Below are 55,953 nucleotides of genomic sequence, written 5' to 3'. Positions count from 1 at the left end.
ACGTGGGCGGGATCACGGCCACCGTCGGCGTCGTCCGGCCGGCCTGCTCCGACAGGTCCCGCATCGTCCGCACGCGCTTGTCGAGCGTCGCCATCGAGATGCGGCCCGGCATCCAGCCGTCGCAGAACTCCACCGCGAGCCGCGCCGACCGCGGCGTCGCGCCGCAATACCAGAACGGTACCCGCCCGCCGAGCGGCTTCGGCTCGATCGAGACGTCGGTGAACGAGAAGTTCGCGTCCGAGTAGTCCACGTTGTTCTCGGTGAACACGCGCTTGAAGATCTCCGCGTTGGAGCGCACGAGCTCGACGCGGTCGCGCTCACCCCATTCGATGGCCTCGAATTCGTGGTCGAACGTGCCGGCCCCGAAGCCGAGGATCACGCGCGGGCCGAACAGCTGGGTCATCGTGCCCGTCATGAGCGCGGTGACGAGCGGGTGGCGGAACGGGATCAGCGAACCCGTGCCCAGTTCGATGCGCTCGGTCACCGCACCGATCGCGGTGAGCGTGGTGAGCGCGTCGTAGAACGTGCGGTTGGGCTTCTCCATCTCGCCGTGCGGCTCGAACACCAGGTGGTCGCGCACCCACACCGAGTCGAACCCGGCCTTCTCGGCCATGATCGCGCCCTGGAGCACGTTGTCGCGCGTGGCGTGCTCGCCGAAATGCGGGAGCAGCAGTCCGAACTTCATGCGTTCTGCACCTTTCCTGACACCGCCTGCTTGCCGTGCCCGGCCTCGCCGGTCACCTTGCCGTCCGCGAACACCTCGGTGCCGCGCACGTAGGTCTGCTCGATCGCGGCTGTGAGCTGCCGGCCGTCGTAGGGGGTCCAGCCGATCTTCGACAGCACGCCGTCGCCTGCGATGGTCCACGGCGCGTCGAGGTCCGCGATCACGAAGTCCGCGTCGCAGCCCGGCGTCAGCGCGCCCTTCACCCCCGAGAGACCGAACTTGTCCGCCGGCGCGCCGGCCACCAGCTCCACCGCGCGGTCGAGGGTGAGCAGGCCCTTGTTCACCGCGTCGAGCGTGAGCGGGTAGAAGTACTGGATGCCGGGGGTGCCCGTGTGCGAGCTCCACATCTTCGTCCAGCCGATCTCCTTCTCCTCGCGCGTGTGCGGCGCGTGGTCGGAGGAGAACATGTCGATCGTGCCGTCGCGCAGGCCGTCCCACACGGCTTCGCGGCCGTCGTCGGGCACCCAGTAGGACAGCGCGTACGGGCCGAGCTTCTCGACGTCGTCCCAAGTGGACAGGAACGGCAGCCAGTGGTTCACCTCGCACGTCACGTCCACGCCGTGCTCGCGCGCCCGGCGCACCGCCTCGACCGACCGGCGCGTCTGGATGTGCGCGAGGTGCACGGGGCAGCCCGACGCCTCGGCCAGCCGCAGCACGACCTCGATCGCGGTGTCCCAGATGACGCCGTTGCGCGCGGCGTAGGCCGACGCGTAGCCCTGCGGCGTGTTCTCCCCGCGCGCCAGGTATTCCCCTTCGATGTAGTCCATCAGGGACTGGTCGTGCGGGTGGATGATGAACCGCTTGCCGGTCTTGGCGATCGTGTCCATCATGCGCAGCAGGTCGCCGTGCCCGTGCATGCCGGTGCCCGCCGGGTGCGGGTAGGTGCGGCCGGTGTCCACGACCATGTAGATCTTGTAGGCGTTCACGCCCATCGCGGCCATCGGCGCGATCTCGTCGGGCTGCGTCGCGGCCGGGTTGTGGTTCCAGTCCACGATGGACTTCTCGGCGTAGAGGTCGAACACCTCGCGCAGCGTCTGCGCCGTGGTGGTCGGCGGGTTCAGGTTCGGCATCCCGAAGATCGTGGTGACCCCGCCCGCGGCCGCCTGCAGCGAAGTGGTGTGGATGTCCTCCTTGTGCGTGAACCCGGGCTCACGGGTGTGCACGTGGACGTCGACCATGCCGGGCAGCACGAGTTTCCCGGTGGCGTCGACCGTGCGCCCGACGTCGGCCACCTCCACCGAGCCGGCGACGACGCCGACGACCTTGCCCTCGTTCACCAGCAGGTCGCCGTCGACGGCGCCGCTGGGCAACTGCACGCGGCCACCGGCCACACGGAGATCGATAGTCATGCCTTCACCTCCAGAACGACGGGGTGCTCCCCCCGCTTGCTCGACCGCACGACCACGTCGGCCGGGCGGAGGTACTGCTCGAACCACGCGACGATGCGCGGCGTCGTCGCGGTCCAGTACTTGTCGTACGCGGCGTAGTGGCTCGTGTGCCGCTGCATGATCAGTTCCTTCGGCCCGCGGGCGGCTTCGTAGATCCGCTCCGCGTGGTCGGTCGGCGTGGTGGCGTCGTTCTCCACGCCGATCACGAGCAGCGGCGTGTCCAGCGTCGCCGCCGCCTCGGCCGGGCGGTAGGCGATGATCTCCTCCGCCGCGGCGAGGCGCACCTGCTTCGGCACCCGTCCGTCCACATCGGACTTGACGCTGGTGGCCCGGCGCTCCGAAGTCGGCACCATGATCTCCTCGCGCGGGTTCACGAGCCGGCCCGCGCCGTGCAGCGTGCGCTCGCGCCGGTCGGCCGCCAGCTCCGCCAGGAAGTCGAGCCACTGGTATTCGCTGCGCATGCGGTGCAGCCAGTCGCCGCCGTCGGCCACGGGCAGCTGGCTCACCGCCGCCCGCACGCGCGGATCGACGGAAGCCAGCAGCACCGCGTTGCCCCCGCCCGTGCCGCCGCTGCCGAACGCGCCGATGCAGTCGGGCAGCACGTCCGGCCGCGCTTCGGCGTAGGTGACGGCGCTGCGCAGATCGGCCAGCTGCCGCGCCGGCGAGAGCAGTTCCGGATCACCCCCGGAGTCGCCGAACCCGCGGTAGTCGAACACCAGCACCGCGAACCCGGCGTCGGTGAGCGCCTGGTGGTAGCGGACGTAGAGCTTCGCGTCCTTCAGGCCCAGCCAGCCGGGGCCCTGCACGACGACGCGGTACGGGCCCTCACCCTCGTCCGGGGTGCGCCACAGGCCGCTGACGCGCTCGCCGTCGCTGAACCAGGAGACCTCGTCAGTTCTCATGCTGTTTCCGTTCCCTCCTGCCCGCCGGATTCCGGGCAGGGGGTACCTGCCCGGCCATTCGGCCGGGTTGACGAACACGTTTGGGGAACACCGCGAAAAACGCGGTGCGGAATTGTTTTTCGAATGCGGTTTTTCGGGTTGCGCGGATACCGTCAGGCGGGGAATTCGCTGTCGGGTTCGCGATCGCTTTCGCCGGAAAGGATCTTCGCGACGCCCTCGCTCACCTCGCGCAGGTGCTCGTGCAGGGAGGCCTCGGCCTTCGCGGCGTCACCGCGCTCCACGTGGTCCACGAGCGTGGTGTGCCGGCCGTGGTGACTGCGGCGGCCCGAGACCCGCCAGCCGAGCAGGTAGCGCCCGACGCTGCTGCGCAGGTCCTCGATCAGCTCCACGAGCCGCGGGTTGTGCTCGGCGTCGTAGAGCTCCCGGTAGAACCGCACCCGGACGTCGAGGAAGCCTTCGCCCTCTTCCTCGGAGTCCAGCACCTCCGCGCTCTTGCGCAGGCTGGCGATCCGCTCCGGGGTCATCGTCTTCATGGACTTGCGCAGCGCGTGGGTCTCGAGCAGGTCGCGCAGCTCGTAGATCTCGATGAGCTGCTCCGGCGTGAGCGTCTTGACCACGGCGCCGCGGCGCGGGTGGAACTCCACCAGCCCCTCGGCGTCGAGCCGCAGCAGCGCCGCCCGCACCGGCAGCCGGGAGACCCCGATCGCGGTGGCGAGCGCCTCCTGCCGGAGGTGCTCCCCGGGGGCGAACGCCCCGGAGAGCAGCGCCTGGCGCAGCACTTCGTAGACCATGTCGCCGATCGACCGGTAACCGCTCGACAACCGCGACACGACCTCGTCGAAACTGGCGCGGCCGGTGATCGCGGAACCCTCACCGGCGCCGCTGCCCGTGCCCCCGCCGGCTCCGCCGGCTCCGCCGGACTGACGCTGAGCCATCGTGACTAGCCTCCCCTCGACCGGCGCACCCGGCCGTCAAGCGATTTCCGTTCGTCCAGGTAGACCGGACAATCGTATCCTGGATCCATTATCGGACCGACCCCGGCGAGCCGATCCCCGGGCGGGTCACCCGAGGTTCATCGCCGCCGTCGCCTTGTCCCAGGTCGCGGTGTCGACCCAGACCGACGTGGCGGGGGCCTTGGTGATCGCGCCGACCTGGTTGGCCAGGTCTTCCTGCGTCTTCGCCGAAGCCTCCGAGTACGCGCTCTTCGACGCCGGGAACGTGTCCGCCGCCTTCAGCGCGTCGTAGGTCGAGGACGCTTCCTTCTGGTCCGCCTTGGCGTAGACGACCGCGGCCTTGACCCACTGGTCCTTGTCGGTGTTGAAGATCTGCGCCGCCTTGATCCACGCCTGGTCGATCGCCACGGCCAGCGCCCCGTGGCTCGCGAGCCACTGCGGCGAGGTCGCGAGGAACGAGTCCGCGAGCTCCGGCGCGGTCTTCGACATCGTCACGAGGTCGTGGAAGCCGGCCGAGGTCAGCTTCGAGACGTCGGTGGCGTGGGCGAACGTCGCGTCGATGTGGTGGGTGAGCATCGCGCTCACGCGCACCGACGCACCACCGGCCACGGTCGTCGTGACCGACTTCGGATCGATCTTGTTCTTCGCCAGCAGGTCGGCGAACATCAGCGCCTCGACGCCGTGCACGTTCGACGTGCCGTAGACGTGGCCCGGCAGGTCCTTCATCGAGGTGAGCGAAGGCGCGCCGATGAAGTGGTAGTCGAGCCGCGGCTGGCTCGGCCCGAAGATCTTCAGGCCCGAGTTGATCGACGACGACACGGCGAGCGTGCCGATGTCGGCGTCGCCGGCGAGCAGCACGCGGATCGCCGCCGGGTCACCGGTCTGGTTCACGATCGTCGCGTCGGCGCCCCAGCCCTTGAGGACCTGGGCGACGAGCGCGATCTTGGTGTCTTCGATGGCGGGGGCCGCGCCGGTCACGATGCGGATGGTGGTGCCCTTGAGGTTCGGCGTGCCGTCGGCCGAGGTCGGCAGCTTGTCGCCGGTCCCGGCGGCCGCGTCGCCGGAGCTGCACGCGGTCGCCAGCGACACGGTCAGCGCGGCGATCGCGCCGGCGACGAGCGCCCTGCGGCGCCGCCGCGAAGCGGGTGCGGACATCGCGGACCCTCCTTTCTGGACGGTTCGGGTGGAGACGGGGAGAGGGGATTCGAGCGGGTGTTTCAGTGCAGGCCGAGCACGATGCCCAGCACGTGGTCGCGCAGCTTCGCCACCTCGGGGTCGCCGAGGAGTTCCGCGTGCGTGCGCGGTTTGGGGAAGGGGACCTCGACCACGTCGCGGACGGAGCCGGGCGAGGTGCCCATCACCACGATGCGATCGGAGAAGAACACGGCCTCGTCGACGTCGTGCGTCACGAGCACCGTGGTCGCGCCGATGCCCTGGATGATCGTGGCGATGTCCTGTTGCAGCCGGCGCCGGGTGAAGGCGTCGAGCGCGGACAGGGGTTCGTCCATGAAGAGCACGTCCGGGTCGCACGCGAGCGCCCGCGCCAGCCCGGCGCGCTGCTGCATGCCGCCGGAGAGCGCCGACGGGTAGTAGCCCGCGAAGTCCTGCAGGCTCGTCATCTCGAGCTTGGCGGCGATCGCGGCGTCGACCTCGGCCGGGCCGAGTTCCTTGGCCTTCAACGCGAAGGCCAGGTTCTCGCGCACCGTCTTCCACGGCAGCAGCGCCGGCTCCTGGAACACGAACCCGATCGAGGGCGGCACGCCGTCCACCGGGTTGCCGTTGATGCGGATCTGCCCGTCGTCGACCGGGATGAGACCGGACATCATGCGCAGCAACGTGGTCTTGCCGCACCCCGACGCCCCGATCAGCGAGATGAACTCGCCCTGGCGGATGTCCAGGTGCACGTCGGAGACGGCGAGGAAGCTCTCGGCCTTGCGGCCCGGGCGCTGGTAGCGCTTGGACACGTGCTCGATCTCGATGCAGGCCGTGGGTGCGCTCATGGCGGACCTTTCGGTGGCTGGCCGGGCTTTCAGACCCGGGTGTGGGCGGAGGCGTTCGAGGACCACGGGGCGAGCCTGCGGCGCAGCACCTCGAGGATGATCGTGCCGACGACGCCGACGATCGAGGAGCTGATGATCGACGCGAGCAGCGGCGCGGTCTGGAACGAGTCGCCGTAGTTCTGGATGAGCCCGCCCAGACCCTTGAGGCTGATGTCCATCTCGCCGATGATCACGCCGATCAGTGCCTTCGCGAGCGCGATGCGCAGCCCGGCGAAGATGTAGGGCACGGCGTTGGGCATCGCCACGTGGCGCACCACCGACCACTCCCCCGCCCGGTAGACCTTCGCCATGTCGAGCAGGATCGCCGGGGTGTTGCGCGTGCCCTCGGCGGTGTTGATGATGATCGACCACACCGCGAGCAGGAACGTGATCGTGATTTCCGAGACGAAGCCGATGCCGGTCCAGATCACCACGAGCGGGGTGAGCGCGATCAGCGGCGTCGCCTGGAAGAAGCTCACGTAGGGGTTGAGCACGCGAGCCACGGTTTCGCGCCGGCCCATCCACACGCCCACCGCGATACCGACCACGGCGGAGATGCCGAAGCCCGCGGCGAGCACCTCCATGGCCCGCAGGAACGCCGCGCCGAGTTCGCCGTTGCCGATGATGTCCACGAAGGACGACGCGACGGCCGACGGGGTGGCCAGCAGGATCGGGTTGACCTGGGCGCCGAAGATCTGCCACACGCCCAGGAACACGACGACCGACGCGATGGGCAGCACCCACCGGCGGACCTTCGCGTTCCACGGGATCCGGAACCTGCGGGTGGCCGGCGCCGGGGGTCCGGCCCGGTCCGGAGCGGAACTGGCCAAGCTCGTGTCTTCGGTGAGGGACACCGCTACCTCCTCCGGTTTGTCAGTTGGAGCCTGGATCCATTCGACACGAGGGTCAACTTATCCGGCCGTGAACTGTTCGGGTTCGGGGATGACGTACGAGTGCACGCGCTGTGCACTGTGGACCTCGAAGGTGCGCACAACGACTGCCGCAGCGGGGTTTCGCGGCTACGGCCGGGTGTAGCGTGCGTCCGATGTGGACGGTGGAGCGGGTCAGGCGGCGAGCACGCCGGCCTGGCGGCCGAGGTGCACGTAGTGGTCCCAGAGCTTGCCGGGGCGGTGCCCGCCGCGGTCGTAGCTCTCGGCCACCTGGGTGATCTCTTCGGGCGTGAGCGGCAGCGGTGTGCCGAGCTGCCGGGCGATGAGCAGCGTGCGGGCGTTCTCCTCGAGGTCGAGGCAGTCCATCAGCAGCTGCTGCACCCGCTTGGCCACCACTACCGTGCCGTGGGAGCGCAGCAGGCACGCGCCGGCGTCACCCAGGGTCTTGGCCACCGCGTCACCCTGCTCGCGGGAGCGGATGTGCGTGGGGTCCGGGTGCACGGCCAGCCCGTCGGGGAACTTGTACGCGAAGTGGCGCATCGGCAGCAGCGGGTGCTCGACCATCGAGAACGACGTCGACAGCGTCGGGTGTCCGTGGCAGACGAAGTTCACGTCCGGCCGCGCCCGGTAGACGCCGGTGTGGATCGCCGTCTCGGCCGGCGGCGGCAGCTCGCCTTCGACGAGGTTGCCGTCCAGGTCCACGACCAGCAGGTCTTCCGGTTTCAGAGCGGCCCGGCTGGCGTCGCGGGGCTGGATGTAGACGCGGTCGGTCGTGCCCGGCACCCGGGCGGACAGGTGGCCGCTGTAGTCGAGGACGCCCTTGAAGACCAGCAGGCTGGTGCAGGTGACGAGATCCGCCCGGACGGAGTGGGGATCGGTCATGGAGGCCCTTCCTCTCGGATTGGCGATTGGATCCAGGATAAAGGAAACATTTTCAAGGCGGAAGTATCTGTTGGGTAGCGAAGTGGAAACGGTGGGACGGGGGTCCCGGGGGGACGGCGGTGGGGACGCCGGTGGGGACCGGTTGCGGGGAAGGTTAGGCCTGCGAAGGGTCTGGGCGCTACGGGGTGGTGTGAAGGTTCGGATTTTCGTGGTGGCCCGGGACCGGGGAAGTTGCCAACGGGTGGAGGGTGGGAGTTGGCAGGGGGCGGCTCGTTGCGCTGGCGCGCAACGTTGCGCCCGGGGTGGTTGCGAGGGGCACCCCGACCCTTGATGGTCGCCACGGTCTGGACCACGTGTCAAGGCGGGAAAGAGTACCTTGACACGTGGTCCAGACCGCGGAGAAGGCGGGGATCGAGGTGCAGGGCGGGGCCTGGGTGCACTGGGGGTTGGGTAGATCGGTGCGGCCGGGGTGGGGTGGGTGCGCTGGTGGGTGGCGTAGGGGCGTTGCCGTGTGCGTTCCGTGTCCTACTTGGCGAAGGCGGTCAGGAAGTGGTCGCGGAAGGTGTCCATTTTCCAGACGGGGGCGGATTGTGCGGGTTTGAGGCCCGGGGTCCAGTGCCAGTCGGAGATGCGGTTCAGGACGGAGGGGTCCTTGGCGACGATGGTGATGGGGACCTGGTGGCTCACGCCGGCGGGGGTGACGACCGGGGGCTGGTGGTCGCCGAGGAAGACGAGGACGGTGTTGGCGGTGCCGTAGGTCTTGAGGTAGGAGACCAGGGTGTCCAAAGTGTACTGAATGGCTTTGCCGTAGGCGTGGCGGATCTGGTTGGGGTCCTTCCAGACCTGTTCGGGGTCCTCCCCCTGGGCGGGCTGCGGGTCGAAGATCGAGCCGTCGCCGACTTTGTTCCAGTCGACGAGGGTGGGGCGCGGGGACCAGGGGGCGTGGCTGGAGACGAAGTCGACTTCGGCCATCACGGGTTTGCGGTTCTGCGCGGCGAGTTCGGTGCGCTGGAGGAACGACAGGGTGTACTGGTCGGGCATCGTGGCGTAGGCGTAGCCCGGGCCCTGGTAGCCGACGTTGCGGAAGTCGTAGTACTGCTGGAAACCGTAGTACTTGCCCTCGGGCCAGGGCTCCGTGTGGGCGGGCACGTCCTGCACCGTCTTCCAGCCGGCCTTGCCGAAGGCGCGCGTCAGCGACAGGCGGTCGCTGCCGAGCAAGGTGTTGTAGCGCTGCTGGTTGTCGACCCACGTTCCTGATTGGACGGTGGAGTGGGCGAGCCAGCTGCCGCCGCCGAAGGTGGCGGAGTCCAGGAAACCGGAGCGGGCGGAGAAGCCCGCGGCGGCGAGCTGCTGCGTGCCGGCGTCGAGCTGGGCGTCGATGGCCGGGGCGATGTCGGAGCCCTCGATCGCGAAGCGGCCGTAGCTCTCGACGAACGTCAGCAGCACGTCCTTGCCGCGCAGGCCCTGCAATAGCTGGTCGCCCGGCACCTCGCGGAACGGGTCGGAAGCGAGCTGCGCGGCGAACTCCTGCTTGTCGTGCAGGTCGGTGCCGACCTGGCGCAGGTCGGCGAACGCGAGCGCGGCGGCGCTGCGCGAGGCGATGGGCTGGCCGGGCGCGAGCTGCACCCCGAACACCGCCGCGACGATCCACACGACACCCAGCAGGGCCAGCACCCGAGTCGACCCGGTGCGCCGGCCCGCGGCCAGGCGCGTGAGGCGCAGCGCGGCGAACACGGTGAACACGACGACCGCCAGGATCAGCAGCACCACCCCGATCGCGGCCGCCACGGCGCCGGCGCCGCCGACCTCACCGCGCAGGAAATCGAGGCCCGCGCTCACGAAACTCCAGTCGAGGATCGGGTCGAACGGGCGCGAGAGCACTTCGTTGAAGCCCATGTCCACGAGCTTCAGCACCGTCAGCACCCCGAGCACCGCGCCCACGACACCGGCCAGCACGCGGCGCCACCGCGGCGGCAGCACCAGCGCGAGCGCCGTGACGACCAGCGCCTCCACCGGGATCCGCACGAACGCCGCGGGCGTCAGCTCCGCCAGGTTGTCCGGCGCGACCAGCGCGAACAACACGAGCAACCCCGCCACCACCGTCAGCACCACCGCCGCCACGCGGCGCGCGCGGCTCCGTCCGGGCGGCGGGACTTCCGCGTCCTCGCCGGAGCGCTCTGGGTCGTCGGTGCTGGTGGAGAGTGACACGGGTTTCCTTTCCGCCCGGGACAAGGTAGTCCTCTTCCCTATACGGACGGCATCGCCGGCCGGTTCACGAGAACCGGGTCACACTCCGTTCAGACGGCGGTCAGCCCTTGGTCGCGACAGCGCAAACCGGGCACCAGGACGTGCACCACCGAAACCCGCCCGGTGTGGTGCTCCCGCTGGAACGCCGCGAGATCCCGCGCGGCGAGGCTGTCCAGCAGCTCGGCGAGCAGCTGCGGCGCCGTGCCGCTCAAGTTGTTCTCGCGGTAGGGCACCAGTTCCGCCGCTTCGGCCACCGGAGTCAGCCGCGCGGCCGGGCACGCGGCCGCGCGGCGCAGCAGGCTCGTCAACGCACCGGTCAGCGCGCGCCGGCGGCTGAACGACACACCGGAACCCCACACGGCGCGGTCGCCGGCGAGGTAGGCCGGCACGCCGAGCTGGGGCGTCAGGTCGGCGACGCGCACCGGGCCGCCCGCGGCGAGCGCCGCCGACGCCAGCAGCGCGGCCAGGTCCGGCGGCAGCGTGCCCGGGTCGAGCAGGGCCGGCCGGGAACCGGCGAGCATCGCGTTGTGCGCGTCGTGGTCGAACAGCCCGGTGAGGGCCCGCACGGTCGCCTCGGCGCGCGTCCCCGCGGCGGCCCACGCGGCGACCGCCGGCCGGGTGCCGAGCGCGTCGTAGTCCACGACGTCGCCCACCGAGTGGCGCAGCAGCATGTGCCCGCCGCGGCCGTAGTCGCTGATCGCGAGCAGCGCGGGCACCGACGCGAGCGGGCCGGGCCCGGTCGGCAGCAGCCGCCGGTACGACAGGGTGCCCACGGGCAGGTCGGTGTAGCGCGCGAGCGAGCGCACGGTCTCGTCATCGGCGAGCCGGCCCGTCGCCAGTTCGGGCGCGGGCACCGCGCGCACGTCGGCCGGGCGCAGCCACGCGGCGCCGGCGAACCGGCGGGTCAACGCGTCGAGCACGGCGTCGTTCTCGGCGTCCGCGCCCGCGCCGTAGCCGGGCCCGTCGGACAGCGCCACGCCGTCGCGCAGCAGATCGCACCGCCACACCGGGGCGGCGCCGCCCGCCACCGGCGTCAGTTTCGCGGCCAGCCCCAGTTCGGCCACCTCGGCCAAGACGTCGTCCATGTGTTCGCACCAGCTCGTCGTCCGGGGTCCCCGGAGGAACCCACCTGCCCCCACGGGCATCAAACTCGATCACCACCGCGGAGTCGAGGTTTTTCCGGGCGCGGTGGCCGAACGGGCAGCACGAAGGGGTCCTCTGCGTGCCGACTGAACGACCACTGAACGCCCGGCACCGCACACCCCGTGGATGATCAGTGCGCGCGCGCATGCTGGTGCCATGAACCAGACCCTGCGGACGGGGACCGTACGGACCTTGCTCTCGGTTTCCGACGCGCTCACGCGCGCGTGCCTGGAGAGCTACTTCGACGGCAGGCCCGAGGTCACCATCGTCGACCGCACGCGGCCGATGGGCGCCGAGGTCTCGCTCGTGGTCACCGACCGGCTCACGCCCCGCACGAGCGACATCCTCGAGCGCGTCGCCGCCACCCTCGACATCCCGACCGTGCTCGTCATCGGCCGCCTCGACGACCTCCCGGTCGGCGAGCTCGCCCAGCACCGCGTCGTCACGGTCCTGGACAAGGCGACGACCCGGAGCGAAGCGGTGATCCAGGCGGTCCTCGACGCCGCCGGCGCGCACCCCGCGGACCCGGTCGAGCGCCTGACCACGCAGGTGCGCCGCCTCACCCACGCGGCCGCCCGCCAGACCCGCCTCGACCGCCGCGAGACCGACATCCTGCGGTTCCTCGCCGACGGCCTCTCCGCCGGCGAAGTCGCCCACCAGCTGGGCTACAGCGAGCGCACGGTGAAGAACATCATCAGCAAGATGACCGTGCGGCTCGAACTGCGCAACCGCGCCCACGCCGTCGCCTACGCGATCCGCGAAGGCCTGATCTGACCCGGTTTCCGCCCGGCAGCGAGGTTTTCTCCCCTGCCGGGCCCGCCCGGTACCGCTCGCCGGTGCCGTGGACTCAGCCGCCCGGCGGCGGGGAAACCTCGGCGGCCGGCCCGTCGAGCCGCTTGCGCACGCCCGCCGCCGCGGGCATCCCCAGCTCGTCGAGCACGTCGAGGGCTTCCCGCCAGGCCTTCTCGGCGCCTTCGGGATCGCCGGCGTCGCTCAGGGCGTCGCCGAGGGCCACGAGCGAATCCGATTCGTCGGTGCGGTTGCCGAGTTCCCGGTAGTACGTCACGGCGCGGCGCCACGCGTCGATCGCCTGATCGAGGTGACCGAGCGCGCCGTACGCCGTGGCCAGCGTGCTCCAGCAATTGCCTTCGCCGTTGCGGTCGCCGATGTCCTCGTACAGCTTCATCGCCCGCAGGATCAGCGGCACGGCCTCGGCGTTGCCACCCATCTCGCTGAGGCAGCGCCCGATCCCCTCGAGCCCGATGGCCTCGCCCTTGACGTTGCCGCTGGCCCGGTACAGCTCGAACGCGCGCTCGTGGTGTTCCAGAGCCGCGTTGAACCGGCCCAGTTTCGCGAACACCGTGCCGAAGTTGCTGTGCACGTAGGCCTGATCGGCCCCCATCCCCAGCTGTTCGAACAGCTCGCTCGTGCGGTTGAGGTGTTCGAGCGCCTCGTCGTAGCGCTCCTCGAAGTGGTAGGCCCCCGCGAGACTGCGGTGCACGTTCGCCTGCGCCACCAGGTCGCCGCTGCCGACGGCGACGTGCAGCGCGAGCTCCGCCTGCGTGCGCCAGTCGTGGTAGAGCGCACTGCGCTGGTAGTACGGCTGCAGGCTCAGCACGAGCTTCCACACCGACCCGGCCAGCTCCGGCACGCGCGAGATCTGCCGGATCAGCAGCGTCAGCGCGGGCAGCTCGGCCTCGAACCACTCCATCGCCTCGCCGTACCCGCTCGCCTGGTCGGCCGTCACGCCCGGCTCCAGCACCGGCGGATCGATCGGCAGCTGGTGCGGGTTCAGCGCGAGGTACGCGCTGTGGGCGCTGACGAGGTAGTGGTTCACCAGCCGCGCGAGAGCCGCCGCCTGTTCCGCGGGCGGATCGGTCTGCTCGCGCAGCTCCATCGCGTACGAGCGCACCAGGTCGTGGGCGAGGTAGCGGCCCGGCCGGTGCTCGCTCAGGTAGCGGATGCGCGTGAGCTCGTCGAGCAAGTCCTGCGCCTCGTGCGACGGCGTGCCGGCGAGGCTCGCGGCGGCGGCGGTGGACAGGTCCGCGCCGCGGTGCAGCGACAGCAGCCGGAACAGCCGCGCCGCGCCGGGTTCGAGGATCCGGTACGACCACGAGAACACCGTCCGCACGTCGCCCGCGCTGTCCCCGCGGAACGCCTCCAGCGTGCCCTGCGTCGCGCGCAGCTTCGCGGTGATGTCGGCCAGCGAGAACTGCGGGTGCGTGCGGGCCCGCGCGGCGACGATCGCGAGCGCCAGCGGCAGCCGCCCGCACAGCTCGATGATCTCCTCCACCGCCTCCGGCTCCGCGGCGACCTTCTCCTCGCCGAGGCGGCGCACCAGCGTCTCCCGCGCCTCCGACGACGACAGCGTGTCCAGCGTCAGCAGATCGGCGTCCTCGGTGGCCACCAGCGCGCTCAGCCGGTTGCGGCTCGTCACGATCACCGCCGACCCCGCGCTGCCCGGCAGCAGCGGACGCACCTGGTCACCGTCGCGGACGTTGTCCAGCACCACCAGCATCCGCCGTCCTGCGAGCAGGCTGCGGTAAAGCCCGCTGCGTGCGTCCAGCCCCGTCGGCGCCTGCGTCGGCTCGATCCCCAGCACGTCCAGGAACCCGCGCAGCGCGTCGGCCGGGTCCACCGTCGCGCCGGTGGGGTCGAAACCGCGCATGTTCACGTACAGCTGCCCGTCCGGGAACCGGTCGGCGACCTGGTGCGCCAAGTGGATCGCGAGCGAGGTCTTCCCGGTCCCGGCCAGCCCGTCGATCACCACGACGGTGACCCGGCGGGCTTCGGCGGGGCAGCCGAACAGCTTCGTGAGCCGGGCCAGCTGGTCGCGGCGGCCGGTGAACGTCGCCAGATCCGGCGGCAGCTGGGCCGGCCGCACCAAGGGACGGGTCTGCGGCGCGCGCGCCGCCGGCGGCTCTTCCGCCTGCTGCGCCAGCACGTCGTGCTGCATCCGCGTGAGTTCCGCGCCCGGCTCCACCCCCAGCTCGTCGACCAGCCGCTTGCGGATCTCGCGGTACACCTCGAGCGCTGCGGCCCGGCGGCCGACTGAGTCGAGCGCGAGCATCAACCGGGCGTGCACGGTCTCGTTGAAGGGATCGGCTCTCACGGCGCGTTCGAGGTGCGCCAGCAACGGCTGCAACGGGCGCCCCGCCGCGTGCGCGACGTCGGCGGCCTCCACGACGGTGGCGAGGCCCTCCTGGTCGATGCCGGCCAGGAGCGCCCGGGCCCGCCCGGGCATCATCAGCCCGGCCGCGCACGGGCCGCGCCACAGGGCCAGCGCGGCGTTGAACTCCACCAGCGCCTCGTCGGCGTGCTGCGAGCGGCGGGCGCGCTGCACCCTCGTGCGGAACTCCACGAGATCGGACGAACTCGCGTCCACCTGCAGGCCGTACCCGCCGGGGTGGCGCACGAGCCAGTGTCCGGGCGAGCGCGCGGGCAGATCCGGCTCCACGAGCCGGCGCAACGCCCCGACGTAGCGCTGGATCACGTTGACGGCGCTGGCCGGCGGCTCGTCGTCCCACAGGAGCCCGACGAGCTCGTCGACCCCGGTGGGCTGACCGGCGCGGGCGAGCAGGACCGCGAGCAGCAGGTTCTGCGCCGGCGAGCCGATCGCGAGCTCGTGGCCCCCACGCCACGCACGCAGCGGCCCCAGCAGCTCGAACCGGACGCCGACGGGGGCACCGGGTTCGCTCACCGGTTCCTCCCTCGTTCACCGGTCGCGGGCACTTCTCCCCAGAGCGTAGCGCCCGCTACAGGCCCCGCCCCCGCGAGAGCCCTGGCGACCGAGAGCCGCCGTACCTGGTAGGACGTGGGACGATCACGGTGAGATCACCGCTTGGCAAACGGAATCCGTTGGTACAAAAGCGATTGTGCGCGCGGTTGTACGGCGGTTGTACGACCGCGCCGGAGCCTGGGCGCACTTTCGACGCCGGCCCGCGGGGCGCGGACCGGCCCCCAGGACGGAGATCCGACAGTGAAGTTGAGACGTGTCGCACGAGGACTGCTCGCGGCGCTCGCCGGGCTGACGGCGTTCGGCGCGGCGGCCGCGGTGCCGGGTGCCGCGCCCGCCGCATCGGCGGACGCGGCGAGCACGGCGGTGTACCAGGCCGGGACCGGGGGCTACTCGTGCTTCCGCATCCCGGCGATCGTCAAGGCCAACAACGGCGATCTGCTCGCGTTCGCCGAGGGGCGCAAGAACAGCTGCGCCGACGCCGGTGACATCGACCTCGTGATGAAGCGGCTGCCCAAGGGCAGCTCCACGTGGGGTCCGCTGCAGATCGTGATCCAGGGCTTCGGCGACACGAAGGGCAACCCCACACCCGTGGTCGTCCCGCCGACCGCGGACGAACCCAACGGCCGCGTGGTCCTGCTCTCGGTGATGCAGTGCATCAGCCCCCACGCTTCCTGCGGCCGCACGCCGCGCGTGAGCATCAGCAAGGACAACGGCACCACGTGGGCGGCGCCGCAGGTGCTCACGACGCAGCTCGGCTTCACGGCGCCGCCGGGCTGGCTGGCGACCGGGCCGTCGCACGCCTCGGTGCTCACGCGCGGCGCCCACCAGGGACGGCTCGTCGCCGGCATGAGCTACCAGATCAACGGCTCCGCCGCGGACACCGGCTCGATCATCTACAGCGACGACCGCGGCTCGACCTGGCACCGCGGCGCCACCGACGCCAGCACGGACAACAGCACGCTGAACCCGCAGGAGATCAGCCTCACCGAACTGCCCGACGGCACGATCTACGCGTCGGCGCGCAACAACGCGGGCACGATGTGCTCCACCGTCGAGCGGGCGTACGCGATCAGCACCGACGGCGGGCAGACGTTCAGCCAGAAGTTCAAGGTCGAACCCGGTCTCGCGAAAACACCGGACGTACAGGGTTCGACGCTGGCGCTGAGCGCCACGGACACCGGCGGCGCCTACACGCGGCTGATCTTCGCCGGGCCATCGGTGTGCGACCACCGGCACGCGCTGCGCATCCGCTCGTCGTTCGACAACGGCGGCAGCTGGCAGGGTGACACCGACGGGTTCCTGGTGTGGAGCCAGGACGCGGCCTACTCGGACCTGGTCTCGCTCGGCACCGGCTCCGCCGGCGTCCTGTTCGAGGGCGGTCCGCAGGGCAACTCCAGCGCCGCGATCCGCTTCGCGAAGTTCGCCGACGCGGACCTCGGCGCCCCGGCGTGCGGCACGGGCTACGGGATCATCGACCAGGGTTCGCTCGGCACCGCGGGCACCGTGTACCTGTCCTACAACGCGGCCACCGGCAAGAACTGCGTGAGCACGATGAAGAACGCCGGCGCGGGCACGCCGTCGCAGACCGCCGCGTACCTGCAGGTGGAAGACGGGACCAAGCAGACCGACTCCGGTTCGTTCTCCTGGTTCGCCGGTCCGGTCACGGCCTCGGCCGCCGGCAAGTGCGTCACCTGGGGCGGCTCGATCGGCACCGCGAAGTTCGACGCGCCGCTGGGCCGCTGCGGCTGAGTGCTGCGCGCACGAAGAAGGGGCCGGGGGTGGTATCCCCGGCCCCTTTCGCGTGTTCGGCGCCCTTCGGTCAGCGCTCTTCGCGGAAGTCCACGTGCTCGCGGACCACCGGGTCGTACTTGCGCAGGACCATCCGGTCCGGGTCGTTGCGGCGGTTCTTCGTCACCACGTACGTGTATCCCGTACCGGCGGTGGAACGCAGCTTCACGACCGGGCGCAGGGTGCTCTTCGCCATCGGTCTCACCCCTTCCTGCTCGAGGCGGTCACCGGGGTCGTCCGGCTTCCGCAATGGGTGGAACACCGCAGGGGCCCGGAAAAGTCCCGGGGCAGCGTGTCCGGGGTCACTTCCTCCGGAGTCCGGTCCGCGCCCGTTCAGCCGCTGTCCACTTCGGACTGGAACGGTGCGGTCCCGGCCGTTCTTGCGGCCGGCCGGCGCCGGTGGGTCAACGTGCGCAGAGGGCGCAGTCCGGGCGTTCGACGGGAGCCGGCGGCCGGCGGGGCGCGGGGACGGTCGCTTCGCGGCACGGCCGGCACGTGTGGACCGTCGCGAAGACGGAGTCGGTGCCGCCCGCCCGGCGGACGGGGAGCGAGATCGGCCGGACGCGGGGCAGCACGTCCGCGACGGCGCGCAGTTCCTCGGCGAACCGCCGCGACGCCCGCGAAGGGCGCGCCGAATGGCGGCGGTGCAGAACCAGCACCGCCGCGGCGAGGGGGCCGCCGGCCATCGGCAAGCCGGCGAACACCATCGCGAGTTGTCCCATCACCGACCCCCGAGGTGCGTGGACTGATCCCCTGCTTCGAGGGGCGCCCGGATGCTAGCCCCGGTCACCACCCGGCCGACAGGATCACCACCCGGCCGTGGTGGCATCCGCCTCGCGAACGTCACTTGACACGGTGAATGACATCCGTCAGGTCTCTGTCACTTCTGCCCGGTCGGCCACACACCCTTGGTACGAACGACTCTTTTCCGCGGATGTCACATCTTCTACACAAGCGCCGACGAGGGCTCAAAAAGCGAAGTGTGTCTGTCCTACCTTGGGGGAGAGCGTGCTACCGTCCGCGTCAACGTGCGGCTGCACGTGCGGATTCTCGGGCGAACGGCGGCAAGAGGCAGGGACGATGACCAACCACCCCGGCGACGAGCTCTGCGACGTCGACGCCGGTCTGCACGCCCTCATCGCCCGTGGTTACCAGTTCGTCCACCCCAGTGACGCCGACGGCGAAGTCCTCGCGGTCGTCGGTGTTCGCGTCCACGGCGAGGTCGTGGACGTCTTCCGCCTCAACGCCGAGGACGACGCGCTCGCGATGCGCATGCCGGCGTCGGAAGAAAACGTTTTCGCACCGGTCACCTGCCTGTGGCGCTCGGCGGGTCACGCCGCCCGCGTCCTGAGCGCCCTGCTGTCCCTGCCGGACTGCGACGCCGGTTCCCCCGCCCGCGGCTGCTGGGTCCCCGTCCGGCCCGGCCAGGCCAAGTGGCTCACGGCGAGCTGACCCGCCCGCTGCCGGAGACGGCCGAGCCCACCGGCTGAACCCCGGTCTTCACAGCCCGGCCAGCACCTCCGCTTCCTCCGCCGCCGACAGCCCCGCCCGGCGCGGCCGGTCCAGACCCCGTTCCCGTTCCGTCGCCAGCGCCCCGGCCACCGTGTCGGCGAGCGGCCGCACCGCCAGCCCCGCCGCCAGGGACGGCGCCGCGTCGTGCGCGGCGACGCCGGCCAGTTCCTCGGGCACCCACAGCGGCAGGGACCGCGGGCCACCCCAGGGGTTCACGCCGGCGGAGGTCAGCCGCTCCGCCGGGACGGGCACGAGCTCCACGACCGCGTCGACCGCGGCGGCGATGCCCGGCAGCAGCTCGCCCAGCGGCACCGCCGGGCCGACGCCGTCGAAGGTGCCGCCGAGGCCGGTTTCGGACGCGGTGACGAGCCACGCGGCCAAGTCGCGCACGTCGAGATGCTGCACGAGCCGGCCGGGCGCGTCCGGCACGAGCGCGCGGCCGCCGCGGGCGGGCCAGTAGCCGAAGCGATCGCTGTCGTCGCCCGGGCCGGTGATCAGGCCCGGCCGGACGACGAACGCGCGGTCCCCCAGCGCCGCGCGCACCGCGTTCTCGGCGGCGACCTTGATGCCGCCGTACAACTGCGTGCCGCCGTCGGCCATCAGGTCGGCGCGGGTCGCGTGGCGCTCGAGGGCCGGCACGAGCGGGCCGGTCGCCGGGGTCTGGCCGAGCGTCGCGTCGTCGGCGTAGACGTTGATCGTCGAGACGAACGTCCAGTGCCCCACGCGATCCGCGAACGCCGCCAGCGCGCGGCGCACCCACGGGAACGACGACGGCGCGACGTCCACGACCGCGTCGAACTCCTCCCCGGCCACCGGGGCCAGGCCGTCCGGCGCGTCCCGGTCCACCCGCACCAGCCGCGCCCCGTCCGGCACCCCGCCGGATTCGCCGCGCGCCGCGCACACGACGTCGTGGCCCCGCCGCAGCGCCTCCGCCGCCACCGCCCGCCCGGCGAACGCCGTCCCGCCCAGCACCAGAAGTCTCATGTCCGCCACCCTGGCGGTCCGGACCACTCGCGCACCACCGGTCTCGCCGAGGGCGAACGCCCGCCTCAGCCCAGGACCTCCTCCGCGGCGAGCGCCGCCTGGGTGCGGCTGGCCACGTGGAGCTTCGCGAGGAGGTTGCCGACGTGCACCTTGACCGTGCGTTCCGCCAGGCCGAGCTCCGTCGCGATGTCCCGATTGGACAGTCCGCGGCCGAGCAGCGCCAGCACGTCGCGTTCGCGCGGGGTGAACGGTTCGGCCGGCGCGCCCAGCTCCGCCGCGACGGCCGGGCTCACGGCGGTGACGCCCGCGCACGCCGCCCGGACCGCGGCAGCCAGCTCTTCGCCCGTCGAATCCTTCAGCACGAACCCGTCGGCGCCCGCCGCCAGCGCGCGGCGGATGTCGCGGGCGCGCCCGATCGTCGTCAGCATCACCACGCGCGGCGCGCCGGGACGGGCGCGCAGCCGCCGCAGCACCTCGATGCCGTCGAGGCCGGGCAGGTTGAGGTCCAGCAGCACGACGTCGCCGAGCTCGCCGGGCACGGCCAGGAGTTCGGCGCCGTCGGCGTGCACGCCGGTGACGGTCAGGTCCGGCTGCGCGGCGAGGATGAGGGCGAGGCCTTCGCGGACCAGCGCGTGGTCGTCGACGACGCGGATCCCGATCACCGGCGAAGTCTACCCTCGGCCCGTGCGCCGACTCGCCGATCGACGGCTCCTCGCCGACCTCGCCACCACCCTGCTGGTCGCCGTGCTCCTCGCACTGGGCGGTTCGTGGTCGCAGGGCGCCGCCGGGCTCGTGCTCTCCGTCGCGCAGCTGGCTCCCCTGCCGCTGCGCCGTCGCTTCCCCGGCTGGGTGCTCGCGGCGGTCGCCGCCACGACCGTCGCGCACCTGCTGATCACCGCGCCCCGCAACCTCGACTACCTCCCGGTCCTGCTCGCGCTCTACACGGCGCCGATGTCGCCGCGCCCGCTCGTGCGCCACGGCCTGTGCGCCGCGGCGACCGCGGCGGTCGGCGCGGCGATGGTGCCCGCCAAGGGCTTCGTGGACGGCGCGGCGCTGACCACGGCGATCTGCGTCGTCGCGTGGCTGCTCGGCGTGGAGCGGCAGCGCCACGTCGCCGAACGCGCGGAGCTCACCCGCCACCGCCTGGAGCGCGTCGCCGCCGACCGCCGCGACCGCACCGCGCGCCGGCTGCACGACACGCTCGCGCGCACCACCACCGTGATGCTCGTGCAGGCCGAAGCCCTGCGCGCGGTCGGCGACCTCACCGCCGCCGACCGCCGTCGCGTCGACGCGATGCTCGCCGCGGGCCGTGACGCGCTTTCCCAAGTCCGCGCCACGCTGCGCGAACTGCACGGCGACGAGGAACCGGACGGCGAGCCCGCGCTCGCCGAGGTCCTCGCCCAGCTGCGCACGGCGGGGCTGGTCCTCGACCGGGTGCCGGACGACACCGCGGTGCCCGATCCCGTGCGCCCGCTCACCGGCCGCGTGATCGCCGAAGCCGCCACCAACGCGTTGCGCCACCACGGACCCGGCACCCACCTCGGGGTCGAGGTCGCCGTCGCGGACGGCGAGGTCCGCATCGCCGTCGCCTCCCGCGCCCGCGACCTCCCCGCCCCGGCGGCACCCGGCGCCGGGTACGGACTCGCCAGCCTGCGCGCGCAGCTCGCCGAACGCGGCGGCTCCCTCACCGCCGGGCCGGCGGACGGCGGCTGGTCCGTCGTCGCCGTCATCCCTTGCCCCGCAACGCCAGCAGCTGCGACACCGTGACGAACCGGTAGCCGAGCGCCCGCAGCCCGTCGATCGCGGGGCCGAGCGCCTCGCGCGTCGCCGCGCGGCCCGGGTACATCGCGTGGAGCACGACGATCGAGCCCGGCCGCACGTGGCTCACCACGTACTCGGCGGTCTTCGCGGCCGAGGCGTCGACGTCGGGGTAGGAGTTGGGTTCGACGTCCCACATGATCGTCTGCCGGCCGTGCTCGTGGAGGTAGTACGGCAGGGCGAACAGCTTCTTGCCGTTGGGCGGGCGCACGGTGATCTCGCCCTGGTAGCCGGTGGCGCGGATGAGCGCGTCGGTGCGCTCGATCTCCGACGCGACGTACGACGGGGTCACGAGCACCATCCGCTCGTGCGAGTACGTGTGGTTGCCGAGTTCGTGCCCGGCGGCGGCGATCTCGCGGCCCAGGTCCGGGTGCGCCCGCAGCTCGCCGCCGATGAGGAAGAACGTCGCCTTCACGTCGCGCGCCGCGAGGGTGGCGAGGACCGGGCCGACGCCCGCCGGGTCGGGCCCGTCGTCGAACGTCAGCGCGACGACCCGCTGCGTGGTGTCGACGCGATCGGTGAGCCCGCCGAACACCTGGAACGTCCGGGCGTCGGCCACGCGCAGCAGCGCGTAGCCGCCGCCGAGCACCAGTACGAGAACGACGGCCAGGGAGATCGTCCACCGGCGCGCCCGCCGGGACAGGTGGGGTCGGAGCATGCGGGTCACCCTGCCCACCGCGCCGGCGGCCCGGAAGCGGCGGAGGTACTAGTCCCTCCGGCCGAGCCGCTGATCGGGCCGCGTGTGCGGGGGGCTACCCCCGGCGTCCCGGGCGTTCTAGCGTTTTCCCATGACGACGAAACAGGAAGCGGCCGACGCGGTGCTCGAGGCCAAGACCCGGCTGGGACTCACCTGGGCGCAGCTGGCCGAAACGCTCGACGCGCCGCTCGCGTGGACCACGGCCGCGTTGCTCGGCCAGCACCCCGTGCCCGCCGACCTGGCCGCGAAGGCGGTCGCGATCCTCGAGCTGGGTGACGACGTCGCGGCGGCGCTGCAGCTGCAGCCGATGCGCGGCGCGCTGGGCGAGCTCGTGCCGACCGACCCCACGATCTACCGGTTCTACGAGGTCCTGCAGGTCTACGGGCCCACGATCAAGGAACTCATCCACGAGCAGTTCGGCGACGGCATCATGAGCGCCATCAACTTCAAGCTCGACGTGAGCCGCCGCGAAGACCCGGGCGGCGAGCGCGTGGTCGTGACCCTCGACGGGAAGTTCCTGAAGTACCAGTGGGGCTGACGACACCGGCTGCCGGTCTGCACGGGGTGGATGATCACGCGCGGGCACCCACCCCGGTACGGCGGACCGGCCTCGTCCCCTTCACGCCGACCGGCGAGACCGCACCTCGGCCGCCCGGGCGATCATGCCGGCCAGGTCCGCCACGGGGGCCGGGTCGTCGGGGAGCTGGCCGGTCGCGACGCGGATGTGGGACGCGGCCGGGCGGGTGGTGGAGCAGCGGGTGCCCGCGCCGGCCGAGACGCCGTGGGCGGCGAGCGTCACGAGGGTGCGCGTTTCGTCCGGGACGGGGATCCAGAGGGTCAGGCCGTCGCGCACGTCGACGGCCACGCCGTGCTCGTCCAGGGCCGCGGCGAGGGCGGTGCGGCGCTCGGCGTAGCGCAGCCGCGCGCGGTGCAGCAGGGCGTCCGTGGCCGGGTCCGTGAGCAGGAACGCCTGGGCGTCCTGCAGGACGGGGCTGGACCACGCCGCGCCGAAGGCCCGCTGGGCCCGCACCCGTTCCACCAACGCGGCCGCTCCGCCGAGCACGCAGCTGCGCAGTTCGGGCCCGAAGGCGGTGCAGTAGGACCGCACGAGCAGCACCCGGCCCGGCAGGTGCGTGCCGAGGCTCGCGCCGGGGCCGGCGGCGAGCGGGCCGAAGTCGTCGGCCTCGATCACGGCGGTGTCCGCGGGGGCGAGCACGGCCGCGAGTTCCGCGACGCGGGCCGCGGACACGGTGTGGCCCAACGGGTTCTGGGCGCGCGGCTGGTAGACGAACGCGGCCGGCCGGTGCGCCAGCGCCGCCGCCAGCGCGTCCGGGCGGGGGCCCGCGGCGTCGCACGGCACACCGACGACGTGACTGCGCGCGGTGCGCAGCTGGCGCAGCAGCCAAGGCGCCGTGGGCTCCTCGACGGCGACGACGTCGCCCGGGCGGGCCACCGCGCGGCAGGCCAGCGCCACGCCCTCGTGCCCGCCGGCCGCGACCGTCCACTCCTCGGCCGCGAACGGCCACGCCGGCTGCACCGCGGCGCGCAGCCGCGGGCTGATCGCTTCCTTCACCGCCGGCCGTTCGGCGCGCACGCCCGCGGCGACCGCGTCTTCCAGCGGTGGCAGCAAAGCCGGGTCGGGCAGCCCGTGTTCGAGGTCCACCGACTGCCACCCCGGGAACATCCGCGCGGGTGGGTGCCCGGCCGGCGGTGCCAGCACGGTCGTGCCGCGGCGGCGCCCGGTGCCGATCAGCCCGGCCGCGCGCAACTGCGCCCACGCCTCCGCGATCGTCGTCGGGCTCACGGAAAGCTCGGCCGCCAGCGCGCGCACGGTCGGCAGCCGGGTGCCCGGCGGGACCTCGCCCGCGCGGATGAGGCCGGACACCGCGCCCGCGATGCCGCGCGCCGTGCGTTCGCCGATCCGGACGGCGAGCCAGCCCAGGCCGGCCGGCGCCGTCGACGCGAGTTCGCCCGAGGCCACGCGCCGGCTCCCCTCGTTGACGGAAAACGCTCTGTCGCGACGGGAAACTAGGCCGGAAACACGGCCCGGCAAAGTCGTTTCACATCCTGGTCACCACGCGGAAAGGCGGTACAAACCCGATTTCCTTCGGTCACCGAGCGAAGACCGGAACCGGTTCCGCCGGCCGCGACCGAAAAGAGAATGTTTGCGAAAACCACCGGAAGGGTATTTCGCGAACATCGGTCCCCATTACGGAACTGCTGGAGAATCCATGATCGTACTCGGAGTCATCCTGCTCGTCGCCGGCCTGCTCACGGGCATCTCCATCCTGTGGACGATCGGCATCATCCTGCTGGTCGTCGGCGCTGTGCTGGCCATACTGGGCGGCACCGGCCGCAAGGTCGGCGGCCGCGCCCACTGGTACTGAGCCACCGGGTTTGACCACCCGGAAAACGGGTATCCGCCCAGCACCGAAAGGAGCGGTCGTGAACGACAAAATGAAGAACAAAGCCGATGAGCTGAAAGGCCGCGCCAAGGAAGCACTCGGAAATGCCACGGGCAACGAGCAGTGGCAGGCCGAAGGCAAGGCAGATCAGGCGAAAGGCGCCCTGAAACAAGCGGGGGAAAAGGTGAAGGACGCCGTGGACGGGATGCGGAAGAAGGACTGACGAGTCGTGCGACGAGTGCCGCCGGGCCGCCCGGCGGCACTCGCGCCGTTCACCCGCCCGTTGCCCGCTAGTACCCGGATCTCCTGCGCCTCAAGGAAAATCCTTCCCGAACGGGTGAGACGGCAGTCTCAGAAAACAGCTGGTTGAACCAGGGAGTGAGAGGGTAGCCGGTGGACGCCGCCGGTCCCGACGGACGCGGCCTCGATCGCGGTGTTACCGCCCGACCAGGGAGAAACCGCCATGACGACTTCGCTCACCGACACCCTCACCGAACACGCGGTCCGGGACGACACCCGGGACGACACCGCCGGCGCCGGAATCCCGCGCCGGGCCCGCGAACGCAGCAGCCGCGAAACCGGTCCGACCCTGCACCGCCTCGCCGCCATGGCGTCGCTGCAGGACTGGATCCGCCGCAGCAGCCCGGTTCTGATGCACGAAGCGGTTCTCGCCGGTGAAAATCCCGCGGAAGTCGCCGCCGCCGCCCGCCTCACCGTCGCCGAAGCGCACCTCACCTGGAACACCTGGGCGTCGCGCCGCCTCGCCACCCCGGCGAACGGCGAGGGCCTCACGCTGCGGGAATACCTCCGCGTGCACACCGCGTTCGCCGGTGCCCTGAACGAAACCGCACCGGCGATCGTTCGGTGACCGAACAGATCTCGCCCGGCGCGTAACGCGGGCACGACAGCCCGCGGCTTGGCAGTATGTCCCGCATGGCTGAATCCGGTGGCGCCGGCGCCGACCCCGGCCGGGTGGAGACCACGGGTGGCGCCGTCGCGATGCGCGCAAGCGGTGGTGCCACGGTGCTGACCGTCAGCGGTGCCCTCGACCTCGCGCTCGCGCCCAAGCTGCGCCAGCTCGTCGACCGCGCCGCGCGCACGGACGTCCCGGTGGTCGTCATCGACCTCACCGCCGTCGACTTCCTCGCCTCCGCGGGCATGGCCGTGCTCGTGTGGGCCCACCGCCAGCCCGAGCCCTCCGACGTGCGCGTGGTCGCCAGCGGCCGCCTCACGATGCGCCCGCTCGAGCTGACCCGGCTGACCGACGAGCTCGCCGTCTTCCCGTCGCTGCCCGCCGCGCTGGAGGGGGTGTGAGCGGCCTCGGCCCGGTGGCCGCGGCCGTGCGCCGGGCCTTCGTCGACGCCGGCGGGCGCCCCGTCGCCGTGCAGGTCCACGACCTCGGCGCGGACGGCGAACGGTTCCGCGGCGACGGCCCCATCGTCGTCCCCGACGCGGCGACGCTCGCCGAACTGCTGCCCCGGCAGCGGGTCACCGGCGCCGTCGTGGTCACCGACGAACACGGCACCGTCCTGCTCCACACCGACGCCCCGGAAGGCGCGCGCCTCGCCGCGACCGCCACGGGGATCGCCGTCGCGACGGCCGAGCTCGCCGGCACCGTCAGCCGGCTGCGGGCCGAAGCCGGGGTCGTCGACGCCCTGCACTCCGTCGGCCGCCGGCTCACCGCGCGGCTCGACCTCGACGGCGTGGTGCAGGACGCGACCGACGCCGCCACGGGCGCGACCGGTGCGGCCTACGGCGCGTTCTTCTACAACCTGATCGACCAGTTCGGCGAGTCCTACACGCTCTACACCCTCTCCGGTGTGTCGCGCGAAGCCTTCAGCCGCTTTCCGATGCCGCGCAACACAGCCGTGTTCGCGCCGACCTTCGACGGCACCGGCACGGTCCGCAGCTCGGACATCACCGCCGATCCGCGGTTCGGCCACAACGCGCCCCACCACGGCATGCCCGAGGGCCACCTGCCCGTGCGCAGCTACCTCGCCGTGCCGGTCGTCAGCCCCACGACCGGCGAGGTGCTCGGCGGCTTCTTCTTCGGCCACCCGCGAACCGGCCGCTTCACCGAGCGCCACGAGTACCTGGCCGAAGGCATCGCGGGCTACGCCGCCATCGCGCTCGACAACGCGCGCCTGTACGAACGCGAGCGCACCCTCGCCGCCGAGCTCTCGCGCAGCATGGTGCCCGCCGTGCCGGACGTCCCGGGCCTCGACCTCGTCACGCGGTACCTGCCCGCCGCCACCGGCACCAAGGTCGGCGGCGACTGGTTCGACGTCCTTTGCCTGCCTTCGGGTGCCACCGCGTTCGTGATCGGCGACGTCGTCGGCCACGGCGTCACCGCGGCCACCGCCATGGGCCAGGTCCGCACGGCGATCCGCTCGTACGCGCTGCTGGAACTGCCGCCGTGCGACGTCCTGCGCCACGTCTCCCAGCTGACCGAGAGCTTCGCGGAGCCGAGCTTCGTCACGTGCTTCTACGCCGTGCACGACCGCGACACGCTGGTGTTCGCCAACGCCGGCCACCTGCCCGGGGTGCTGATCCACGCCGACGGCACCACCGAGCAGATCGGCGAGGCGCTGGCCCAGCCGCTCGGGGTCGGTGCGGACTTCCCGCAGCGCCAGGTGGACTTCCCGCCCGGCACGGACCTCGTGCTCTACACCGACGGCCTCGTCGAGAGCCGGCCCCGCGACCTCACCGCCGGTATCGAGCGCCTGCTCGCCGCGCTGGGCAAGCTCCGCGCCGCGCCCGACGCGGAAACGGCCTGGGACCGGCTGATCCACGACCTCACCGGCGGCAGCCACGACGACGACATCGCCCTGATCCACGCGCACCGCCACCACGGGACGGGGTCGTGACCGGGCGCGCGGCCGAAGGCCGGACCGCACCGGGGTTCCGCCGCCGCGTCACCGCCGCGCCCGAGCCGCTGATCGGGCTGCGCCGGGCGCTCGCCACCTGGCTGGCGGGGCTCGGCGTGCGGATCGAGCAGCAGGAGGACGTGGTGATGGCGAGCTACGAGGCCATGGCCAACTCCGCCGAACACGCCTACCGGGGACGGGATCCCGGTGAGCTCGACGTGACCGCGACCGCCGGTGGCGACACGATCACCGTGGTCGTCACCGACTACGGCCGCTGGCTGCCGCCCCGATCGACCAACGGCCTGCGCGGCCGCGGCCTGCCGCTGATGCGCGGCCTCGCGCACGAGAGCAAGTGCGTGCAGCGCCCGGACGGGACCACGGTGATCCTGAGCTGGCGGCGCGAGCCCGCCTAGCGGGTGCGCGCCGGCCGCAGGACCCGGTTCGCCGACCAGGCGAGCAGCACCAGCTCCGCCACGGAGAAGCCCAGCAGCGCGATCGGGCTCGACACCCACACCAGCGCCACGCCGATCGCGAGCACCGGCACCACGAGCCCGGCGTACGCCGAGAGGAACAGCGCCGCCAGCACTTCACCGCGCGAACGCGGCTCGGCGAGTGCGGCCACGGTGGCGACGGACGCGCGAAACCCCAGCCCCACCCCCGTGCCCGCCAGCACGCTGCCGGCCAGGAACAGCCACAGCGACGGCAGCAGCGCGGCGACCGGCAGCACCACGAGACCGGCCGTCATGAGCGCGAACCCCAGCCGCAGCTGGACGGCCCGGCCCGGCCGGGCGACCACGACCTGGCCGAGCGCGGCGGCGCCCAGCAGGGAGAAGGCGGTGACGCCGGCGAGCAGGTGGCTCGGCTCGTGCAGGCCCTGGGCCAGCAACGTCGGGGCCAGGGACGTGAACAGGCCCGTGATGGCGAACGCGGCGAACACCCCGATCGCGGCGCCGAAGAACGCGGGCCGCGCACCGGCCGGCAGCGCCACCCGTTGCGGCCGGTAGGCGGGCGGATCCTCCCACGGCTCCACGGTTTCCGGCACGAGCGCCGCGAGGAGCGCCACCACGAGCAGCAACACCAGGAAGACCACGAACGGCGTGGTGAGCGGGCTCTTCGCGTACTGCGCGAAGAAGCCGCCGACGAGCGGCCCGAGGCCGAGCCCACCGAGGTTCACCACGCCCGCGATCAGGCCCGCCCGCCCGGTGTGCTCGCCGGGCCGCGCCACCGCCCGCAGTTCGGTCAGGTGCGCGGTGGCCGTGGCGGTGAGCGCGCCGATGCCGGCGCCGGTGATCAGCCGCGCGAGGAGCAGCCCCGGGAGTTGGGGCCACAGCAGGAAGAGCGCGGCCGCCAGCGCTTCGGCGAGCGTCGCGGCGACGATCACGCGGCGCCGCCCGAGCCAGTCGCTCACGTGGCCCGCGAGGTAGAGGCTCGCCATCACGCCCACCGCGTACGCGACGAAAACGATCGTGACCACGAACGGCGGGAACCCGTCCCGGCTCTGGTAGAGCGCGTACAGCGGCGTCGGCACGGTGGAGAACGTCAGCGAAGCCGCGAACGCGAGCGCGACGACGCGGAAGCCCCAGTCGTGGCCGAGCCGCGGCCGGGCCGAGACGGGTGAAGCGGTACCGAGCATGACTGCCTTTCCGGAAGAACCTCCTGCACCTCCGACGATCCCCGCGCGGACTCATCCCGTCCAACGAAAAGTCTTGGTCACAGTTATCGACATCCCCGATAATCGGTGAGGTGGAAACCCGGCAGCTCGAGTACTTCGTGGCCGTCGCCGAAGAACTCAGCTTCACCCGCGCGGCCCGGCGCCTGTTCACCGTGCAGTCCACGGTGTCCGCGACGATCCGCGCGCTGGAGACCGAACTCGGCACGACGCTGTTCGACCGCTCGACGCGCCGCGTCGCCCTCTCCGCATCCGGCGAGCTGTTCCTGCCGGAGGCCAAAGCGGCGCTGGAGGCCGTCGACCGCGCCCGCGACGTGGTGCAGGAGGCGTCGGCGGGCCTGCGCGGCAGCCTGCGCTTCGGCACTCTCACGAGCGTCGGGGAACTGGACCTGCCCACGCTGCTCGGCGCCTTCCACCGGCGGCACCCGCTGGTGGACCTGCACGTGACGGTGTCGGTGACGGGCTCGACCGGGCTCGCCGACGACGTGCGCCACGGCCGGCTCGACGTCGCCCTGCTCGGCCTGCCCGCCGCGGAGCTGCCGGGGCTGGCCGTGCGCACGATCTTCGAGGTGCCGTACTACGCCGTGCTCCCGGACGGGCACGCACTGGCGCGCGCCCCGTCGATCTCGGCCCGCGACCTGGTGGACGAACGGTTCGTGGACAGCCCGCGCGGCTTCGGCAACCGGATCGCCGTCGACCGGGTTTACGAGTCGTTCGGCGCGCCGCGGCGGGTGCCGGTCGAGGTGGCCGACCTCCGGATGCTGCCGCAGTACGTCTCCGCCGGGCTCGGGGTCGCGCTGGTGCCCGACGTCGTGCCGCTCGCCGTGCCCGGCACCGCCGTGGTGCCGCTGCACAGCCCGGGTCTCACCTGGCCGCTGTCGGTCGTCAGCCACGGCGCGAAGGCGCCCGGCCGGGCGGTGCGCACCCTGCTCGACCTGATCGCGGAAACCCGGTCCTTACAAAAGAAAGACGACGCCGCAAGAGGCCGTCCGGGGGAATAGCCGGGGCCCGTAGGGTGTCTTTACAACTGCACGTCCAGGTGCGTTTCACCTGGTTCCCCAGGTTCGCGCCGAAAGGCCCGGAAGGGAGAGCTGTGCCCGAGCAGACCCAGTACCACAAGAACCCGGAAGCCGTCTCGCGGCTCGACCCGGAGCAGTACCGAGTGACCCAGCAGGACGGCACCGAGCGGCCGTTCGCCAACGCCTACTGGGACAACCACGAGCCCGGCATCTACGTCGACGTCGTGTCCGGCGAGCCGCTCTTCGCGTCGGTCGACAAGTACGAAAGCCACTCGGGCTGGCCCAGCTTCACCAAGCCGATCGAGAAGACGAACGTCGTCAAGCGTGAGGACTTCAGCCACGGCATGATCCGCGCCGAGGTCCGGTCGCTGCACGGCGACAGCCACCTCGGCCACGTCTTCGACGACGGTCCGCTGGAGGCCGGCGGGCTGCGCTACTGCATCAACTCCGCGTCGTTGCGGTTCATCCACCTCGACGACCTGGAGAAGGAGGGGTACGGCGACTACCGCACCCTGTTCACCAGTGACACCGACAAGTAGGGAGACGACGTGACCACCGAAAAGGCGATCCTCGCCGGCGGCTGCTTCTGGGGTATGGAGGAGCTGTTCCGCCACCAGCCGGGCGTCGTGTCCACGCGCGTCGGCTACAGCGGCGGCGACGTCCCGAACGCCACCTACCGCAACCACGGCACCCACGCGGAGTCGATCGAGGTCCTCTACGACCCCGAGCAGACCGATTTCCGCGCCCTGCTCGAGTTCTTCTTCCAGGTCCACGACCCGTCCACGAAGAACCGCCAGGGCAACGACATCGGCACCAGCTACCGCTCGGCGATCTTCTACACCACCGACGAGCAGAAGCACGTCGCCGAAGACACCATCGCCGACGTCGACGCCTCGGGCCTGTGGCCCGGCAAGGTCGTCACCGAGGTCACCCCGGCGGGTGACTTCTGGGAGGCCGAGCCCGAGCACCAGGACTACCTGCAGAAGTACCCCAACGGCTACACCTGCCACTTCCCCCGCCCCGGGTGGAAGCTCCCGAAGCGGGCGACGGCCTGATCACGACGGCGCGCGGACCCCACGTCCGCGCGCCGGCGCGTATCCAGGGAAGGGACCGTGCCCGGCGCGAGCGAGGAGTGCCCCATGCGTGACTACCCCGAAGCGATCACCGCGATCGACCACGTCGAGCCCGTCCCGCGGCGGGTGAGAGCCGTGCTCGGCGGCGAGACGGTGCTCGACACGACCCGCGCGAAGTACGTGTGGGAATGGCCGTACTACCCGCAGTTCTACATCCCGGTCGCCGACGTGGCGCCCGGTGTCCTCGTCGACGAGGACCACCCGCAGCGGCTCAAACGCGGCACCGCGCGCCGGCAGACCCTCAAGGCGGGTGACGAGGTCCGGCCCGCCGCCGCGCGCGTCTACGGCGACGACGCCGTCGCGGGCCTGGCCGGGCACGTCCGGTTCGAGTGGGCCGCCCTCGACGCCTGGTTCGAGGAGGACGAACGGATCTTCGTCCACCCCCGCAACCCGTACGCGCGCGTCGACGCGTTGCGCTCCACCCGGCACGTGCGCGTCGCCCTCGAGGGGCACACGCTCGCCGAGTCGTCCTCGCCGGTGCTGCTGTTCGAAACCGGCCTGCCGACGCGCTACTACTTCAACCGCACCGAAGTCGACTTCACGCGGCTGGTGCCCACGAGCACGGAAACCGAATGCCCCTACAAGGGCACGACGACCGGCTACTGGTCCGTGCGCGTCGGCGACGTCCTGCACCAGGACCTCGCCTGGGTCTACGACTTCCCCACGACCGCACTCAGCCCGATCAAGGGCCTGGTGTGCTTCTACAACGAGAAGGTCGATCTGTTCGTCGACGGCGTCGAGATCCCCCGGCCCACCACGCACTTCTCCTGACGGCTCAGTCCACTTCGGACTGCAACCGGGCGAACGCCGTCCGCACGGATTCCGCCAGCCGGTCGCCGCGGGCGGCGTGGCCGGCGGGGACCGTGACGCACACGGTGAAGCGGTCGGCCCACGTCATCACGCCCACGGCGACCGGCACGCCCGGCGCGAGCGAGAGCACCGGGTAGACGGTGCGCACGAGCGAACCGTTGAGCACGACCGGCGACCGGGCGCCCGGCAGCACCGACGCGATCACGCTGAACCACGTGCCCCGGTAGACGAGCCGCGCGACGCGGCGGTGCAGCCCCGGCGGCAGGATCCCGAGCACGCGCACCACGGCGTTGCCCGCGCGCGGGGCGCCGCGCGTGACCTGCCGGGCGAGCAGCTCGCGCGTCGCGCGGACGCGCTCGGGCAAGGACATCGCGCCCGTCGGCAGGTCGACGCTCGCGGCACCGGTGTGGTTGCCGAGCTGGCGGAACGTGCCGGTGTCGCGGATGGACATCGGGATGAGCACGCGCACGCGCTCGGGCGCCGCGGCCCCCAGCTCCCGGTGCACGGCCTCGGCGACGAGCGCGAGGACGAGGTCCGTCGTCGGCACCCCGACCCGGCGCGCGGCGGCGCGTACTTCCGGCGCGGACAGGTGCGCCCGCGCGTAGTGCCGCCGGGGACCGGCGATCGAGGTGTCCCACCGCACGCGGGGAGCCGTGCCCGCCCGCGCGAGCGCCCAGACGCCGCGGGCCAGCTCTTCGGCTTCCTTGCGCTTCGCGCCCTTCTTCGCGCTGCCCGGCGTGCCGCTCCGGCCACCGCGGATCACCGCGCCGGCCGCCCCACGCAGTCGATCCCGCGCCGAGCGCTCGGCTCCGGCACCCGCCGCTCCCCCAGCCCGGCCGGCCGGCCCGGTCAGCCCGGTGCGGTCGTGGTCCAGCGCCGGGGCCGCGCCGCGCGAGCTCGTACCCGGCGCCCCGAGCCGATCCCGCACCAGTGCCACCGCCCGATCGGCGGCACCGCGCACCCCCCGGCGCCGCGCCGGTGCGGGCGGCGGGTCGAGCGGCGGTTTCCCGCGCGCCTGCCCGACGAGGGCGCCGATCACCGCGATCCCGTCGCTCGCCGCGTGGTGCAGCGCGATGAGCAGCGCGCCCTGCTCGCCTTCCAGGCCCGTCACGAGCCGCGCGCGGACCGGGTGCTCAGGGGTGACCGGCTGGGAGAAGAAGTCGTCCATCTGGGCCGTGAGCGACGGTTCGAGCTCGCTGCCCGCGGGCAGCTCGGCGTCGCCGAGGATGCCGTCGGCCGTGCGCGCCGGGTCCTCCTGCCACTTCGCGCGCCACAGCCCGCCGCCCGGCAGGAGCCGCGCGCGCAGGCCGGGCGTCGCCGTGAGCAGGTGCACGGCGTCGGCGTGCGTGACGCGCGAGCCGTCGGCTTTCGGGTCGAGCATCAGCACCGCGCCGACCTGCTGCGGCACCTCGGGCGTCGCGACGTGGAGGAACAGCGCGTCCTCCGGCCGCAAACGCTGCGGCGCCGGGTTCAGCGGCGACGAAACGAGCGATTCGAGCGCGGCGACGAGTGGCGTGGCCGCATCGCAGTGCCGCGTGGCCGCCTCCCCCATCGCCTTGAGCCGCTCGGGCTCGGCCAGCAGCTGCCGGACGGTTCCGGTGAGCTCACCGTCCTTTTCGGTCACCACGGCCAGCCCCGCCTCGGCCATGAGCCGGGCGTTGGCCTTGCCGTGCGCGGCGATCGGCCGGTGCATGAGCACGGGCCGCCCGCACGCGAGCGCCTCGAGCCCGGTCGCGCCGCCGGCGTTGGTCACCACCACGTCGGACGCGATCGTGTAAGCGGCCATCCGATCGGTCCACCCGACGACGCGCAGCCGCGGCTCGCCGAGCGCGCGCAGCCGGCGCTCCAGCGCCTCGTTGCGGCCGCAGATCGCCACCGGCACCACCTCGGGGCCGGCGGCGAGCAGCTCGCGCACCGTGCCCTCGACGTCACCGAACCCCAGCGAACCGCACGACACCAGCGCGACGAACGCATCGGGCGGCAGCTCCAGCTCGTGGCGCGCTCCCGCCCGGTCGCCCGGGCGGAACTCGGCCCGCACCGGCGGCGCGGACACCCCCACCGCGGCGGCCGGCGCGCACCGGCGCGCCAGGCCCACGGCGACGTCGTGCATCACCATCGTGAGGTCGGCCGAGCCGTAGACCCAGAACGGGTGCGGCGCGAAGTCCGACACCCAGGCGCCGATCGGCGCGTCGAGCTTCCCCCGCCGGCGCAGCCACGCGAGCCCGGCGGTGCCCATCGGGTACGTCGAGAGCACGAGGTCGGGCCGGAACCGCGCGACCGGTTTCGCGAGCCGCCGCCCGCACCAGGTCGCGGTGAAGCGCTTCGACGCGGCGGCGAACCAGGCGAGGCGCCAGATGGCGCCGTAGAAGAACTCGTACAGCCACGGGGTGCTCTCGACGTTCGCCACGTAGATGCGGCGGAACAGCCCGCCGAACCCCGGACCCAGCTGGTCGAGGGCGTCGACCCACTGCACCTCGGCCCGCGGCCACCGCTCCCGCACGGCGCCCTCCAGCGCCCGTCCGGTCGCGTTGTGGCCTTCCCCCATGTTCGCGGAGACGATCAGCACGCGCTCCAACGCGCCCCCTTCGGCGAGGTGCCGCGGACCGCGGTCACCGGCTAACAGGTGGATCCGGCCAGACCGTACCCCTCGTCGGGTTCCGGTCCGGCGTGCTCGGACTCGGCGTGTTCGAGTTCGCGCTCGGGTTCGCGCTCGCGCACGTGCTGGCGCTCGAGCGCCGCGGCCTGGGCGACGTCGAGGTGCGCGGCGCGCGTGGACAGCATCGCGATGCCGACCACGATGACGAGCCCGGCCAGCGCCTCGCCGAACAGCGCGAGCGGGGTGCCGTTGGCCGTCTCCCCCATCCACGACAGCCCGATCGCGACGCCGACGAGCGGGTCGAGCGCTGTGATGACGGCCAGCGCCGGCGTCAGGTAGCGGCCCTGCTGGAACGTGTTCTGGCTGAGCAGGAACCCGAGCGGGCCGACGACGCAGACGATGTAGAGCGTCCAGTGCTTGAACGGCTCGTCGAGACCCTGCCGGAACTGCCCGGCGACGACCTTCATCAAGCCGGCGGTCAGGCCGTAGAGCACGCCGGTGGCCACGGCGAGGCCCAGCACGCGCGGCGACCCGGATCGGGTCAGCGCGGCGAGCGCGAGGCCGGCCAGCGTCACCACGGCCAGCGCGATGCCCAGCGGCAGGAGCGTGGACCCGGTGACGAGCACGTCGCCGTTGCCGCTCGGGCGCGCGATCACGAGGAACACCGCGAGGCCGGCGACGCACAGCAGTGAGCCGGCGGTCATCACCCGGTCGGGCCCCCTTCGCTCGAGGCGCCCGAAGACGAACCCGGCGAACATCAGCGACGTGATGAGCAGCGGCTGGACCAGCAGCAACGGCCCGAACGCGAGCGCGACGAGCTGAAACCCCAGCCCCAGTACCGTCGCCACGATCCCGATGAGCCACAATGGGCGCCCGACAAGGCGCCTGAACAACGTGAGGTCGAGCGGGTTCGCCGTCTCGACCTCTTTGGCCGCCTTTGCCTGGGTGGCGCTCGCGAGGCCCATGCACGCAGCGCCCAGCACCGCGGCAGGGACGGCCACGAAAAGCGACACCCCCGTGACACTCATGGAATACTCACCTCACACCATTCCCATCCGCCGTGCCTATGCTGCCTATGCTGTTGAAAAATTCGTGGGCCGTGAGGGGGATGGTCAACCCCGCACCGGAGGTACTTGAACCGCATGCGACACCACATGACGATCGACCTCCCCTCGTTCCGCAACCTGGTCGTGGGCGGAGGTCGGCATCTGTTGGAGTCGACACTCGTACCGGCCGGTCTCTTCTACCTCCTGTTGACTCTGGTGAGTTTCGACAGCGGGGTCATCGCCGCGCTGTGCTGGTCGGCCGTCGTGATCATCACGCGCCTCGTGTTGCGCAAGCCCATTCCCGCGGTGCTCTGGCTGACCAGTGGCCTGCTGGTGGCGCGGACCGCGTTGGGTCTGGCCACCGGCAGCGCGTTCCTGTACTTCCTCCAGCCGACCCTACAGAACTTCGTGATTGCGAGCCTGTTCCTGGTTTCCGCGCCGTTCAACAAACCGCTGCTCGCGCGGCTGGCCGGTGACTTCTGCTCGTTCCCCGACACCCTGTCCGGACACCCCGGCATGCGGCGGTTCTTCCAGCGCGTGTCGGTGCTGTGGGCGCTCGTGTTCGCCGTGAACGGTTCCGTGACGCTGGTGATGCTGGCGAAGGCCACCGTCGGCAACTTCCTCATGGTCAGCACCGCCGGTTCGTACACGTTGGTCGGCCTCGCGATCGCCGCCTCGCTGTGGTGGTTCCGCCGCTCGCTGCGCTCCCACGGCATCGTGCTGCGGATGGCGGCGCACAAGCCCGCGCTCACGGCGGTCTGATGCCCGCTGAGCGCGGCACGGCCGAGCTCACCGGCACCGCGCTGGTCACCGGTGCGTCGTCCGGCATCGGCGAGGCGACCGCCCGCCTGCTCGCCGAGGCCGGCACCCACGTCCTGCTGCACGGCCGCGACCGCGACCGACTGGCCGCGCTGGCCGGCGAACTCCGCGGCACCGTGCTCGACGCGGATCTCGCCGACCCCGAGGCCGCCGGGAAGCTCGCCGAGCGCGCACTGGCCGTCACCGGCGGCGTCGACGTGCTCGTGAACAACGCGGGCCTCGGCTGGGCCGGTCCGCTGCCGGAGCTGCCGGCCGAACACCTCGCCCGCCTGGTCGCGGTCAACCTGACCGCGCCGCTGGAGCTCACGCGCGCACTGCTGCCGGGGATGCTGGCCCGGGGCCGCGGCCGGATCGTGTTCGTGACGTCGATCGCCGGCCGGACCGGCGTCGCCGGCGAAGCCGTGTATGCGGCGACCAAATCGGGCCTCGACGCCTTCGCCGACAGTTTGCGCTTCGAGCTGCACGGCACGGGCGTGACCGTCGGCGTGGTGGTGCCCGGCGTGGTGCGCACCGCGTTCTTCGAGCGCCGCGGCCGCCCCTACGCCCGCACGACGCCGCGGCCCGTGTCCGCTCAGCGCGTGGCCGCCGCCGTCGTGCGCGCCGCCGCGAAGCCCGGTGATTACTACGTGCCGCGGTGGCTGCGGGTGCCGGTCGCGCTGCGTGGCGCCGTCCCCGGCGCCTACCGCGCGCTCGCGACGCGCTTCGGCGCCGAAAGCTGACCGTTCCCCCCGACCGACCACGGCACCTCCCTCGCCCCGGCTCATGTCAGCAGTCTGCTCCTGTCGTCAACAAACTTAGCCCTGCTAACCATTGCACACGCGGTTTTATTCCGCGCGCCACTTGTGGTGCCGCGCACGTCACGCCGGATCGGCGTCGCCGCCCGGCGGGCCCCAGGCCAGGGCGATGAGCAGCGTCGCCCGCGCGGCCGGGTCGTCGAGCACCGGGCCGAACAGCTCGTGCAACCGGCCGAGGCGGTAGGACACGGTCTGCGGGTGGATGTGCAGGTCCTCGGCCACGGCCTTGCGGTCGCCGAGGTGCAGCAGCCACGACGTGAGCGTGGTGACGAGCCGTTCGCGCGACGACTCGTTCAGGTCGTCGAGCGGCGCGAGGCAGCGCCGGCGCAGCACGTCGAGCAGCCGGTCGTCGCGGTGGACGATGATCGCGTCGAGGTGCTCGTCGGCGAAGACCGGGTCGTCCGACAGCAGCCGGTCGCGCCGCAGCCGGGCCGTCACCTCGGCGATGCGCAGGCTCGCGGGCAGCCGGTCGATCGGCACCGTCGCGCCGACCACCGCGCCGCCGCCCCGCAGGGCGCGCGCGAGCCACGCGCGCCGGCCCGGGCCGCCCGGGTCCGGCACGATCGTGACCAGCTGGCCGGGCCGGCGCAGCCGCAGGCAGGTGTCGTCGAGCCGGGCCACGAGCTCGCGACCGAGCTCGTTCTCGTCCTCCACGAGCACGACCGCGGCGGTGCGCGGCAGGCGCCACTCCGCGCGCAGCGCCGCCGCCTGCACCACCTGCACGTCGGCGCGGTCGGACAGCAGCAGCTCGGTCAGCTCGTCGCGCAGCCGCTCGCGCATGCGCACCGCGTCGGACTGCTCCTGCAGGTAGCCCTTGAGCGACGACTCCGACAGCTGGTCGACCAGCGCGAACACCGTGGTGGCCAGCGACGCGAACAGCTCGGCGGGCACGTCGAGGTCCAGCGCCGCCTCGGACACGTGCCGCCACGCGACGCGCGCGCCGACGCGGTAGGCCGACAGCAGGCTCGTCACGCGCCGGCCCTGCCGGAACTGCGTGCGCCCGATCTCTTCGAACACGACCTGCTCGACCCCTGAGCCGAGCTCGGGCAGGTTTTCTTCCGGCTCTTCGGCCAGGTTGATGAGCCGGCGCACGAACCCCGCGCTGGCCGTGACGATCTCCGCGAGTTCTTCCGTCAGGAACGCAGCGTAATCGGGGTGCTGCTCGACCAGCTGATCACGAACCTCGTTCAGGATGGCCGGCATCCGCCGGGTCACGACGGCTTCCAGCTCACCCAGCCGGGTCACTTGGTCTGATCCCATGTGCGCAGCTTGTCCTTCCGTAGCAGGTAGCAGGTCTACGGGGTCGGTCCGCTTTATCCTCACCCCACTTTGTCCGCTCGTGCCAAGTCGAAGCCAGCAAAATTCTTCTTCCGGTTGCAGAAGCCGCCCATAAGTGCGAGTCAGACTGGGTTCGATGAGATCGACTTCACCTGGCGGTCACGCTGCGGACACGGACGGTCTGCGGGCGAAGCGACACGCGGAGAACTTCCCGGTCGCACTCAAGGTGCTGCCCGGACGACTCCGCTCGGACCTGGAGGCGGTGTACGCCGTCGCCCGCACGATCGACGATCTGGGCGACGAGGCCGACGGTGACCGCACCGCGCTGCTGACGCAGTTCGGCGACGAGCTCTCGGCCGCGTTCGGCGGCGCCGAACCCGCCGACCCCGTGATCCGGGGCCTGGTCCCGGCGATCCGCGCGGGACGGGTGGAGCACGAACCGTTCCGCCGGCTGATCGAGGCGAACCTGCAGGACCAGCACGTGACGCGGTACCGGACCTACGCCGACCTGCGGGCCTACTGCCGGCTGTCGGCCGATCCGGTCGGCCGGATCGTGCTGCGGCTGTTCGCCGTCGAGGACCCCGAGGCCGAAAAGCTGTCCGACCGCGTGTGCACCGCGCTGCAGCTGCTCGAGCACTGGCAGGACGTCGGCGAGGACCACCGCAACGGCCGGATCTACCTCCCGCAGGAGGACCTCGAGGCCTACGGGGTCACCGAGGACGAGCTGGGTGCGGCGCAGGCTTCGCGCCGGCTGAGAGAGCTCATGCGCTTCGAGATCGACCGCGCCGCCGCCCTTCTGGGCAGCGGCGCTGGTCTGGTCGGGCTGGTGCAGGGCTGGGGACGGCTGGCGGTCAGCGGCTTCATCGCCGGCGGGCTGGCCACCGTCGACGCGCTGCGGGACACGAACGGCGACGTGCTGGCGAGGTACGCCAAACCGGGCAAGGCCGACGCACTGGCCTGGCTGGTGTGGCTTCAGGTGGGTGAGCCGAAGACGGGGAGGCGGTCGGATTGACGACGATCGAAGAGGCCTACGAGCACTGCGCGCGGGTCACCAAGGAGCAGGCGCGCAACTTCTACTACGGGATCCGGCTGCTGCCACCGGACAAGCGCTCGGCGCTGTGCGCGGTGTACGCGCTGGCCCGCATCGTCGACGACATCGGCGACGGCGACCTCCCGGACGAGGCGAAGCTGCAGGGCCTGACCGGCATCCGCAAATCGCTGGGCGACCTGTCCGCGAGCACCGACCCGGTCTACGTCGCGGTCGCCGACGCCGCGCGCCGCTACCCGATCCCGCTCGGCGCGTTCGAGGAGCTGCTCGACGGCGTCGAGATGGACGTGACCGGCCGCGAGTACGGCACGTTCGAAGAGCTCGTCGAGTACTGCCGGTGCGTCGCGGGGTCGGTCGGGCGGCTGTGCCTCGGGGTGTTCGGCGGCAAACCCGAACCGGACGCGCCGACGTACGCCGACGAGCTCGGCATCGCGTTGCAGCAGACCAACATCCTGCGCGACATCCGCGAAGACCTGCTCAACGGGCGCGTGTACTTGCCCAAGGAGGAGCTGCAGAAGTTCGGCGTCCAGCTGCGGGTCGGGGACGACGGCCGCCTGGTCGACGACGAGGGCAGCCTGACCGCGCTCATCCACGACAGCGCCGCGCGCGCCCGCGACTGGTACGCCCGCGGGCTCAAGCTCGTGCCGTCGCTCGACCGCCGCAGCGCCGCGTGCTGCACGGCGATGTCCGGGATCTACCGCTCGCTGCTCGACCGCATCGACGACGAGCCCTCGCAGGTCTTCGGCCGGCGGCTTTCGCTGTCGGGCCGGGAAAAGGCGGTGGTGGCGGTCCGCGCGCTCACCGGGATCGGCCGATGACAGCCGACGTCGCGGTGATCGGCGGCGGGCTCGCCGGCATCACCACCGCCCTGCGCTGCGCCGACGCCGGGCGCCCGGTGACGCTCTTCGAAGCCCGCCCGCACCTGGGCGGGCTCACGCACTCGTTCACGCGCGGCGACCTGCACGTGGACAACGGCCAGCACGTGTTCCTGCGCTGCTGCACCGCCTACCGCGAGCTGCTGGACCGCCTCGGCGTCGCCGACCGCGTGATGCTGCAGCCGCGGCTGGAGATCCCGATCCGCACGCCGGGGGCGACCGAGCCGACGTGGCTGCGCCGCGGGGACCTGCCCGCGCCGCTGCACCTGGCCGCTTCGCTGCTGCGCTACGACCCGCTGCGCCCGCTCGACCGCGCCCGCTTCGCGCTGGCCGCGATCGCCTTGCGCCGCGTGGATCCGGCCGCCGACCGCACCGACCGCCAGTCGTTCGGCGAGTGGCTGCGCCGCCACGGGCAGAGCGCCGCGGCGATCGAAGCGCTGTGGGACCTCGTCGGCGTCGCGACGCTCAACGCGACCGCCGACGAGGCGTCGCTGGCGCTGGCGGCGACGGTGTTCCAGGAGGGCCTGCTCACCGACCCGGCCGCGGCCGACATCGGCTGGTCGCTGGTGCCGCTGCGCCAACTGCACGGCGACGCCGCGCTCGACGCGCTCACCGCGGCCGGCGCCGACGTGCGGACCGGCACGAAGGTGCGCTCGATCGAACAATCCGGCGCCGGCTGGCGGGTGCGCACCGACGCCGGTGAGGCCACGTTCGGCCAGGTCGTGCTCGCGGCGCCCCCGCCCGTGACCGAGAAGCTCGCACCACCCGGCGCGATCCCGCTGCCGCCCGGCTGGTCCGGCGGGCTCGGCAGCTCGCCGATCGTGAACGTCCACGTGGTGCTCGACCGGCACGTGCTCGACGAACCGTTCGTCGCGGGCGTGCGCACGCCGGTGCAGTGGGTGTTCGACCGCACCGGCCAGTCGGGCCTGACCTCGGGGCAGTACCTCGCGATGTCGCTCTCGGCCGCCGACGACCTGATCGACCTGCCGACGGCGCAGCTGCGCGAGCGGCTCCTGCCGGAGCTGACCGGGCTGCTGCCCGAAGCGCGCGGCGCGGAGGTGCTCGACTTCTTCGTGACCCGCGAGCGCCACGCGACGTTCCGGCCCGGTCCGGGCACGGCGTCGCTGCGCCCGCACGCGGAGACGAACGCCCGCGGGCTCTACCTGGCCGGGGCGTGGACCGCCACCGGCTGGCCCGCGACGATGGAGGGCGCAGCCCGCAGCGGTGCGGCCGCGGCGACCGCCCTCCTCGAGAAGAACGTGCACGAGGAGAAGGAGGGAGTCGGAGCATGACCGCCACCATGCGACCCGCAGCCACCGCGGCCCCGGCGGTGCCGGGAGTTCTCGGCCGCACCCGTGACGCCGTGCAGCCCGCGTTGCGCGCGGCCGTCGACCGGCTGGACGAGACCAGCCGCGCCATCAGCGCCTACCACCTCGGCTGGACCGACGCCGACGGCACACCCGTGAGCGGCAACGGCGGCAAGGCCGTGCGGTCCGCGCTCGCGGTGCTCTCGGCGCTCGCCGCCGGTGCGCCCCCGACGACCGGGGTGCCCGGAGCCGTCGCCGTGGAGCTGGTGCACAACTTCTCGCTCGTCCACGACGACCTCATGGACGGCGACACCGAACGGCGCCACCGCCCCACCGTGTGGGCGCTGTGGGGCGCGCCGAGCGCGATCCTGACCGGCGACGCGATGCTCGCGCTCGCGCAGGAAGTGGTGCTGGACAGCGGTTCCCCGCACGCGATCCCGGCCGCTCGCCTGCTGTCGGAGACCACGCGCCGGCTCATCCACGGGCAGGTGCTCGACGTCGAGTTCGAGCAGCGCGACGACGTGACGCTGCCCGAGTGCGTGACCATGGCCGCCGGCAAGACCGGCGCGCTGCTGTCCGCGAGCTCCGCGATCGGCGCCGTGCTCGCCGGGGCCCCGGCCGAGGTCGTCGACGCGCTCGCCGTGTTCGGAGAGGAGATCGGGCTCGCGTTCCAGCTCGTGGACGACGTCCTCGGCATCTGGGGCGACGCGGCCGTGACCGGCAAGCCGGTCTACTCCGACCTGCGGGCGCGCAAGAAGTCGCTGCCCGTCACCTACGCCACGACCCACGGTGGCGACCCGGGCCGCGAGCTCGCGAAGTGGCTCGCCGGCGGGGAAACCGGGGACGAAGCCGAGCTCGCGCGCGTCGCGGCGCTCGTGGCGTCGGCGGGCGGGCGCGAGTGGGCCACGGCCGAGGCGGCGCGCCGTGTCAAGACGGCCGAGCGCGCGATCGCGACGCTCCCCGCGGGACCGCGCGAAGAGCTCGTCGGCATCGCCCGTTTCATCGTCCACCGGGAGGCGTGATGACCCGGACCGTCCCCGAACCGTCCACTTCGGACGCCCCTCGCGAACCGGCCCGCACGCGGACGCCGGAGCAGACACTGGCCGCCGGGATCGAGTTCCTGCGCGGCGAGCAGCACGCGGCCGGCTGGTGGAAGGGCGAGCTCGCCACCAACGTCACGATGGACGCCGAAGACCTGCTGCTGCGCCAGTTCCTGGGCATCCTCACCGAGCAGCAGAAGGAGGAATCGGCGCGCTGGATCCGCTCGCAGCAGCGCGAAGACGGCACGTGGGCGAACTTCCCCGGCGGGCCCGCGGACCTGTCGACGACCGTGGAGGCCTGGGTCGCGCTGCGGCTCGCGGGCGACTCGGCCGACGCGCCGTGGCTCGCCGCCGCGGCCGAGTGGATCCGTGCGAACGGCGGCGTCGAGGCCACCCGCGTGTTCACGCGGATCTGGCTCGCGATGTTCGGCCAGTGGTCGTGGGCCGATCTGCCGAACCTGCCGCCGGAGCTGATCTTCCTGCCGTCGTGGTTCCCGCTCAACGTCTACGACTTCGCGTGCTGGGCGCGCCAGACCGTCGTGCCCCTCACGATCGTCGGCACCCTGCGGCCGAAGCGGAAGTTGCCGTTCGACGTCGCCGAACTGCGCACCGGCAAGACCCCGGACAAGTCCGCGGCGCCGTGGACGTGGGACGGGGTGTTCCAGAACCTCGACACCGCGCTGCACACTTACGCGAAGCTGCCGTTCAACCCCGTGCGCAAGGTCGCGCTGCGCCAGGCGGCCGAGTGGATCCTCGCCCGCCAGGAGGCCGACGGGTCGTGGGGCGGTATCCAGCCCCCGTGGGTGTACTCGATCCTCGCGCTGCACCTGCTCGGTTACCCGCTCGACCACCCCGCGCTCAAGGCCGGGCTCGAAGGCCTCGACGGGTTCACCATCCGCGAGGAGACCGAGCAGGGCTGGGTGCGCCGGCTCGAAGCGTGCCAGTCGCCCGTGTGGGACACGGCGCTCGCGATGACCGGACTGCTCGACGCGGGCGTCTCCCCCGGCGACGAGATGCTCGTGCGCGCCACGGAATGGGTACTGGGCGAGGAGATCAGCGTGCCGGGCGACTGGACGGTGCGCCGCCCGTCGCTCGCGCCGGGCGGGTTCGCGTTCGAGTTCGCCAACGACGGGTACCCCGACACGGACGACACCGCCGAGGTCGTGCTCGCGCTGCGGCGCATGGGCCGCCCGGACCACCTGCGCATCCGCGGCGCGATCGACCGCAGCGTGAAGTGGCTCGAAGGCATGCAGTCGAGCGACGGCGGCTGGGGCGCGTTCGACGCGGACAACACCCAGGTGCTCGCCACGAAGCTGCCGTTCTGCGACTTCGGCGCCGTGATCGACCCGCCGTCGGCGGACGTCACCGCGCACGTGGTCGAGATGCTCGCGGCCGAGGGCAAGGCCGGTTCGCGCGAGTGCCGCCGCGGCGTGAAGTGGTTGCTGGACAACCAGGAGGCCGACGGTTCGTGGTTCGGCCGCTGGGGCGCGAACTACGTCTACGGCACCGGTGCGGTCGTGCCGGCGCTCGTGGTCGCGGGCATCCCGGCGGGCGACGTGCGGATCCGCCGGGCCGTGAAGTGGCTGGCGGAGCACCAGAACGCCGACGGCGGGTGGGGCGAAGACCTGCGCTCCTACGACGACCCGGTGAACTGGTCGGGCCGCGGCGAGTCGACGCCGTCGCAGACCGCGTGGGCGCTGCTCGCGTTGCTGGCCGCCGGCGAGCGCGACTCGGTGGCGGTCACGCGCGGGGTGGCGTGGCTGTGCGAGCGGCAGCGCGCCGACGGCGGCTGGGACGAGGACCAGCACACCGGCACGGGGTTCCCCGGCGACTTCTACCTGTCCTACCACCTCTACCGCGTGGTGTTCCCGCTGTCGGCACTCGGCCGGTACGTGCGGAGCGGCTCGTGATCCCCGCCATGCTGTGCGCACCGCTGCGCCTCGAGCGGGCCGTCCTGCGGGCGGCCGGACGTGAGGTGCACACGGTGCGCACGGGTCTCGGCCCGCGCCGGGCCGCGGCCACGGCCGCGCGGCTGCCGGCCGGGCCCCGGCTCGTGGCCGGCCTCGGCGGCGGGCTCGCGCCGCACGTGCGCCCGGGTGACCTGGTCGTGGCCGACGAGGTCCGCGGGCCGGACGGCGTGGTTCCGGTGCCCTCGGCTCCCCTGCTGGCCGGCGCGTTGCGACGGCTCGGGCTGACGGTCCACATCGGACCCGTGCTCGGCACCGACCACGTGGTGGGCGAACGGGAACGGGCGTCGCTGGCCGCCACCGGTGCGCTCGCCGTCGACATGGAGTCCCACCGGCTGGCCTCCGCGGGCCGGCCGTTCGCCGTCGTTCGGTCCATTGTGGACACCATCGGCGCACCGCTGGTGCGGCCCGCCACGGTGGCCCACGGGCTGGCCGGGCTGCGCAGCCTGCGCGCGGCCGTGCCCGCCCTCACGGCGTGGGCGGCGGCGACGTCGCCGCGGCAGCTGCTGCTGGCGAGCCCCCGGTCGTTCTGCGCCGGCGTGGAGCGGGCGATCGACATCGTGGAGCGGGCACTGGAGAAGCACGGCGCGCCGGTGTACGTGCGGCGCCAGATCGTGCACAACACCCACGTGGTGCGGAAGCTGCAGGACCGCGGGGCGGTGTTCGTCGACGAGGTCGAGGAGGTGCCCGAGGGCGCGACGCTCGTGTTCGCCGCCCACGGCGTCACCCCGGCCGTGCGCCGCGACGCCGCGGACCGCGACCTGGCGGTGATCGACGCGACGTGCCCGCTGGTGACCAAGGTGCACAACGAGGTCCGCCGCTACAGCAACCGCGGCGACACGGTGTTCCTCATCGGCCACGCCGAACACGAGGAGGTCGAAGGGACCGTCGGGGAAGCCCCCGGCTCAGTCGTGGTCGTCGGCGACGTCACGGAGGCTCGCGCCGTGCCCGCGCCGTCGACCGAGGGCGTGGCCTACACCATGCAGACCACGCTGGCGCTCGACGAGGCCGAGGAGATCGCGTCCGTGCTGCGGACGCGCTTCCCCGGGCTGGCGGCGCCGCGCAAGGACGACATCTGCTACGCCACCACCAACCGGCAGCGCGCGCTGCGGGCGATCGCGCGCGAGGTCGACCTCGTGCTGGTGGTGGGGTCGGCGAACTCGTCCAACTCGCGCCGGCTCGTGGAAGTCGCCGAGCGCGAGGGCACGCCGGCCGTCCTGGTCGACGGCAGTTCGGACATCGACCTGCGCCGCCTCGCGGGCGCGGGCCGGATCGGCCTGACCGCGGGCGCTTCGGCGCCGCCGCACCTCGTCGACGAGGTCGTGGCGGTCCTCGGCGGACTCGGGCCGGTCACCGTCGCCGAGAGCCGGCTGACGGAAGAAGAAATCACTTTCACCCTACCTCGGGAGGTGCTCTGAGCCATGGCCATGCCGTTGCGACAGTCCGTGCGGCTGGGCAGCTATCTGATGAAGCAGAAGCTGCTGCGCAAGGAAAAGTTCCCGCTGCTGGTGGAGCTGGAGCCGCTGTTCGCCTGCAACCTCAAGTGCTCCGGCTGCGGCAAGATCGCGCAGCCGCACACGCTGCTCAAGCAGCGGATGCCGGTCGAGCAGGCCGTGGGCGCGATCGAGGAGAGCGGCGCGCCGATGGTGTCCATCGCCGGTGGTGAACCGCTGATGCACCCGAAGATCGACGAGATCGTGCGGCAGCTGCTCGACCGCCGCAAGATCGTGTTCCTCTGCACCAACGCCCTGCTGCTGCCCAAGCACATCCACAAGTTCAAGCCGCACCGCAACTTCGCGTGGATGGTGCACATCGACGGGCTCGAGGAGCGCCACGACGCGTCGGTGCGCAAGGAGGGCGGTTTCCAGGCGGCGGTCGACGCGATCAAGCTCGCGAAGGAAAAGGGCTTCCGGGTCATGACGAACACGACGTTCTTCACCGGGGACACCCCGCAGGACGTGATCGGCGTGCTCGACTACCTCAACGACCTGGGCGTCGACAACATGCAGCTCTCGCCGGGCTACGCCTACGAGAAGGCGCCGGACCAGGACCACTGGCTCGGCGTGCAGCAGACCCGCGAGCTGTTCACGAAGGCCTTCGGCGGCGGCAACCGCAAGCGCTGGCGCCTCAACCACTCGCCCGTGTTCCTCGACTTCCTCGAGGGCAAGCGCGAGCTGGAGTGCACGCCGTGGGGCATCCCGTCGTACTCACTGCTCGGGTGGCAACGCCCCTGCTACCTCCTCGACGACGGCTACGCGAAGACCTACCAGGAACTCATCGAAGAAACCGACTGGGACGCCTTCGGCCGCGGCAAAGACCCGCGCTGCGCCAACTGCATGGCGCACTGCGGTTATGAACCGACCGCGGTGATCGCCACGCTGGGCTCGTTGAAGGAATCGGTCCGGGCGGCAGTCGGGCACTGATCTCTCGAACGCCGGAAAGCCCGCGGGTCTTCGGGTCCGCGGCTTTCCGTTTGCCCAGACTCGCCGGTTACTCCGGCATCGCGGCCACGATCTGCTCAGGAGTCAACGGCAACGTCCGCACCCGCACCCCCAAGGCGTCCGCCACCGCGTTGGCGATCGCCGCGGCCGTGGGGCCCTGGGTGCATTCGCCGACGCCCAGGGGTGGGTTGCCGTTGCCCGGGAGGAGGTCGACGGTGACGGCGGGGACTTCCGAGAAGCGCAGGATGGGGTAGGTCTCCCAGGTGTCGCTGGTGACGGTGAAGCGGTCGAAGCGCACGCGTTCCTTGCACGTCCAGCTGGTGGCCTGGATGGCGCCGCCCTCGAGCTGGTTCGCGGCGCCGTCCGGGTTGACGACGAGGCCGGCGTCGGCGGCGACGACGAGGCGGCGCACGCGGACCTGATCGAGGGCCTCGACCTCGGCGACCACGGCGCAGTAGGCGCCGGAGTTCTTGTAGCGGGCGTAGGCGATCCCGTGGCCGGCCGAGTCCGCCGGTGTCCACTGTGTCCAGTCGGCGCGGCGGGCGGCCGCCGTCAGCACGGCGCGGGCCCGCGGGTCGGACAGGTGCGCGAGGCGGTACTCGACGGGGTCGCGGCCAGCTGCGGTGGCCAGTTCGTCCAGGAAGGACTCGGCGGCGAAAACGTTGAGGAACCCGCCGAGCGAACGCATCGACGACGTGCGCAGCGGCGGGGTGGTGAGCTGGTGGTTCACCACGCGGTAGGCCGGGAAGTCGTACCCGGGCACGGCGTTGCGGCCCGCCGCGCCGCCCCGTTCCAGCGGTGGTTCGCCGGCGCCGCGGATCTCCTCGCCGCCCGCGCGGTGGCTCGCCGCGAGCAGGCCGACGGTGGTGGTCGCGCCGGGCCGGGTGAGGTGGCTGCTGCCCCAGATGTCGTGCTGCCACGAACGCACGCCGCCGTCCGGGGCGACGTCGGCGGCGATCCGCACCACCGCGCCCGGCCCGAGCGGCGCCCAGCCCAGCTCGTCGGGCCGCGACCAGACCACCTGCACCGGACGGCCCGGCGTGGTGAGCGCCAGCAGGGCCGCGTCCAGCGCCACGTCGTCGGCGCCGTTGTGGCCGTAGCAGCCGGCGCCTTCGGCGTGGCGCACCACGATGTCCGCCGGCTCGAGCCCCAGCGCCCGCGCCAGTTCGCGGCGCAGCACGTACACACCCTGGCTGTGCGACCACACCTCCAGACGGCCCCCGGCCGCCAGCGCCGTCGCGCTCGACGGGCCCATCGAACCGTGCGCGAGGTAGGGCCGGTGGTACGACGCCACGACGGACCCGGCCACCGGCGAACCCCGCTCGGCCAGCACCGTCGTCTCGGCGGGCGCGGACGTGAGGAACGCGGGCAGGTCGTGCTCGTCGGGCAGGGTCGGGCGCCGATCCCACTCCGCGGCGCGGCGCAGGACGTCGGCGGCCCGCAGCGCGACCTCCTCGCGTTCGGCCACCACGCCCAGGAAATCCCCGTCCCGCACCACGGTGAGCACGCCCGGCACGGCCAGCACCGGGCCGGTGTCGACCGACCGCAGCGTGGCGCCCCGCGAAGGCGGGCGCACGATCCGGCCGTAGGACAGGCCGTCGAGGGACAGGTCGTGCACGAACCGCGGCCGCCCGGCGAGCTTGTCCGGCAGGTCCAGCCGCGGCACGCTGGTGCCGACCACCCGGTACGCCGATTCCGGTTTGGGGGTCACGGCGCCGGTGGCCGCGTGATCGAGCAGCGCGTCGTCGGCGAGTTCCCAGTAGCTCGTGGCGGTGCCGTCGGGCGCGGTGAACTGTCCGTCGTGGACGGTCAGTTTGTCTTCCGCCACCCCGAGTCCGGCCGCGGCCGCGGTGAGGTAGCGGGCCCGGGCCTCGGCGCACACCACGCGCAGCGCGGCCCCGGAGTGCTGCACCGACAGGCTCCCGGCGGTGTACCCCTCGTCCGGGCTCACGTCGGTGGCCGCGGCGGTCATCCGCACGCGCGCCACGTCGACGTCGAGCTCCTCGGCGGCCACCTGCGCGAGCGCGGTCAGCACCCCTTGGCCCAGCTCCACCTTCCCGGACCGCACCTCGACCGTGCCGCCGGTGCCGATCCGCAGCCAGTCGCCGAGCCGCGGGTTGGCCGCGAGCGAGGGTGGCAGTTCGGCCGTGGTCACCGCGCGCCCTCCCGGATCTCCGCAGCGGCCGCGAGCACCGCGCGGACCACGCGGTTGTGCACGCCGCACCGGCACAGGTTCCCGTCGAGCGCGGCGCGGACCTGGGCGTCGGACGGATCGGGGTTCCCGGCGAGCAGCGCGGCCGCCGCGACGACCACCCCGGACGTGCAATAGCCGCACTGCGCGGCCTGCCCGGCGACGATCGCGCGCGCCACCGGGTGCGCGTCGCCGAGGCCTTCGACGGTGGTGATCTCCTTGCCTTCGACCGACCACACCGGGGTGTCGCACGAGTGGACCGGCCGCCCGTCGACGAGCACGGAGCACGAGCCGCACAGGCCCAGGCCGCAGCCGAACCGCGTGCCCTTCAGGCCCAGGTGGTTGCGCAGCACGTAGAGCAGCGCGGTGTCGTCTTCCGTCCGGACCTGCCGCGGCCGGCCGTTCACCGTGAGGGTGCGGCCCGCGGGAACGTCGTCCTCCGCCATGCCCCCAGCGTGCCCGGCCCGCGCCGGGCGGGAAACCCCGCGGCGGTCATTATCCGCCGAAGGTGAAGAGGATCTTCCCGCCGCGACCCGGCTCGAGGGAGTGGGCAAACGCCTTTTCGTAGTCGGCCAGCGCGTAGGTGGCCTCGACCGGTGCGGCGAGCGTGCCGTCGGCGACGAGGCCGGCGAGTTCGCCGTACAGGGTGGCCACTTCGCCCGCCGACGCGCGCCGGAACCAGTTCACCAGCCAGAACCCCGTGGTCGTGATGCCGCGGAAGACGAGGTCGGCCGGCGAGACGCGCGGAGCGCCTTCCGGAAAGGCGTAGGTCACCACGGTCCCGCCGTCGGCCAAGGCGCGAGCCAGTTCCTTGACGACCGGGCCGCCGGTGGCGTCCAGGACGAGGGAGAGCCGGTCGCCGCCCAGAGCGGCTTTCAGCGACGCCTGGAGGGTGTCGTCGGAGACCACGACCCGGTCCCCGCCGGCGGCGCGGACCTCGTCGACGGCCGAGGGACGGCGCACGACGTTCAGCGTGCGCAGGCCGCGGCGGTGGGCGAGTGCGGTGAGGTAGCGGCCCATCGCGGAGTTCGCCGCGGTTTGCGCGACCCACGAGCCCGGCTTCAGAGACGCCGCGTACTGGCTCAGCAGCAGGTGGGCGGTGGCGGGGTTGACGGCGAGCATCGACAGCTGGTGCAGGTCGACGTCCTCACCGACGGGCAGGACGCGGTGGCGCGGCAGCACGACGCGGTCGGCCCACAGGCCCTGCTCCAGCCCCGGCAGGACCAGCACCCGGCGGCCCGCCAGCTCGGGAGCGCCGCCGACGACGCGGCCCACGCCCTCCGCACCCAGCGGGGCCGGCAGTTCCGGCCGCACACCGTAGAGCCCGCGCATCAACAGGAAGTCCGCCGGGTTCAAGGGCGCGGCGAGCATGTCCACCACGACCTCGTCCGGCCCGGGTGCGGGCGGCGGGCTGTCGTCGAGGCGGACGGCGGAGATCGGGTCACCGAAGTCGGTCAGCAGCAGGCGGGCCATCGCGGAAGTCCTCTCTCGGATGTGGACGGAGGTTCAGGCGGGCGCGGACAGGGCGCGGCCGGGCGCCGCTTCGCCGCCGACCAGACCGGCCAGGGTCAGGGCCGAGGTCAACGGCCGGTGGTTCACCACGATCTCGTCGATCCGCCCGTCGGCGTCGTAGTGGAACGTCCCGGTCCCGAAGATCCGGCGGCCGCGTACCAGCGCGGTGTACTCCTCGACGTGCCGGTCGCCGAGCTCGGCGCGCCAGCGGAACGTCATGCCCTCGTAGCAGCCGACCACGGCGAGGACCTGCGCCTTCACCGCTTCCGGCCCGTGGAGGACGTCGTCGAGGATCGTGCCGGCGAGGCGCACACCGGGTGCGAGCCGGTCGAAGAACCAGGGTTGGTCGGGCACGGGCAGCTCCTCGGTCGGGACGGTCTACCGATCCGAGCATCATGACAGCTGTCATAATTGTCAAGCGCGCGGTGACACAACCGACAAGCCGACGGCTCTATCGCGCGAGGAGGTCGCGCACCGCGACGCCGACGACGGCCGCGCCGGAGTGGGTCATGATCGTCGCCGCGTGGTCGGCGCCCGAGACGCGGCGCGGGCGGCGCAACGTGGGCAGGTCGGCCCGGAAGGACTCCAGCGCTTCGTCGCTGTAGGCGGGCGGCGCGCCCTCCCCCGCGCTCCACTGCGCGCACACCAGTTCCGTCGGCACCTCGATGTCCCGCCAGTGCGTCTCGCCGAAGAACACGTCGGTGGCGTCGGCGATCACGGCGGTCCGGCTGAGCATCACGCGGCCGTCGATCAGGTCGTGCTCCAGGCAGTCGCGCAGCAACGGGTCACGGGCGTCGAGCAGCGGGTTGATGCGCGTGAAATAGGCGAGGTACTCGTCGACGCCGGTCCACCGGCGGGAAACGCGCGCGAGCTGCCGGGCGAACGCCTTCGGCACTGCTTCCGGTGTAAGCCGGGGCGGCATGATCATCGGAAGCCCGCCGTCGACCAGCACGAGCCCGCGCACCCGGTCCGGCCGCCGCGTCGCGAGTTCCACCGCGACGAACGCGCCCATCGACATCCCGCACACGTCGACGACGTCGTGCCCCAGCGCGTCGAGCACGCGGATCAGGTCTTCGCCGTGCTGGCGCAGCGACGAAGTCCCCGCGACGCCGAAGCTGCCCGCGCGCCCGCGCAGGTCCGGCATCACCAGCGACAGGTCGGGCGCCCCGGCCCGCAGCCAGTTCCACAGCTTGCGGTTGCTCGTGATGCCGTGCACGGCGAGCACCGGCGGCGAGGCCGCCCGCACGACCTCCACCTCCAGTTCGCCGCCGTCGACGGGCACCGACAGCGTCCGCACGTCGCTCACCACCACCCCACGGTAGCGCGGCCGCTGCCCGCCCAGGACCCGCGAGGACCACTGTGGACGGTCAGGGACCGATCGGCGGCCACTCCTCGTGGTGGTCGAGCCACCACTGCGCGATGTCGAGCCGCCGCAGGAACCGCACACCGGGCTTTTTCGCGGCGTACCGGACGAAATCCCGTACGGCCGAAGCCCGGTTCGCCTGACCGCTCCACCGCGGGTGCAGGCCGACGGTCATCATCCGCGCGCCGAACCCGTCGTCGGCTTCCTCGCACAGGTAGTCGAGCCCGAGGCGCAGGCTGTCGAAGAACTGCGCGGGCGAACCGTAGGTGGGGCTCAGCAGGTAGCGGGTGTCGTTGTACACCTTGGAATAGGGCACGATCAGCAGTCCCGGCGACGAGAAGTACGGCAGTTCGTCGTTGCAGGGATCGGAATCGTAGAGGAACCCCCCGGCTTCGACGAGCAGGTCGAGCGTGTGCTCGCTCGCGAACGAGCGCACGTACCAGCCGCGCGGGCGCTGCCCCGTCGTGCGCTCCAGCGACTCGATCGCGCGGTGCAGGTGGTCGCGCTCCTCGTCGACGGGCATCCGCGCGTAGTCGAGCCAGCGGTAGCCGTGGCCGATCACGTCGTGGCCGCGCTCCCGGATCCACTCGGCCACGGCGGGGTTGCGCTCGAGCGCGACCGCGCACGCGCCGATGCTGACCGGCACCGAGTAGCGGTCGAAGATCCGCGCGAGGCGCCAGATCCCGACGCGGCTGCCGAACTCGTAGTGCGTTTCGGTGCCGAGGTCGCGGACCTCGGGGCCCACTTCGTAGGCGTACTCGCCCCAGCCGTCGTTGCGGCCGTCGCCGTCGGGGATCGAGTACTCGGCCCCCTCTTCGTAGTTCACGACCACGTTGACCACGACCTTCGCGTCGCCGGGCCAGCGCACACGCGGTGGGTACCGGCCGTAGCCGACGAAGTCTCGCGGGGACGCGGCAGCGGGGTCACGGGGTTCGGGCACGCACGCCAGCGTGGCACGGCCGCCGCGTCCCGGCAGCCCGGGCGCCGGCTCAGCGCGCGGGCAGTTTCGCGGCCAGCACGCCGACCGGCGTGATCTTCGGCGGCACGGCGAACAACTCCTCGCCGCGCAGCTCGATCTGCTTGCGCACTTCCCCCTGCAGATGCGCTTCGCGGTCCTCCTCCGTCTCGAACGCGTCGAAGATCCGGAACGACGACGGCCCGAGGCGGAAGCCGAACCAGGCGAGCGTGCCCGGTTCGGCGTCCACAAGGGACTTCGCGGCCACGAGGAACTCGGCCACGTCGGCCTCCTTCCCTTCGCGCGCCTCGAACTCGACGAAGAATCCGTACGCCGGCATGGTTTTCCTCTCGCTCGGGCCGCCCTGACCCGGCGCTTCGACGCTAGCTGGCGAGAATCGTGGAAGACCCACAGATCCCGCCAGATCGAACCTCACCCGGCGCCGAGTTCGTCAGCTCCGCACGGGCGTGGTCCGGAAGGTGGCGCGGTAGGTCCCCGCCGTGGTGCCGACTTGGCGTTCGAAGTGCCGGCGCAGGGTTTCCGCGGACCCGAAGCCGACCATCGCCGCGATGTCGCAGATGCGGTGGTCGGTCGTTTCGAGCAGGGTCTTGGCGCCGGCGACGCGTTCGCGGTTGATCCAGTCGAACACGGTCATCCCGGTGGCGTGGCGGAACTTGCGCACCAGACTGCGTTCGCTCAGGTGCACCTGCGCCGCGAGCCCGGCCAGCGTCAGCGGTTCGTGCAGGTGTTCGCGCAGCCACGTCAGGAACGGCCCGAGCGCCGGTTCCCCCGCCACGCGGAGGGAGTCCTTCACGAACTGCGCCTGCCCGCCCGGGCGCCGCGGCGCCGTGACCAGCAGGCGCCCGACGTCGCCGGCGTAGGCCTGCCCGAGGTCGTCCGCGAGCAGGTGCAGCGCCAGGTCGGTCGCGGAGAAGACGCCGCCGGAGGTGTGCACCGGGCCGTCGTCCACGTACAGGCAACCCGGTTCCAGCGTGACCTGCGGGAACTCGCGGCGGAACTCCTCGGAGAACAGCCAGTGCGTGGTGGCGCGGCGCCCGTCCAGCAACCCGGCGCGGGCCAGCAGGAACGCGCCGCCGCAGAACGACACCATCCGCGCCCCCGCGTCCGCCGCCGCGCGCAACGCCGTCAGCACCGCGCCCGGCCGGTGCGCGAGCGGGTCTTCCACGCCGGGCACCATCACCGTGTCGGCCGTCAGCAGCGTCTCCAGCGTCGCCAGCGCCCCCAGATCCGCTCCCGAGGCCAGGACGTGCCGCGGCTGCTCCCCGCACAGCACCACCTCGTACGGGCTCTCGGCGACGTCGGTCAACTCCGCGATTGCCGCCGTCCGCGGCCCGAACACCTGCTGCACCACCGCGACCTCGAGCGCCACGGTGTCCGGCACGACCAGCAGCGCGACAACGTGCTTCGCGCGGCCTCGCGAGGTCACGGGTGTCTTGGCGGGGCGCATCGGATCTCCGGTTCTCACGAGCGGGTGGACGGGCGGCCAGCGGTCGAGCGGGGTCACAGCCGCACCGCTTCCAGTACGGCGTCCACGAACGCGCGTGGCTTCTCCTGCGGCAGGTTGTGCCCCGCGCCGGGCACGCGGTGGTGCACGCGCGGGCCGGTGAAGTGCCGGGCCGACGCCGTGCCGTCGGTCGCCGGGAAGCTGCCGTCGGCGAGCCCGTCGAGGGTCACCGCCGGCACCGTGATCGGCGGTTGCGCCAGCAGCCGCGCTTCGAGGCCGGCGTAGCGCGGGTCACCGGGCGCGGCGTCCTGCCGCACGCGGTAGTTGTGGACGACCACGTCGACGTAGTCCGGATTGTCCATCGCCGCGGCGGCGACGTCCAGGTCGGCCCGCGTGAAGCGCCACAACGGCGAGTTGCGCCGCCACACCACCTCGGCGAGCTCGCGCCGCGAGCGGGTGAGCGCCGTGCGGCCGCGGTCGGTGAGGAAGAAGTAGAAGTACCAGTGCGCGGACTCGGTGCCGGGCGCGTCGGGCGAGCCGGCCAGCACGTCCGGGTCGAGGTTCTGGATCAGGTAGCCGTTCACCGACACCAGCGCACGGCAGCGGTGCGGCCACAGCGCGGCGGCGACGTCGAGCGCGCGCCCGCCCCAGTCGTACCCGCCGAACACCGCCCGCTCGACGCCGAGCGCGTCGAGGAACGCGATCACGTCCGCGCCCAGCGCGGCCTGCTGGCCGGAACGCGGAGTGTCGGCGGCGCGGAAGCGCGTGGCGCCGTGGCCGCGCAGGTACGGCACGAGCACGCGGTAGCCGCGCCGCGCCAGCGCGGGCACGACCTCGGCGTAGGAGTGCGGGCTGTACGGCCAGCCGTGGCCGAGCAGCACCACCTCGCCGCGCGCCGGGCCCACCTCGTGGTAGGCGATGTCGAGCAGGTCGGTGCGCGCCGTGCGCACCGGGCCCAGGCCCGGCGCCGCACCGGAGCCCGTCGCCGGGGAGCTCGGTGCGGCGGCCGCGGCCGGGCCGGGGAGGGCCGGGAGCGAGGCGGCGACGGCCCCCGCGCCCACGGCCTTCCCGAACGCCCGCCGGGAGATCATGGTGTCCCTCCTCGTCGTCCGGACGCGTCGTCAGGCGACGGTCGCGTCGATGGTGACCTCGACGTTGCCGCGAGTCGCCTTCGAGTACGGGCAGATCTGGTGCGCGGCGGCGCCGAGCTCTTCGGCGGTCTTCTGGTCCACGCCGGACACCTCCAGGTGCAGCGCGGCGCTGAGCCAGAAGTCCGAGGCCGCGTTGTGGAGCGTGATGTCGGCGACGACCGCGAGATCGGTGAGCCGCACTTTCCGTTGCGCCGCAACGATCTTCACCGCACCGAGGAAGCACGAGGCCCAGCCGGCGCCGAGCAGCTGCTCGGGGTTGGTCGCGCCACCGTTGCCGCCGAGCTCCTTCGGGATGGCGAGGGTGACGTCCAGCGAACCGTCTTCGGCGACCGCGCGGCCGCCGTTGCGGCCTTCGCCGGTGGCGGTGACGACCGCGGTGTAGGTGGTTTCGGGCATGACAGTGTCCTACCTTCTTTGTTGGGTCTGAACTGGTCATTCGTAGGATCGGTGGGCCCTGGGGCTCCGGGTATGGCTTGCATGGCGTCGCCGTTGGCAA

At 72.6% G+C, this 55,953-nt stretch carries 55 protein-coding genes (1 of these 55 only partly in view); 24 read left to right on the top strand and 31 right to left on the bottom strand.

The features are described from left to right. From ACIA77_RS26900 to ACIA77_RS26855, 10 genes are all read right to left on the bottom strand, one after another. Positions 1–685 carry the 5' portion of an LLM class flavin-dependent oxidoreductase gene (locus ACIA77_RS26900; RefSeq protein WP_204089696.1) on the bottom strand. It extends 299 nt beyond the left edge of the window, so the window shows 685 of its 984 coding nt (coding positions 1–685); it begins with the start codon at positions 683–685; its stop codon lies off the left edge, out of view. Beyond that, positions 682–2,073 (bottom strand): dihydroorotase family protein, encoded by a 1,392-nt coding sequence (locus ACIA77_RS26895; RefSeq protein WP_395888749.1) that lies wholly within the window; start codon positions 2,071–2,073, stop codon positions 682–684. The genes ACIA77_RS26900 and ACIA77_RS26895 overlap by 4 nt, the downstream gene beginning before the upstream one ends. Beyond that, the gene (locus ACIA77_RS26890; protein ID WP_395888748.1) at positions 2,070–3,014 is read right to left on the bottom strand and encodes an alpha/beta hydrolase; all 945 of its coding nucleotides are present in this window, start codon (positions 3,012–3,014) and stop codon (positions 2,070–2,072) included. The genes ACIA77_RS26895 and ACIA77_RS26890 overlap by 4 nt, the downstream gene beginning before the upstream one ends. A gap of 152 nt (positions 3,015–3,166) precedes the next feature. Then, positions 3,167–3,949, bottom strand: a complete 783-nt coding sequence (locus tag ACIA77_RS26885) for a GntR family transcriptional regulator (RefSeq protein ID WP_395888747.1) — start codon at positions 3,947–3,949, stop codon at positions 3,167–3,169. A 126-nt stretch (positions 3,950–4,075) separates the two neighbouring features. Then, positions 4,076–5,122, bottom strand: a complete 1,047-nt coding sequence (locus ACIA77_RS26880) for an ABC transporter substrate-binding protein (protein WP_395888746.1) — start codon at positions 5,120–5,122, stop codon at positions 4,076–4,078. 62 nt (positions 5,123–5,184) lie between these two features. Next, positions 5,185–5,967, bottom strand: a complete 783-nt coding sequence (locus tag ACIA77_RS26875) for an ABC transporter ATP-binding protein (RefSeq protein WP_395888745.1) — start codon at positions 5,965–5,967, stop codon at positions 5,185–5,187. 29 nt (positions 5,968–5,996) lie between these two features. Beyond that, positions 5,997–6,860, bottom strand: a complete 864-nt coding sequence (locus ACIA77_RS26870; RefSeq protein ID WP_395888744.1) for an ABC transporter permease — start codon at positions 6,858–6,860, stop codon at positions 5,997–5,999. 210 nt (positions 6,861–7,070) lie between these two features. Next, positions 7,071–7,778, bottom strand: a complete 708-nt coding sequence (locus tag ACIA77_RS26865) for a class II aldolase/adducin family protein (protein ID WP_395888743.1) — start codon at positions 7,776–7,778, stop codon at positions 7,071–7,073. A gap of 525 nt (positions 7,779–8,303) precedes the next feature. Then, positions 8,304–9,986 carry a sulfatase-like hydrolase/transferase gene (locus ACIA77_RS26860; RefSeq protein ID WP_395888742.1) on the bottom strand — a complete coding sequence of 561 codons (1,683 nt, stop codon included), beginning with the start codon at positions 9,984–9,986 and terminating at the stop codon, positions 8,304–8,306. An 89-nt stretch (positions 9,987–10,075) separates the two neighbouring features. After that, positions 10,076–11,110: a YcaO-like family protein gene (locus ACIA77_RS26855; RefSeq protein WP_395888741.1), complete on the bottom strand. Its 1,035-nt coding sequence runs from the start codon at positions 11,108–11,110 to the stop codon at positions 10,076–10,078. Between the two features lie 214 nt (positions 11,111–11,324). Here ACIA77_RS26855 and ACIA77_RS26850 point away from each other — a divergent pair, with 214 nt between their 5' ends. Further along, positions 11,325–11,942, top strand: a complete 618-nt coding sequence (locus ACIA77_RS26850) for a LuxR C-terminal-related transcriptional regulator (RefSeq protein ID WP_395888740.1) — start codon at positions 11,325–11,327, stop codon at positions 11,940–11,942. Between the two features lie 73 nt (positions 11,943–12,015). On the opposite strand, the gene ACIA77_RS26845 is transcribed toward ACIA77_RS26850, so the two are convergent. Continuing rightward, positions 12,016–14,868 (bottom strand): BTAD domain-containing putative transcriptional regulator, encoded by a 2,853-nt coding sequence (locus ACIA77_RS26845; RefSeq protein WP_395888739.1) that lies wholly within the window; start codon positions 14,866–14,868, stop codon positions 12,016–12,018. Between the two features lie 279 nt (positions 14,869–15,147). On the opposite strand from ACIA77_RS26845, the gene ACIA77_RS26840 reads away from it, so the two are divergent. After that, complete coding sequence (locus tag ACIA77_RS26840; protein WP_395888738.1) at positions 15,148–16,656, top strand: exo-alpha-sialidase; 1,509 nt, start codon at positions 15,148–15,150, stop codon at positions 16,654–16,656. Positions 16,657–16,726: 70 nt separating this feature from the next. On the opposite strand, the gene rpmG is transcribed toward ACIA77_RS26840, so the two are convergent. Together rpmG and ACIA77_RS26830 are read right to left on the bottom strand one after the other, a co-directional pair. Continuing rightward, entirely contained in the window at positions 16,727–16,891 is a 165-nt protein-coding gene (rpmG, locus tag ACIA77_RS26835) for a 50S ribosomal protein L33 (RefSeq protein ID WP_395888737.1), read from the bottom strand. Between the two features lie 208 nt (positions 16,892–17,099). Continuing rightward, positions 17,100–17,417: a hypothetical protein gene (locus tag ACIA77_RS26830; protein ID WP_395888736.1), complete on the bottom strand. Its 318-nt coding sequence runs from the start codon at positions 17,415–17,417 to the stop codon at positions 17,100–17,102. Between the two features lie 358 nt (positions 17,418–17,775). On the opposite strand from ACIA77_RS26830, the gene ACIA77_RS26825 reads away from it, so the two are divergent. After that, positions 17,776–18,147, top strand: coding sequence for a hypothetical protein (locus ACIA77_RS26825; RefSeq protein WP_395888735.1), 372 nt, complete (start codon positions 17,776–17,778; stop codon positions 18,145–18,147). A gap of 48 nt (positions 18,148–18,195) precedes the next feature. Here the strand turns inward: ACIA77_RS26825 and ACIA77_RS26820 are convergent, their stop codons facing one another. Both ACIA77_RS26820 and ACIA77_RS26815 read right to left on the bottom strand, forming a co-directional pair. Next, positions 18,196–19,191, bottom strand: a complete 996-nt coding sequence (locus ACIA77_RS26820; RefSeq protein ID WP_395888734.1) for an NAD-dependent epimerase/dehydratase family protein — start codon at positions 19,189–19,191, stop codon at positions 18,196–18,198. Positions 19,192–19,256: 65 nt separating this feature from the next. Then, positions 19,257–19,853: a response regulator gene (locus ACIA77_RS26815; RefSeq protein ID WP_395888733.1), complete on the bottom strand. Its 597-nt coding sequence runs from the start codon at positions 19,851–19,853 to the stop codon at positions 19,257–19,259. 22 nt (positions 19,854–19,875) lie between these two features. Between ACIA77_RS26815 and ACIA77_RS26810 the strand changes: the two genes are divergently transcribed. Further along, positions 19,876–20,958 (top strand): sensor histidine kinase, encoded by a 1,083-nt coding sequence (locus tag ACIA77_RS26810; protein WP_395888732.1) that lies wholly within the window; start codon positions 19,876–19,878, stop codon positions 20,956–20,958. Here the strand turns inward: ACIA77_RS26810 and ACIA77_RS26805 are convergent. Next, positions 20,918–21,667 (bottom strand): polysaccharide deacetylase family protein, encoded by a 750-nt coding sequence (locus ACIA77_RS26805; RefSeq protein ID WP_395888731.1) that lies wholly within the window; start codon positions 21,665–21,667, stop codon positions 20,918–20,920. The genes ACIA77_RS26810 and ACIA77_RS26805 overlap by 41 nt on opposite strands. A 130-nt stretch (positions 21,668–21,797) precedes the next feature. On the opposite strand from ACIA77_RS26805, the gene cynS reads away from it, so the two are divergent. Next, positions 21,798–22,244: a cyanase gene (gene cynS / locus ACIA77_RS26800; RefSeq protein ID WP_395888730.1), complete on the top strand. Its 447-nt coding sequence runs from the start codon at positions 21,798–21,800 to the stop codon at positions 22,242–22,244. A gap of 81 nt (positions 22,245–22,325) precedes the next feature. Here cynS and ACIA77_RS26795 read toward each other — a convergent pair whose 3' ends face one another. Further along, a complete protein-coding gene (locus tag ACIA77_RS26795; RefSeq protein WP_395888729.1) occupies positions 22,326–23,687 on the bottom strand; it encodes an aminotransferase class I/II-fold pyridoxal phosphate-dependent enzyme in 1,362 nt (453 codons plus the stop codon). Positions 23,688–23,937: 250 nt separating this feature from the next. Between ACIA77_RS26795 and ACIA77_RS26790 the strand changes: the two genes are divergently transcribed. The 6 genes from ACIA77_RS26790 to ACIA77_RS26765 all read left to right on the top strand — a co-directional run bounded on the left by ACIA77_RS26790 (position 23,938) and on the right by ACIA77_RS26765 (position 27,391). Then, positions 23,938–24,093, top strand: coding sequence for a DUF6131 family protein (locus ACIA77_RS26790; protein WP_395888728.1), 156 nt, complete (start codon positions 23,938–23,940; stop codon positions 24,091–24,093). A 58-nt stretch (positions 24,094–24,151) separates the two neighbouring features. Beyond that, positions 24,152–24,334, top strand: a complete 183-nt coding sequence (locus ACIA77_RS26785) for a CsbD family protein (protein WP_395888727.1) — start codon at positions 24,152–24,154, stop codon at positions 24,332–24,334. A 240-nt stretch (positions 24,335–24,574) separates the two neighbouring features. Continuing rightward, positions 24,575–24,979: a hypothetical protein gene (locus ACIA77_RS26780; protein ID WP_395888726.1), complete on the top strand. Its 405-nt coding sequence runs from the start codon at positions 24,575–24,577 to the stop codon at positions 24,977–24,979. A 65-nt stretch (positions 24,980–25,044) separates the two neighbouring features. Then, a complete protein-coding gene (locus ACIA77_RS26775) occupies positions 25,045–25,425 on the top strand; it encodes an STAS domain-containing protein (protein WP_395888725.1) in 381 nt (126 codons plus the stop codon). Further along, the gene (locus ACIA77_RS26770) at positions 25,422–26,978 is read left to right on the top strand and encodes a PP2C family protein-serine/threonine phosphatase (protein WP_395888724.1); all 1,557 of its coding nucleotides are present in this window, start codon (positions 25,422–25,424) and stop codon (positions 26,976–26,978) included. Before ACIA77_RS26775 ends, ACIA77_RS26770 begins: the two co-directional genes overlap by 4 nt. After that, positions 26,975–27,391: an ATP-binding protein gene (locus ACIA77_RS26765; RefSeq protein WP_395888723.1), complete on the top strand. Its 417-nt coding sequence runs from the start codon at positions 26,975–26,977 to the stop codon at positions 27,389–27,391. Before ACIA77_RS26770 ends, ACIA77_RS26765 begins: the two co-directional genes overlap by 4 nt. Here ACIA77_RS26765 and ACIA77_RS26760 read toward each other — a convergent pair. Continuing rightward, a complete protein-coding gene (locus ACIA77_RS26760; protein ID WP_395888722.1) occupies positions 27,388–28,611 on the bottom strand; it encodes an MFS transporter in 1,224 nt (407 codons plus the stop codon). The genes ACIA77_RS26765 and ACIA77_RS26760 overlap by 4 nt on opposite strands. 110 nt (positions 28,612–28,721) lie before the next feature. On the opposite strand from ACIA77_RS26760, the gene ACIA77_RS26755 reads away from it, so the two are divergent. The 4 genes from ACIA77_RS26755 (at position 28,722) to ACIA77_RS26740 (ending at position 31,570) form a co-directional block, all read left to right on the top strand. Beyond that, a complete protein-coding gene (locus tag ACIA77_RS26755; protein WP_395888721.1) occupies positions 28,722–29,648 on the top strand; it encodes a LysR family transcriptional regulator in 927 nt (308 codons plus the stop codon). Positions 29,649–29,740: 92 nt separating this feature from the next. Next, on the top strand, positions 29,741–30,205 hold the full coding sequence (msrB, locus tag ACIA77_RS26750; RefSeq protein WP_395888720.1) for a peptide-methionine (R)-S-oxide reductase MsrB: 465 nt from the start codon (positions 29,741–29,743) through the stop codon (positions 30,203–30,205). Positions 30,206–30,214: 9 nt separating this feature from the next. Beyond that, positions 30,215–30,721 (top strand): peptide-methionine (S)-S-oxide reductase MsrA, encoded by a 507-nt coding sequence (msrA, locus tag ACIA77_RS26745; RefSeq protein ID WP_395888719.1) that lies wholly within the window; start codon positions 30,215–30,217, stop codon positions 30,719–30,721. 84 nt (positions 30,722–30,805) lie between these two features. Beyond that, positions 30,806–31,570, top strand: a complete 765-nt coding sequence (locus ACIA77_RS26740; RefSeq protein WP_395888718.1) for a DUF427 domain-containing protein — start codon at positions 30,806–30,808, stop codon at positions 31,568–31,570. Between the two features lie 4 nt (positions 31,571–31,574). On the opposite strand, the gene ACIA77_RS26735 is transcribed toward ACIA77_RS26740, so the two are convergent. Both ACIA77_RS26735 and ACIA77_RS26730 read right to left on the bottom strand, forming a co-directional pair. Continuing rightward, on the bottom strand, positions 31,575–34,175 hold the full coding sequence (locus ACIA77_RS26735; RefSeq protein WP_395888898.1) for a WS/DGAT domain-containing protein: 2,601 nt from the start codon (positions 34,173–34,175) through the stop codon (positions 31,575–31,577). A gap of 50 nt (positions 34,176–34,225) precedes the next feature. Beyond that, positions 34,226–35,233: a DMT family transporter gene (locus ACIA77_RS26730; protein WP_395888717.1), complete on the bottom strand. Its 1,008-nt coding sequence runs from the start codon at positions 35,231–35,233 to the stop codon at positions 34,226–34,228. A 126-nt stretch (positions 35,234–35,359) separates the two neighbouring features. Between ACIA77_RS26730 and ACIA77_RS26725 the strand changes: the two genes are divergently transcribed. Both ACIA77_RS26725 and ACIA77_RS26720 read left to right on the top strand, forming a co-directional pair. Further along, a complete protein-coding gene (locus ACIA77_RS26725) occupies positions 35,360–36,013 on the top strand; it encodes a VC0807 family protein (RefSeq protein WP_395888716.1) in 654 nt (217 codons plus the stop codon). Then, the gene (locus ACIA77_RS26720; RefSeq protein WP_395888715.1) at positions 36,013–36,789 is read left to right on the top strand and encodes an SDR family NAD(P)-dependent oxidoreductase; all 777 of its coding nucleotides are present in this window, start codon (positions 36,013–36,015) and stop codon (positions 36,787–36,789) included. Before ACIA77_RS26725 ends, ACIA77_RS26720 begins: the two co-directional genes overlap by 1 nt. A 138-nt stretch (positions 36,790–36,927) precedes the next feature. Here ACIA77_RS26720 and ACIA77_RS26715 read toward each other — a convergent pair whose 3' ends face one another. Next, positions 36,928–38,124, bottom strand: a complete 1,197-nt coding sequence (locus ACIA77_RS26715; protein ID WP_395888714.1) for a PucR family transcriptional regulator — start codon at positions 38,122–38,124, stop codon at positions 36,928–36,930. Positions 38,125–38,278: 154 nt separating this feature from the next. Here ACIA77_RS26715 and hpnC point away from each other — a divergent pair, with 154 nt between their 5' ends. Genes hpnC through hpnH form a run of 7 tightly spaced genes read left to right on the top strand, consistent with a single transcriptional unit; the run spans position 38,279 to position 46,802 of the window. Then, positions 38,279–39,154: a squalene synthase HpnC gene (gene hpnC, locus ACIA77_RS26710; RefSeq protein WP_395888713.1), complete on the top strand. Its 876-nt coding sequence runs from the start codon at positions 38,279–38,281 to the stop codon at positions 39,152–39,154. Continuing rightward, positions 39,151–40,008: a presqualene diphosphate synthase HpnD gene (hpnD, locus tag ACIA77_RS26705; protein WP_395888712.1), complete on the top strand. Its 858-nt coding sequence runs from the start codon at positions 39,151–39,153 to the stop codon at positions 40,006–40,008. Before hpnC ends, hpnD begins: the two co-directional genes overlap by 4 nt. Then, complete coding sequence (gene hpnE, locus ACIA77_RS26700) at positions 40,005–41,357, top strand: hydroxysqualene dehydroxylase HpnE (RefSeq protein ID WP_395888711.1); 1,353 nt, start codon at positions 40,005–40,007, stop codon at positions 41,355–41,357. Before hpnD ends, hpnE begins: the two co-directional genes overlap by 4 nt. Then, positions 41,354–42,394 carry a polyprenyl synthetase family protein gene (locus tag ACIA77_RS26695; protein ID WP_395888710.1) on the top strand — a complete coding sequence of 347 codons (1,041 nt, stop codon included), beginning with the start codon at positions 41,354–41,356 and terminating at the stop codon, positions 42,392–42,394. Before hpnE ends, ACIA77_RS26695 begins: the two co-directional genes overlap by 4 nt. After that, entirely contained in the window at positions 42,394–44,322 is a 1,929-nt protein-coding gene (gene shc, locus ACIA77_RS26690) for a squalene--hopene cyclase (protein WP_395888709.1), read from the top strand. The genes ACIA77_RS26695 and shc overlap by 1 nt, the downstream gene beginning before the upstream one ends. A gap of 8 nt (positions 44,323–44,330) precedes the next feature. Beyond that, positions 44,331–45,797: a 4-hydroxy-3-methylbut-2-enyl diphosphate reductase gene (gene ispH, locus ACIA77_RS26685; protein WP_395888897.1), complete on the top strand. Its 1,467-nt coding sequence runs from the start codon at positions 44,331–44,333 to the stop codon at positions 45,795–45,797. Positions 45,798–45,800: 3 nt separating this feature from the next. Further along, entirely contained in the window at positions 45,801–46,802 is a 1,002-nt protein-coding gene (gene hpnH, locus ACIA77_RS26680; protein ID WP_395888708.1) for an adenosyl-hopene transferase HpnH, read from the top strand. A 67-nt stretch (positions 46,803–46,869) separates the two neighbouring features. On the opposite strand, the gene ACIA77_RS26675 is transcribed toward hpnH, so the two are convergent. From ACIA77_RS26675 to ACIA77_RS26630, 10 genes are all read right to left on the bottom strand, one after another. Continuing rightward, positions 46,870–48,975 (bottom strand): molybdopterin cofactor-binding domain-containing protein, encoded by a 2,106-nt coding sequence (locus ACIA77_RS26675; RefSeq protein WP_395888707.1) that lies wholly within the window; start codon positions 48,973–48,975, stop codon positions 46,870–46,872. Next, complete coding sequence (locus ACIA77_RS26670) at positions 48,972–49,457, bottom strand: (2Fe-2S)-binding protein (protein ID WP_395888706.1); 486 nt, start codon at positions 49,455–49,457, stop codon at positions 48,972–48,974. The genes ACIA77_RS26675 and ACIA77_RS26670 overlap by 4 nt, the downstream gene beginning before the upstream one ends. 49 nt (positions 49,458–49,506) lie before the next feature. After that, positions 49,507–50,484 (bottom strand): zinc-dependent alcohol dehydrogenase family protein, encoded by a 978-nt coding sequence (locus ACIA77_RS26665; RefSeq protein WP_395888705.1) that lies wholly within the window; start codon positions 50,482–50,484, stop codon positions 49,507–49,509. 33 nt (positions 50,485–50,517) lie between these two features. Continuing rightward, complete coding sequence (locus ACIA77_RS26660) at positions 50,518–50,877, bottom strand: hypothetical protein (protein ID WP_395888704.1); 360 nt, start codon at positions 50,875–50,877, stop codon at positions 50,518–50,520. 97 nt (positions 50,878–50,974) lie between these two features. Further along, positions 50,975–51,829, bottom strand: coding sequence for an alpha/beta fold hydrolase (locus tag ACIA77_RS26655; protein ID WP_395888703.1), 855 nt, complete (start codon positions 51,827–51,829; stop codon positions 50,975–50,977). 61 nt (positions 51,830–51,890) lie between these two features. Then, on the bottom strand, positions 51,891–52,826 hold the full coding sequence (locus tag ACIA77_RS26650; protein WP_395888702.1) for a polysaccharide deacetylase family protein: 936 nt from the start codon (positions 52,824–52,826) through the stop codon (positions 51,891–51,893). A gap of 49 nt (positions 52,827–52,875) precedes the next feature. Further along, positions 52,876–53,181: a putative quinol monooxygenase gene (locus ACIA77_RS26645; protein WP_395888701.1), complete on the bottom strand. Its 306-nt coding sequence runs from the start codon at positions 53,179–53,181 to the stop codon at positions 52,876–52,878. 111 nt (positions 53,182–53,292) lie between these two features. Then, complete coding sequence (locus ACIA77_RS26640; protein ID WP_395888700.1) at positions 53,293–54,309, bottom strand: GlxA family transcriptional regulator; 1,017 nt, start codon at positions 54,307–54,309, stop codon at positions 53,293–53,295. 53 nt (positions 54,310–54,362) lie between these two features. Beyond that, the gene (locus ACIA77_RS26635; RefSeq protein ID WP_395888699.1) at positions 54,363–55,397 is read right to left on the bottom strand and encodes an alpha/beta fold hydrolase; all 1,035 of its coding nucleotides are present in this window, start codon (positions 55,395–55,397) and stop codon (positions 54,363–54,365) included. 30 nt (positions 55,398–55,427) lie between these two features. Beyond that, positions 55,428–55,853: an Ohr family peroxiredoxin gene (locus tag ACIA77_RS26630; RefSeq protein ID WP_395888698.1), complete on the bottom strand. Its 426-nt coding sequence runs from the start codon at positions 55,851–55,853 to the stop codon at positions 55,428–55,430. Between the last annotated feature and the right edge of the window lie 100 nt (positions 55,854–55,953).

Source organism: Amycolatopsis sp. NPDC051903 (assembly GCF_044452505.1).
Taxonomy (GTDB): Bacteria; Actinomycetota; Actinomycetes; order Mycobacteriales; family Pseudonocardiaceae; genus Amycolatopsis.
This window is presented reverse-complemented; position numbering and strand designations above follow the sequence as displayed.

Coding starts and splice junctions, on each gene's coding strand:
- ACIA77_RS26715 (WP_395888714.1), bottom strand. CDS start 38,124: ATGGGATCAGACCAAGTGACCCGGCTGGGTGAGCTGGAAGCCGTCGTG.
- ACIA77_RS26760 (WP_395888722.1), bottom strand. CDS start 28,611: ATGCTCGGTACCGCTTCACCCGTCTCGGCCCGGCCGCGGCTCGGCCAC.
- ACIA77_RS26640 (WP_395888700.1), bottom strand. CDS start 54,309: ATGCGCCCCGCCAAGACACCCGTGACCTCGCGAGGCCGCGCGAAGCAC.
- ACIA77_RS26790 (WP_395888728.1), top strand. CDS start 23,938: ATGATCGTACTCGGAGTCATCCTGCTCGTCGCCGGCCTGCTCACGGGC.
- ACIA77_RS26875 (WP_395888745.1), bottom strand. CDS start 5,967: ATGAGCGCACCCACGGCCTGCATCGAGATCGAGCACGTGTCCAAGCGC.
- ACIA77_RS26635 (WP_395888699.1), bottom strand. CDS start 55,397: ATGATCTCCCGGCGGGCGTTCGGGAAGGCCGTGGGCGCGGGGGCCGTC.
- hpnH (WP_395888708.1), top strand. CDS start 45,801: ATGGCCATGCCGTTGCGACAGTCCGTGCGGCTGGGCAGCTATCTGATG.
- ACIA77_RS26895 (WP_395888749.1), bottom strand. CDS start 2,073: ATGACTATCGATCTCCGTGTGGCCGGTGGCCGCGTGCAGTTGCCCAGC.
- ACIA77_RS26665 (WP_395888705.1), bottom strand. CDS start 50,484: ATGGCCCGCCTGCTGCTGACCGACTTCGGTGACCCGATCTCCGCCGTC.
- shc (WP_395888709.1), top strand. CDS start 42,394: ATGACCCGGACCGTCCCCGAACCGTCCACTTCGGACGCCCCTCGCGAA.
- ACIA77_RS26645 (WP_395888701.1), bottom strand. CDS start 53,181: ATGCCGGCGTACGGATTCTTCGTCGAGTTCGAGGCGCGCGAAGGGAAG.
- ispH (WP_395888897.1), top strand. CDS start 44,331: ATGCTGTGCGCACCGCTGCGCCTCGAGCGGGCCGTCCTGCGGGCGGCC.
- ACIA77_RS26820 (WP_395888734.1), bottom strand. CDS start 19,191: ATGAGACTTCTGGTGCTGGGCGGGACGGCGTTCGCCGGGCGGGCGGTG.
- ACIA77_RS26880 (WP_395888746.1), bottom strand. CDS start 5,122: ATGTCCGCACCCGCTTCGCGGCGGCGCCGCAGGGCGCTCGTCGCCGGC.
- ACIA77_RS26780 (WP_395888726.1), top strand. CDS start 24,575: ATGACGACTTCGCTCACCGACACCCTCACCGAACACGCGGTCCGGGAC.
- ACIA77_RS26885 (WP_395888747.1), bottom strand. CDS start 3,949: ATGGCTCAGCGTCAGTCCGGCGGAGCCGGCGGAGCCGGCGGGGGCACG.
- ACIA77_RS26670 (WP_395888706.1), bottom strand. CDS start 49,457: ATGGCGGAGGACGACGTTCCCGCGGGCCGCACCCTCACGGTGAACGGC.
- ACIA77_RS26850 (WP_395888740.1), top strand. CDS start 11,325: ATGAACCAGACCCTGCGGACGGGGACCGTACGGACCTTGCTCTCGGTT.
- ACIA77_RS26775 (WP_395888725.1), top strand. CDS start 25,045: ATGGCTGAATCCGGTGGCGCCGGCGCCGACCCCGGCCGGGTGGAGACC.
- rpmG (WP_395888737.1), bottom strand. CDS start 16,891: ATGGCGAAGAGCACCCTGCGCCCGGTCGTGAAGCTGCGTTCCACCGCC.
- ACIA77_RS26825 (WP_395888735.1), top strand. CDS start 17,776: ATGACCAACCACCCCGGCGACGAGCTCTGCGACGTCGACGCCGGTCTG.
- ACIA77_RS26725 (WP_395888716.1), top strand. CDS start 35,360: ATGACGATCGACCTCCCCTCGTTCCGCAACCTGGTCGTGGGCGGAGGT.
- ACIA77_RS26630 (WP_395888698.1), bottom strand. CDS start 55,853: ATGCCCGAAACCACCTACACCGCGGTCGTCACCGCCACCGGCGAAGGC.
- cynS (WP_395888730.1), top strand. CDS start 21,798: ATGACGACGAAACAGGAAGCGGCCGACGCGGTGCTCGAGGCCAAGACC.
- ACIA77_RS26855 (WP_395888741.1), bottom strand. CDS start 11,110: ATGGACGACGTCTTGGCCGAGGTGGCCGAACTGGGGCTGGCCGCGAAA.
- ACIA77_RS26695 (WP_395888710.1), top strand. CDS start 41,354: ATGACCGCCACCATGCGACCCGCAGCCACCGCGGCCCCGGCGGTGCCG.
- ACIA77_RS26730 (WP_395888717.1), bottom strand. CDS start 35,233: ATGAGTGTCACGGGGGTGTCGCTTTTCGTGGCCGTCCCTGCCGCGGTG.
- ACIA77_RS26720 (WP_395888715.1), top strand. CDS start 36,013: ATGCCCGCTGAGCGCGGCACGGCCGAGCTCACCGGCACCGCGCTGGTC.
- ACIA77_RS26865 (WP_395888743.1), bottom strand. CDS start 7,778: ATGACCGATCCCCACTCCGTCCGGGCGGATCTCGTCACCTGCACCAGC.
- hpnC (WP_395888713.1), top strand. CDS start 38,279: ATGAGATCGACTTCACCTGGCGGTCACGCTGCGGACACGGACGGTCTG.
- hpnE (WP_395888711.1), top strand. CDS start 40,005: ATGACAGCCGACGTCGCGGTGATCGGCGGCGGGCTCGCCGGCATCACC.
- ACIA77_RS26805 (WP_395888731.1), bottom strand. CDS start 21,667: ATGCTCCGACCCCACCTGTCCCGGCGGGCGCGCCGGTGGACGATCTCC.
- ACIA77_RS26830 (WP_395888736.1), bottom strand. CDS start 17,417: ATGGGACAACTCGCGATGGTGTTCGCCGGCTTGCCGATGGCCGGCGGC.
- ACIA77_RS26740 (WP_395888718.1), top strand. CDS start 30,806: ATGCGTGACTACCCCGAAGCGATCACCGCGATCGACCACGTCGAGCCC.
- ACIA77_RS26890 (WP_395888748.1), bottom strand. CDS start 3,014: ATGAGAACTGACGAGGTCTCCTGGTTCAGCGACGGCGAGCGCGTCAGC.